Source organism: Baaleninema simplex PCC 7105, assembly GCF_000332355.1.
Classification (GTDB): Bacteria; Cyanobacteriota; Cyanobacteriia; order Cyanobacteriales; family Geitlerinemataceae; genus Baaleninema; species Baaleninema simplex.
The window spans coordinates 4295-61965 of record NZ_KB235960.1 but is presented as its reverse complement, the minus strand read 5'-3'; the positions used below and the strand labels follow the sequence as shown (position 1 = coordinate 61965).

The following is a 57671-nucleotide window of genomic DNA, read 5'->3' as shown; positions in this document are numbered from 1 at the left end:
TACCTCAACGGTGCCGACTTGCACGGAGTCGATTTAGACGGCGTCGATCTCAGCCAAGCCAAGCTGAGCGGCGCGAATTTCCAAGGGGCGAACTTGAGTGCGGCGAACCTCAGCCAAACCCAACTGCGGGTAGCCTTACTGCAAAAGGCCAACTTGCGGGCGGCGAATTTAGAAGAGGCGCTGTTGGTGCGATCGAACTTTTGCGGGGCGAACCTCACCAAAGCCAATCTTCGCAACGCCGATCTCAGCCAAGCCGATCTCAGCGAAGCCAACTTGAACCTCGCCGACTTACAAGGAGCGAATTTAACCCAAGTCTGCTTGCACAAAGCCTATTTATGGAAGGCCAACCTCGATCGCGTCAATCTGTTTCGCGCCAACCTCCGAGAAGCCAGCCTTCGCAACGCCACCCTCAACGCGATCGATCGACTCGAAGCCATTTGGACCGGTGCCACGTTACCAGACGGCCGGATCTTTGCCTGAAACGCGCCATTGAAGATCGGCTGCCAGGCGATCGCGAGCCTCTCGTCGTCGGCCATAATGAGGGCAAACCTATCGCTCGATCGCCCAAAAGGAATCTGTGTGGCTCAAGAAATACTCTGAGATTGCCCGTATCGCCACCGGACTGTTACCACGTCGGCTGTGGATTTCCCTACTCGACCCCCGACGCGTAGCACTCCTCGAAGCCTGTCTCATCGGATTGGTCTCCGGCCTCGCCGCCGTTCTCCTCAAACAAGGGATCGGCCTGGTGGGGGGACTGCGCGTCCATCACACCGAAGGATTTCCCGTTTGGCTGAAACTTCCCCTGTTTGGCCTGGTGGGGGGTCTTATCGCTGGATGGCTCATCGATCGCTTTGCGCCCCAAGCCACTGGAAGCGGCGTCTCCCACGTCAAAGCCGAACTGGCCTCGCCTCAACTCAACCATCAAGGATTTACCCTCAACCTGCGTTTGGCGGCCGTCAAACTCCTCAGTACGATCCTCGTTGCCGGTTCCGGTCTGGCACTGGGTCGCCAAGGGCCGACGGTTCACATGGGCGCCGCGCTGGCCGCCTCCATGAGTCGCTGGATTCCCACCTCCCCCACCTACCGCCGCCAAACCATTGCCGCCGGCGCCGCAGCCGGACTCGCCGCTGGGTTCAACGCTCCCATTTCGGGGATGTTGTTCGCGATCGAAGAACTCCTACACGACGTGTCCAGTCTGACGTTAGGAACGGTGATTCTGGCTTCCTTTGTCGGGGCGGTCGTCTCGCGCATCCTCGGCGGTGAAAACTGGGATCTCAACCTCGAACTCACCGCGTCTCTCGCGCAGTTTTCAGCCTTAGACATTCCGTTTTTGTTGCTGTTGGGGATCGCGACCGGGGTGTTGAGTGGCTGGTTCAACCGGGGGATCGTAGCCAGTTTAGAACTCAATCGCCGCCTGCCGTTCGGATTACCCGGACGGATCGCCTTAGCGGGGGCGATTTCTGGAGCAGCGATCGCCGCGTTACCCGCACCCTTTCGCGACAGTACCGGACTGCGGGAGTTTATCAGTACCGGAGAAGCGGGGATCGAGATCGTCGCCGTGGCCTTGGTGGTGAAATTCGTGCTTACCCTCGTGGCGTATGGCTCTGGAGCGTCGGGAGGACTGTTCGCGCCGACGCTGGTGTTGGGGTCGGCCTTGGGGCGATTGGTGGGACTCTCGAGCCAAACCCTTTTCGACATCGGCGATCCCACCACATATGCTTTAGCCGGAATGGGGGCGTTTTTCGGGGCGGTGGCGAAAGTCCCGATTACGGCGATCGTCATCGTGTTTGAAATTACCACCGACTTTAATTTGGTGTTGCCGTTGATGATCGTGTCGGTAACGGCTTACGTGGTGGCCGAACAGGTCTCGAGCGGGTCGCTGTACGATCGCCTACTGGAAATGCGCGGTTGGAGCGCCCCGACGGCCAGCGTCGAAGGTCAAGTTCTCTCAGAACTGGTGGCGGCGCAGGTCATGCAGCGTCAAGTGGAAACCTTCGACAGTCACATGGCGTTGAAAGACGTCATGACAGCCTTTTCCAAATCGAACCATCGTGGCTTTCCCGTGGTCGATCGCTCGCGACTGGTGGGCATTATTACCCAAGCTGATTTGACGAATATCTCGACACGCCAGTTGCCTGAAGACACGCCTCTCGAGCAGGTGATGACGCCGAAACCGGTGGTCGTCCGTCCTGAAGATACGCTGACGCAGGTGCTGTACCTCCTCGAACGCCACAACGTCAGTCGGCTTCCAGTCGTCGACGGGCGGCGACTGGTGGGAATCGTCACCCGCAGTGACATCATCCAAGCCGAATCGAGGAAACTGACGGGTCGAGGGGACGAGTTTCGTAAGGTCGAACCGTCTTATCCGGTCTATTTGACGCGAGATCCCGCTGTGGGGCAAGGGCGGGTGTTAGTACCGTTGGCGAATCCGAAAACCGCTCCATTGTTGTTGCAGTTTGCCGCCGCGATCGCCAAAGCGAACGATTACGAACTCGAATGTTTGCAAGTGGTGGCGGTTCCCCCTCACCGATCGCCTTCGGAAACCCCCGTGCGAACGACCTCGAGCCGTCGCCTGCTCAAAACGGCGTCCCGCATCGGCCGTCAGTGGAACGTTCCGGTTCACACTCAGGTTCGGGTCGCCCACGACGTAGCGGCGGCGGTGTTAGAGACGTTGCAAGAACGCCATATCGATAAGCTGTTGATGGGATGGAAGGGGGGAACGCGCACGCCGGGACGGATCTTCGGTGACGTGTCGGATACGCTGTTACATCAAGCCGCTTGCGAAGTGATTTTGGTGAAATGGGGCAAGTTCGTCCCGCTCGAAACCAGTCGTACTTCTTCTCTCTCGCTCGATCGCTGGTTGGTTTCTGTCGGTGGTGGGGCGAACGCGTCGGCGGGGTTGCGGTTGCTTCCGGGGTTGGTCTCTTTGGGAAAACAGACGACCGTGCGCTTGTGTCAGGTGTTTCCCCCGACGCCGAACGAGCCAGACACGAGTTTCCTCAATGCGACCGCCCAACAGCTCGATCGCCAGTTGAAGGGTCGCGTGTTCGCCCTGCCCTCCTTCGGGCTATCGGTGGCAGATGCGGTAGTCGATTTGGCGCGATCGCACGATTACGATGCCGTGCTGATCGGGGCGAGTCGTCGCAGTTTGCTCGGTCGGGCGCTGCAAGGCAACATTCCCCGAGAAATTGCCCGACGGTGCGATCGGACGGTGGTTCTGGTTCGCGCCGCGTTGACTGAGAAAGATGAGGTTTGACCGGCGATCGCCGGGCGATCGGCACTCCGACAAAATGCGATGATGGTGAACCGAGGAGATCGAACGTGCTACGCACCGCTTCCGCGAACGAACAAAAACCATCACAGAACAGTAACCATGAAAGCATTCGTCACCGGGGCAACCGGCTTTACCGGATCGCACCTCGTCAAAGCGTTACGCGATCGCGGACATACCGTCACGGGTTTAGCCCGTCCTACATCGCCGAACCTGTTTCGCTTGAAAGATTGCCAAGTCAACCTCATTTACGGCGACGTGACCGACGAAGAGGTGTTAAAAGCAGGAATGGCGGGGGTCGATTGGGTATTTCACACCGCCGCCTTCGTAGACTTGGGACTCGTGGACGAAGCCAAAATGGAGCGGGCGAACGTCGAGGGAACGCGGGCGGTTTTAAATGCGGCCAAAGCCTCGAACGTATCTAAAATGGTTTATTGTAGCACCATCGGTATTTACGGCGACACCGAAGGCAACACGGTCGACGAAACCTTTCAACGCACGCAAGCGGACTTTTCCTCGGCTTACGATCGCACGAAATACGCAGCCCAACAACTAGTCGATCGCGCGGCCGACGACGGCTTTCCGGTTGTCAGCGTCATGCCTTCGGGGATTTTTGGCGCCGACGATCCCCATTTCGGACCGGTGATTCAAAACTTCCTCAACGGAAAACTGGGGGTTTGGGCGGGGGGCGATCGCGTTACGGGGATCGTTCACGTAGACGATTTAGCCGAGGCGATGATTCTGGCTGCCGAGAAAAGCGTTCCCGGCGAACACTATATTATCTCCGCAGGCGATCTCACCACTCGGGAGATGTTCGAGATTCTCAGTCGGGTTTCCGGCGTGCGTCCCCCTCGCGAAGTGCCTCAACCCGTAGTGCGTTTGGTGGGAAACGTTCTCGACCCCATCGGACGCCTGGCCAAATGGAACCCGCCCCTGAGTCGAGAGCGGGTTCACTATGTTTACGATCGCTGCGTGCGAGTCGATAGCAGTAAGGCGCGACGGGTTCTCGGGTGGACGCCTCGGTCGGTCGAACAAACCCTGCGAGAAATCGTCGAGTCTTACCAAACGGCAGCGAATTAACGACCGTTAAAACGCTACGTTGACTTCGACGCCGCGATATTTGCCTTTTATGCAAGTTGTCAGTGTCGGCACTTCTGAGAGCGATCGCCCTCGAAGAGTCGCACCGCGATATTTTCCGATCGTCGGCCCTTCCTGGGTTTCGATCTGGGAAGGGTTGCTGTCGTACCAAACTCCGCGATAACAGAATTTCATGGTTTCGCTCTCGAATGAACGTCTAGGGGTTCGTTGCTGGCGATTCGCGTCGGGCGATCGCGCCTCTATTTCGGGTCTGCTGAATAAAGCTAAAATCCTTATAAAAAAGGAATTTTAAGGGAATCGATCCGAAAAAAGTCCCCAGTTTTCGGTCAGTATGGGGCAAAAATTCAAGAGAAAATAGCAATCGATATGCTCACATTTCCCACCCTCCGATCTCCTGTTCCCTGTTACCTGTTCCCTGTTCCCTCTCATCACTTTAACTTTAATGACTTTTCAGCAATCCCTATTTCAGGGATTCGTTCGTTCGAGACATCTCCGACACGCCGACCTCAGCCGCCGAACGGCAGAACAGCGTCATACGGCGATGGGCTTTCGTGTGGCGACGACGTGCCGTTAACATCCGAGCTTTTTCTTGCATATTCATCGAGCGAATCTCCAGTTATTGACTAATCGTTTTACAAAAGTCTGTAACAAATTACACATTCTTCTCGTATATCATAACCACTTGACAAATGGTCTGGGTTAACAGGCGACTAAGAATTGTTGAAGCCAGTCACCAGTTGTAGGGTGCGTGACTTGAAAAATCCGGTGTAAATCCTGAGACCGAGAAATCGTCACGCACCGCCCATGTACAACGCCAACATCTGAGAGGGTGCGTGACCTAAAGACCCTCAAAATATGCCGCGAAACCGGCCAACCGGTCACGCACCGACTCCACAAGTAACAGTTTCTTCCTTGTCCCCTTGTCCCCAAATCAAGGATGCCGACTTCCATCGGGCATAATGGCACCTTTGAGAATCGCGCCGCTGAGATTCGCTTGGTATAGATTTGCCCGAGACAAGTTCGCCCCCGTCAAGTTCGCGTGTACCAGCGTCGCTTCCGTCAAATTGGCCATACTGAGGTTAGCACCGGCGAGGTTCGCCCCGGTCATGTTGGTAATCCGGAGACTGGCTTCTCGCAGATCCGCTTGAGCGAGATTGGCAAATCGCAAATTCGCTAAATACAGATTTGCCCCAATGAGGTTCGCGCCGATAAAACTGGCTTTGGTGAGGTTCGCCCCCATTAAATTGGCGACGCAGAGGTTAGCTAAACTCAAATTCGCCCGGTATAAATTCGCGTGACACAACGTCGCCCCGACAAATTTCGCCAGAGAACAGACTGCAAAACTCAAGTTCGCGTCGCGCAGATCGGCTTCTCCCAAAGCTGCCATCGTTAAGTCCACTTCCCGCAAATCGGCGCGAATTAACTCGACGTCGGAGAGATCCGCTTGTCGTAACGTCGTGGTGTAGAGAACGGCGTCGGATAAATCGGCGCGATTGAGTTTGCTTTGTTGGAGTTTGGCCAGGGAGAGATCGGCTTTAACGAGGCTGGCTTCGGTCAGATCGGCTCGAATTAAATTCGCTTCTTTGAGAGAAGCGTAGCGTAGATCGGTCGTGTAGAGAATCGCGTCGCAGAGGTTGGCGCGATCGAGCAAAGCGTGTTCGAGGTTCGCCAAGCACAGATCGGCCTTAGCCAGATCGGTCTCGATTAAATTACAAAAACTAAAGTCGATCTCGCGCAGGCGTTGCCGAACTAAATTTTCTCCCTGCAAGATCGGGCAACTTTTCGGTTGGTTCTCGCGCCACTGGTTCCAGGCGTGGACGCCGCGTTCGAGCAGTTCAGTTGGCGAGAGAGGTGGAGTAGTTGCCATCGAAGGGCGTCGGATAGATGCTGCTGCCGATTATTCTAAGCGCGATACACCGTAAAATCACCGAGAGCGATCGCAAAAGCGTGACAACGAAGACAAGGTTAACTGAACACTGTCTTCACTGTTGGCTGCTCACTGTTGACTGCTCGCTGTAAAAGACGCACCCTGATCTGTCGTGACAACGAAGACAAGGTTAACTGAACACTGTCTTCACTGTTGGCTGCTCACTGTTGACTGTTCACTGTAAAAGATGCACTCTATCTCAGTCGATCGACTTCCCCCCGGACAGTTCGGCTTGCCCGTCGTCGGGCAAACGTTCGCCTTTTTATTCGATCGAGACTTCGCCATCAAACAATATCACCGTTACGGCCCGATTTTTAAAACTCGCCTTCTCGGAGAGCCGACGGTGTTTCTCATCGGCCCCGAGGCAGTCGAAGCTCTATTATCGAGCCAGATGGACTGTTTTTCCTGGCGTGGCGGCTGGCCGGAATCGTTTCGTATTTTGCTCGGAGAATCGCTGTTTTTACAAGATGGCGAGGAACACCGACACAACCGCAAACTGATGATGCCAGCCTTTCACGGGGCAGCGTTGGCGCAGTATTTCGAGACGATGGTGTCCGTGTCGCGGCGGTACTGCGATCGCTGGCTGCGCCTCGGCGAGTTCGTCTGGCTCGAAGAAATGAAACAACTCACCTTCGACATCGCCTCGCAACTGCTCGTCGGGGCCGATTCCGGGGAAGAAGTGGCGCAGCTGAGTCGTTGGTTTACCGAACTGACGAACGGTTTGTTTGCGTTATTACCGCTTTCCATTCCCGGAACCCGCTTCGGACGCGCGTTAGCCGCGCGCGATCGCTTGCTGCAACATCTCGATCGAGTCGTCGAACAACGGCAGCAACAGCCGACGCGAGATGCGTTAAGTTTGTTGGTACAAGCCCGCGACGAAGCGGGAAACGCCCTCAGCCAAGAAGAACTGACCGCCCAAGCCATGTTGTTGTTGTTTGCCGGTCACGAAACGACGACCTCGATGCTCACCTGGCTGTGTTTGGAGTTGGGACGCCACCCGCAACTGTGGCAGCGGGCGCGATCGGAACAGCGGGAACTGGCTGAACGGGGGCCGTTAGAGTTAAGCCAACTGTCGCAAATGCCCTATCTCGATCGCCTGTTAATGGAGGTCGAACGGTTGCACCCTCCCGTCAGCGGTGGATTTCGCCGCGTCGTCAAACCCTTTGAATTTGGTGAGTATCGCGTTCCCGAGGGGTGGTTGGCACTTTACTCGATTATCGCCACCCATCGCCTACCCGATATTTACCCCGATCCCGAACGCTTCGACCCCGATCGCTTTGTAGAACGCCCGCAACCGTACAGTCTCATCGGGTTTGGCGGCGGACCTCGGGTGTGTTTGGGGATGGCCTTTGCGAAGTTGGAAATGAAAATCGTCGCATCGCAGTTGTTGCGAGAGTACGATTGGGAGATTTTGCCCGACCAAAGCTTAGAAGCCGTTGCGGTTCCGACGCGACATCCCAAAGACGGCTTGCGAGTTCGTTTTTTTCGAGCCTCAGCATAGGTCGAACGACCGTCGTTTGTCGAAGAAAGAGCCGCGAGTGCTGGGTTTCGGGGTGCGACCCGAGCTAGAATCTTTAAGGGTTAGCCTTTACAGCGAGGAGTGAAAACACTTCGGAGCTGACAGTCTCTTCCGGGTTCCCTCGATCTTCTCGGTACTTTTGCTATGACCCCCCTGAAAACGCCTCGCGTTCGCGCTCCAGAACTGCCCCAAAACGCCCTTTGGCTGAACGTCGATCGCCCGTTGACACTATCGCAACTGCGGGGGGGCGTGGTGTTGCTGCACTTCTGGACGCACGGTTGTATCAACTGTCTCCAGGTTTTGCCGGATTTAGCTTATCTCGAAACCAAATACGGCGATCGCCTCGTCATCATCAGCGTTCACTCCCCCAAATTCGCCACCGAAAAAACCGAAACTAGCCTGCGTCAAGCCGTGCGACGTTACGATATAACCCATCCCGTGGTTCTCGATGCAGACTTGTCGGTGTGGGAACAATACGCCGTTCGCGCCTGGCCGACTTGCGTTCTGGTCGATTCCCGAGGCTACGATGTCGGACGCGCCCTCGGAGAAGGACATCGCGACGAACTCGACGGGGCGATCGCATCCCTTCTCGACACCGCTGCTTCCCCCGAAAATCCAGTTCCGCTACAGTTAGACAAACAGAGTCGCCCCCACCGCCAACCCCTGGCGTTTCCCAGTAAAGTCCTCGCCACCCCAGACGCGATTTACATCGCCGACACCGGACATCACCGCCTCGTCGTCGTCACCGCCGAGGGAGAACTCCTCGAAACCGTCGGTTCCGGAACCCCTGGCTTCGCAGACGGCGAGTTTGCCAACGCGCAATTTAACCGTCCCCAAGGCTTAGCGTTCGATCGCGCCAAATCCTGCCTTTACCTCGCCGACACCGCCAACCACGCCATACGCTGTCTCGACTTTCGCCGTCGTTGCGTCTCCACCGTTTCCCGAGAACTCAACTCGCCTTGGGACGTTGAATTTCTCAGCGATATCCTCTTCATCGCGATGGCGGGTTCCCATCAAATTTGGGCGATCGATCTCGACGACAATACCCTCGGACTCTACGCCGGAACTGGGGCAGAAGGCTGTTTTGACGGCAGCTTAGACGATGCTGCCTTCGCCCAACCCAGCGGACTGGCTACCGACGGCGATATTCTGTACGTGGCAGACAGCGAAATCAGTTCCGTTCGCAGCGTAGGACTAGACGCAGATGCCGAAGTGCGAACCCTCTGCGGTAGCGGCGGACTCTTCGACTTCGGCGACAGAGACGGCATCGGCGAAGCGGTGCGCTTGCAACATTGCCTCGGCATCGCCTACGGACGAGAAACTCTCTACCTCGCCGACACCTACAACCACAAAATCAAACGAGTTCGACTCCCCGAAGGACGTTGCGAAACCCTCCTCGTAGAAGGACTCGAGGAACCCTCGGGGTTGAGTCTCCTGGGAACCCGTCTCTACATCGCCGATACCAACCACCACGCGATTCGAGTATTGGATATCGACACCGGAGAACTGGCTACACTGGCAATTTCGGGACTCTGTGCGCCGAATCTCTGTTTGCCCGATAATCTATCGGGCGGTGCGTGACGGGCGATCGGTCTCAGGTTCGACACCCGATTTTTCAAGTCACGCACCCTACAGGCGGCGCACATTGTCGGTGCGTGACGGGCGATCGGTCTCAGGTTCGACACCCGATTTTTCAAAGTCACGCACCCTACAGGCGGCGCACATTGTCGGTGCGTGACGGGCGATCGGTCTCAGGTTCGACACCCGATTTTTCAAGTCACGCACCCTACAGGCGGCTCTGTGTTCTCTGTGTCTGGTGTGGTGAACGACTAACCCAAACGACGTTCGATCGCGCCCTCGTAGCGTTCCGCCATCGCCGCTAACGTGACATCCAACACCGTCGATTCCCCAGATACCACTTCCAAAGCGTTTCCAGACACCGTTCCGAGTTTTTGCCAGTAGTCACCCAGGGTTTCCGCCAAATACGTTTCCCAAGTCTCCACATTTTCCGGCGACACCGAGACGACAATACGCGCCCCGCCTTCCCCAAACAGCACCTCGTCCCAACGATACGCCGTCGGAACCGGAAGCGACAGCTTCGCCCCGAGTTTGCCCGCCAAGCAGGATTCCGCTACCGCCACCGCCAAACCGCCTTCAGCGCAATCGTGGGCGGAATTCAGCCAACCCTGACGGATACCGTAGCGACAGGTGGCTTGAATCACTCGTTCCAACTCTTCGTCCAAGCGAGGGGGTTTTCCAGCAACCGTCTCGTGAACCACAGCCAGATATTCCGACGCAGCGAGGGTGGGGACAGCCAACTCAGAGCGATCGCAGTCGGTTTTCAGCCCCAACACATAAATCGAATCCCCTTCATTGCGCCAACCCTGACCGCAAACTCGGGTTACATCCTCAATTAACCCCACCATTCCCACAACAGGCGTCGGGTAAATCGGCGTCGGGTTGCCGTCGGCGTCCAAGGTTTCGTTATACAGAGAAACGTTACCTCCCGTCACCGGCGTTCCGAAGCTTTCGCAGGCTTCGGCTAACCCTTTACACGCCGAAGCCAGTTGCCAATATCCAATCGGTTTCTCGGGACTGCCGAAATTGAGGTTGTCCGTCACGGCGATGGGTTCGGCACCGACACAACTGAGGTTGCGGGCAGCTTCAGCCACGACGTATTTCGCGCCTTCATAGGGGTCGAGATAGACGTACCGAGAGTTACAATCGACCGTTGCCGCAACGCCGCGATTCCAAGTTTTGTTCGCGTTGTCGCTTCCCGCCTGGGGTTCTTGGGGGCGCAACCGCACCACCGCCGCATCTGCCCCACCGGGAACGATGACTGTGTTGTTTTGTACCTGGTGGTCGTATTGCCGATACACCCACTGTTTCGAGGCGATACTCGGGGTATCGAGAAGTTGTAACAGCACGTCGTTCCAGGTTTTGAGTTCGCCGCCGATGTCGATGCCTTTTTCCTGGCAATAGGGCAGGCGATCGACCGTCCAATGCCAAGCGATTTGGGCGTATTCCGGCGGTTCGGAGAGGATTTCCCGTTCGTAAATGGGGGTGTTGTCTGCCAGGGCAGTGGCGGGGATTTCAGCGGCGATCGCCCCTTGGTAGCGAATGCGGACGATCGGCTCTTCGATGACTTCTCCGGCGACGACGGCGTGCAGTTCCCATTTTTTGAAAATGTCGATGAGTTCCTGTTCGCGTCCCTTCTGCGCCACGAACAGCATCCGTTCCTGGGATTCTGAGAGCAGATATTCGTAAGGCACCATCCCCGTTTCGCGCACCGGGATTTTATCGAGGTCTAAATCGATCCCGACGCCGCCGTTGGCGGCCATTTCTGAAGTCGAACAGGTGATACCTGCCGCCCCCATATCCTGGGCGGCCACCACTGCGCCGGTTTTGAAGGCTTCGAGACAGGCTTCGACGAGCGCTTTTTCTAAAAACGGGTCGCCCACTTGTACCGCAGGGCGATCGTCGATCGAATCGTCGCTGAGTTCGGCACTGGCAAAACTCGCGCCGCCCATACCATCTCGTCCGGTGGTCGATCCCACGTACAGCACCGGATTTCCGATACCCGACGCCCCAGATTTGACGATCGCCTCAGTTTCCATAATCCCGATCGCCATCGCGTTAACGAGGGGATTTCCCGTGTAAGCCTTATCGAAATAGACTTCACCGCCGACAGTGGGAACGCCGAAGGAATTCCCGTAATGAGAGATACCTTCAACGACACCCGCGAAAATGCGTCGCGTGCGGGGGTTATCCAGGGAACCGAAGCGCAGGGAGTTCAACACCGCCACGGGACGCGCCCCCATCGTGAAAATATCCCGTAAAATCCCGCCTACGCCCGTGGCTGCCCCTTGAAACGGTTCGACAGCCGAGGGGTGGTTGTGGGATTCGATTTTAAACGCCAGTTGCAATCCGTCCCCAAAATCGACCACTCCGGCATTTTCCCCAGGTCCGACGAGGATGCGATCGCCGGTGGTGGGAAACTGTTTGAGGAGAGGTCGGGAATTCTTATAACAGCAGTGTTCCGACCACATCACGCCGAACATTCCCAATTCGGCTTTGTTGGGATGGCGGCCTAACCGCTTGACGATTTCCTCGTATTCTTCGGGTTTGATACCTTCAGCAGAGAGTTCTGCCGGGGAAAAAGGAGATTCGGAAAGCGTTGACATTCTCGTCCTGGGACAAAACCACAGGGTTTATTGTAAGTGAAGAGGGGAAGAGGGGGAGAGGGGGAGAGGGGGAGAGGGGGAGCAGGGGAGACAAGGGGACAAGGAATAAACTGTCAACTGTCTCCACTGTTCACTGTTCACTGTTCACTGTAAAAGGCTGGTGACTGAATCTAGTTTCGGGCCAGCCACTTCTGGGCGTTCAACCGTTGTACGACGCCGAAAACCAGCAGTTGTAAGTTGATTCTGCGTTCGTCCATCAGGAAGGGTTCGATCGTACTCGGTTGGGTGCCGTCCGCCGAACAGGAGAAGGCACGAGGTCCTTTGATGTCGGCTTTGGGGAAGTAGACGACAAAACGGCGTTTGCCCCCTTGCCAGGTGCCGATGACTTGCCAGCACTCGTCGGAAGGGCTGATGGGACGAACTCGATGTTTTTCAAATTTGAGTTCGAGATCGTCGATTCCCTGGTTTTCCAGTTCCGCTTTCAAGGCAGGCAGGTAATCCTGGTGCATGAAGTCGGCGAAGGGTTTGTCTTCGACGGCGGGGGGTTTCTCTTTTTTGGCTTTCCCGCCTTTGGCGGCGGCTGGCTTCTTCTTCTCTTGGTTTGCGTCTTCTGCCATGAGATCGATATGAGATGAGTACTGTTGCTTACGAATCAGTATAAATCTCAAGCGGGAATTGGGGGGATATTGGGGTGCGTCACTTGGCGATGACGCTCGACACGATAACGGTGACGGTGGCCGCCGCGATGAGGCTGAAGGCTAACTGAACCACCCCTTGAATGGCCTTTTGGTAATTCTCGAATTTTTGGTTGAACTGTTCGACTTCTTGTTTTAAGTCGCGAATCTCTTTCAAGATTGCTTCTCGATCGTTATGGCTTTTCTTTTCTATTATATATCTTTTTTGTTTTTTTATCTATTGAACCGATCGATTAATATTTTTACTAACAAAAAGTTCTATAAGATATCTATTTTACTCAAGATCCCCGGCATCTCCAAGATGCCGGGGATCTGGCAACATCTGGTAACATCTAGGTCTTTTATAAAAACTCGTCCTATAGTCAATTCTCTGTATCCTCCGTTAAATTTTACTCAGAGACCCGGTTTTTTGCTCCGATCTTCCTATAAAAATAACGAAATTCACTTAAAAATCGAGTTGTTTGACCAACAAATCTTTGATTTTCAAATTGTTTGGAATGTGGCAATTTTTTATGACAGCAACCCAAAAATATAAAAAGGGGAAGACTTTCCATTTCGATCGCGTCTTCCCCGAAAAATTAACCATTGCGATGTTGCCAAGCCAAATCCAGTAATTTCGACCAGCGTTTCTGAGCCTGTTTGGGCGTGCATTTGAGCTGAGAAGAAATCTCGCTGTCGCTGACGCCGGATTGCTTGAGGGCGATGAGTTTCCGTTGCTGGGGGCTGAGTTTTTCCAAAAACTCTTTCCACTGAGCCGGAGACATCCCCAAATTGCGATCGAGATCTGCTCCCAACCACTGATGCACCAATTTCCAATTTCCCGCCCGAGAAAACTTTTCTACATGGTACTTAAACCGTTGTTGCAGATAATCCCGTTCTCGAGAAGACAGTCCTAAAATTTCGTCGATTTCGTGAGCCGACAAATCTTGTAACTTCAAGACTAAATAATCGATGCAGTCGGATTGACCTTGCTCTTTCAAATAGTTGATGAGAGAGCGAATCACGCGATCGCGCATCACCGCTTCCGAGGGATCGACGGTTTCAGAAACCATCTGTTCGCGAACTTGACGGGCAGCCGCAGAACGGCTGTGACTTTCCTCCTCTTCGGTTTTTCCAGACTCTACCGCCAGTTCCATATCGATTGAAGTTTCCGGGGGTTGACCTTTGGCAAATCCTTGCGCTCTCAAAATCACGAGTTGCTGGGAATTATGACCCGGAAGAGAAATGCGGCGTTTGGCGTACTGTTCTGTAAACGCCATGTATTCCGCCAACTCCACGCGAGTCCGAGGGGTGTAATCTTCCGGTACGTCGTGTTCGCGACGAAACGCCCGCAGGACTTCGATATAAAACCCTTGCAGAAAGTCTTCGATGAGGTTGTATCGACCTTGAAACCCGAGTTTCGCTTTCGTCGGGGCAATGTGGCGGTACACCATCACGCTAAGGTTGCTGTGGAGTTCCACACGACCCTGTTTCGAGCCGAGTTTATAGTAAGAGGAGATTTTGGTCAGGCGATGGTGGGCGAGGTTGAGTTTCCACTTTTCCACGTCCCCCGAACGCTGGATGCGATCGCTCTTGTCACAGATGCGTTCGACTTCGCGGGCGATACGTCGGGCCACTTGTTTGCCACTGCCGGAGGTGGTGTCTAACTCCGCTTGCAAGTGGCGGAACACCGTATCGGCAAAGGGATCGGCGGGCGGTTCGGCAGCGGTAGCTGGGGATGGAGGCGGGGCGGAACGTCCCGTTTTCAAGTTATCGTCAATGCCCTGGTTGAAGGAAGTTGCGAGTTTAATGTTCACGATCTTGCCTGAAGGTAGCGCACTTGGTCTGAAGAAGAGATGTAGCGGTGGCAGTGCAGTGCCTTTCCGTCTACATCTCAACTTTAGGAGCGCGAAAACTGCACTCAGGGCGCGAAAATGCCACTATCCGAACCTGTTCGCTCGTCTCGAACCAATTCCGCGATCGCCCTATCCGAATTCACTGCCTGACGATCGGCGTCCAAACTCGCGATCGATTACCCCGTCAGGGTTCGATCGAACCATCTCGCTGTCTGACTCACTACTGCTAACGGTGGACGGTTTACCGATCGATCGCCGCTATTCACGCCACCGTCCCAACTGGCACAGTCAACTGGCACAGTCGAAACTCAAATCCACGCCTCTGCCGCTTCCCAATTCAAGCCTTTCCGCACGATTTGAGGATGGTTGTCGTCCGTCAAATCGAGAATCGTCGAAAAGTCGTAACCCGGTTCCAATCCATCATCTACGATGACATCGATTAACTTGTCCCAGCGATCGAACAGTTCCGCCTTATCGAGGGTTCGTCCCACCTTCACCGTCGGAATCGGCGTGTTATCGTCCTGACTGGGCAAATACGCCGACGTGGAAATAATCGGATGTCCCAAGGCTTCGAGAAGCGACAAACACACGGGGCGATCGGGTACGCGAATCCCCGTGGTTTTACGTTTGGGGTCCATCACCAAACGCGGGACGAGTTTCGTCGCGGGCAAGAGAAAGGTAAACGGTCCTGGTATCAGACGCTTCATAATCCGATAAGCCGGATCGGAGACCCTGGCATAACTGGCAATGTTCGACAACGAGGGACATAAAAAGGTAAGCGGCTTGTCGTTGGCGAGTTGCTTGATTTGGCGAACTCGCTTGACGGCAGATTTGGCGTTGATGTCGCAACCGATGGCGTATACCGTATCGGTGGGGTACAACATCACCGCCCCGTCGGATAGGGCATCCCCGATCTGCTCTATTCGACGCACTTGCGGCGTCTCCGGATGAATTTCGTAAAGCTCGGCCATAAGTCTGTTTTTTTATCAGGTTGCGGTTGGGGACGCCGCGAAGGAAATCCCCTTGGCAAAACACACATATAATCTCATCTTTCTTCGGCACAGAGACCCCCGCTATACCCGTAAGGGTTAGCGGTGGGAGGAAGTGCCGCCTCCAATGTTAGGTTTACATCGCTTTCTGGATGAATTAAAATGGGAACATGACTCAAGCAATAACGGTTAAATGCAAGCTGATAGTTCCAGCCGAGTTGACCGAAAAGATCGATGAGACTCTGGTGGGCTTTGCTGAGGCTTGCAACCAAATATTGCAAACAGCTAAAGAACACAATGTCTGGAACACGACCAAGCTGCATCACCTGACGTATAAGCCAATTCGAGAAGCCACCGAACTCAAAGCCAATCACGTTTGTCAGGCAATTCGCCGCGTTGTCAATCAACGAAAAGCCACCCAACAAATCCACAAGTTTCGCCCCACCAGCGTCGGTCTCGACGTTCGGACGTTCAAATATATCGAGTCCAAACAACAGGTCTGTGTAACACTGAAGTCGGGACGAGTCAACTTCGATCTCAAGATGGGTGGCTATCAAATTGCGCTGTTGCGAGGTCAAAGCCCCACCAGTGCAACGCTGAAGAAAACCCGACAAGGGGATTACTACATCAACATCGTTGTGGAAGTCCTCACCCAACCGAAGGGGAGAACCCCCAAGGTTTTGGGAGTCGATCGGGGATTGCGAGATATCGCCACCACCTCCACCGGGAAATCCTGGGAGGGAGAGAAATTGAGGGCGACTCGCGAAAAGTACGTTCGTGTTCGAGCCTCGATTCAAGCCAAACGCACGAAAGGGGCGAAACGCCTCTTGAGAAGGCTCTCTGGGCGTGAATCGAGGTTTCAAAGTTGGGTCAATCACAACATCAGCAAGGAACTCGTTCGAGAAGCCAAAGCTACCGAGTCTGTAATTGCCTTCGAGGATTTGACGGGGATTCGATTGAACGTCAAGCTCAAGAAAAAGACCCGAACCGAAATTCACCGATGGGCGTTCTACCAACTTCAATTGTTTACCGAGTACAAGGCGAACATCGTAGGAGTCGAGGTTGTTACTGTCGATCCTCGCTACACTTCCCAAACTTGTTCTCGATGCCACCACGTTCACCCCGAACGAGGTAAATCCTATCGCAACGGCAAGCGGTTTAAGTGTGGCTTTTGTGGCTTTGAACATGATGCTGATGTAAACGGAGCGTTAAATATCGCTCAACTGGGGGCTGTTGTAACTCAGCCTGAAATCTCGACCTATGCTTGCCAGTTAGAGGGGCAACTGAGTTGGTTCCCGGTAGGTACGGGTTAGGGATAAAGCCCCCGCTATAGCCGTAAGGGTTAGCGGTGGGAATAGTTACTTGGATGGTGCGCGTGCGGATATTAAATGAGTAAGATTGCATATTTCGATTGCCCCACGGGTATCGCTGGGGATATGTGTTTGGGAGCCTTGGTGGATGCGGGGGTTCCCGTGGACTACCTCACCGAACACTTGAACCGTTTGGGGGTGGGAGAAGATTACAGTTTGCGCGTCGAACGGGTTCGTCGTAACGGCATCTCGGCGATGAAAGCCTACGTGGACCTGCGCGATATGACGGAAGAACCGCCCACGTTCGACGCTGAGAAACATCACCATCACCACCATTCTGAGGGAAATCGCTATTTACCGGAAATTGAGGAAATGTTGCAATCGGCGGACATTCCCGATCGCGCCCGGAAATGGAGTTTAGCCGTGTTTCGCCGGTTGGCGGCGGCTGAGGGGGCGGTTCACGGGGTTTCTCTCGATCGCGTCCACTTTCACGAAGTCGGGGCTACCGATGCCATCGTCGATATTGTCGGAACCTGTCTCGGGTTGGATTGGTTGGAGATCGATCGCCTCTACTGTTCGCCGTTACCCACGGGAGGCGGAACGGTGAAAGCCGCTCACGGACGGATTCCGGTTCCTGCCCCGGCGGTGTTGAAACTCTGGGAAATGCGCCAGGTTCCGGTGTACGGAAACGGGATCGATCGCGAACTCGTCACCCCCACGGGGGCAGCGTTAACGGTTACGTTAGTGGAGTCGTTCGGCGTTCCTCCGGCGATGACGTTGCAACAGACGGGGTTGGGGGCAGGTTCCCGAGAGTTTCCGATTCCGAACGTTTTGCGATTGTGGATTGGAGAAGACACGCAACCGTCGGCGAGCGATCGCGTCTGTGTGTTAGAAACTCAACTCGACGATATCAGCCCCCAGGCGATCGGCTACGTGTTCGACAAACTCTTCGATATTGGGGCGTTAGATGTTTTCACGCAGCCGGTGGGAATGAAGAAAAATCGTCCCGGCGTGTTGCTGACGGTGATTTGTTCTCCCGACAAACAAACCGACTGCGAGGCGGTGTTGTTCCGAGAAACGACAACCTTGGGCATTCGTCACAGTTTCCAAGAGCGATCGATCCTCTCGCGAGAGTTTCGATCGATAACCCTCTTTGACAGCGAAGTTCGCGTGAAAATCGCCCGCGATGCCAAAGGAAACGTCATCAACGTTCAACCGGAATACGAAGACGTTGCCAAAGTTGCCCGGAAACAGAAGTTGAGTTGGCAAGAGGTTCACCGTTTGGCGTTGCAGCAATGGCAGCAGGAAAAGGCGGTATAGAAATCGTTCCGTCGGGGCAAGTCTCTGCGTTTGCCTCGTTTTTCTCAAACCGATTTTCACGGGTAACTACACGCCAATTCCATCAGGGTAACTTCCCAGACGAGACGGGGTTGGACGTAACTGCGGAGGTAACTTCGCGCGGCTTCGAGTTTTTGCAGCGGTGGTAGCGTTCCGCCCTCGTCACAGTAATCGTGCCAGTAGCTTTGTTGGAGATAGTCGAGAAGCCAGAGTTGTTCGGTGGTGTCGAGAGTAGAGGCGATCGCTTTGGCGAAGTCGAGGGCGTCTCGCAGGGTTCGCGGGAGATGACGCGCCCGTTGTAGAATTTCCGGGGGAATGGTTTGCAGTCGCTGCCAGGATTCGATCGCTGCCCCAGGACTGCCTTGCGCGACGGCTAAAATGGCTCGGTAGCCTAAAATCTCTTCGTGTCCGGTTTCTCGTAAGACCTGTTCCATGTGTTTGGGAGGCAGGCGATAGAACGGTATCCGCTGACAGCGAGAAACGAGAGTCGATAAGAGAGATTCCGCTGAAGGTGCAATGAGGATTAACGTGGCGCGTCCCGGTTCTTCGAGGGTTTTCAGCAGTCCGTTAGCGGCAGGTTCTGCCATCGTTTCGGCGCGATCGAGGATTATGACTTTCCGCGAAGCTTCTAAGGGCGGACGACTGAGAAAGGTTCCGATTTCGCGAATCTGTTCGAGGCGAATTTGCGGGGGCGCTTTGCGTTTTAAGCCTTTTTCTTCGGCTTCGGCGGGCGTCAGCAGCTTCTGATTGTGGAGATACGTCGGTTCTACCCACAGAAAATCCGGATGGTTGTCGAGGTTGTCGCGGTGTCCGCCGAGGAGCAGTCCGGCAAAATACCGCGCCGCGATCGCTCGCCCGATCCCCTCTGGTCCGGCGAATAAGTAGGCTGGTGCGATGCGATCGCAGTCGATCGCCGCATGGAGAAATTTCAGGGCAGTCTCTTGGCCGATGGGAATTTGCCGAGGTGACATCGGCGCGATCGCTCCGCTTTGTTGAGTGGGTTGTTACGCTTTTGTTTTAACCTTAATCTCTCAAGGTTGGAATTTCACAAAAGCATTTTTTTAAAGCGGGCGGCGGGAATCGAACCCGCATCATCAGCTTGGAAGGCTGAGGTTTTACCACTAAACTACGCCCGCGCTATCGCGCACCTGAACTAGAATAACATACTTTTTCTCGATGGCAAAGATTTTTTCAAAATTTCTCGATCGACAGCGTGAGATCGAGGTTAGAGACGACGGGGGAGGGGTTACCGTTAACGAGATTGTTGGCAGGCTGAAATTGCCAGTCGTCGATGACGGCTTGTAGGAAACGACGGTATCCATCGCCCATCGCCACGTTACCGGGTTGTTTCCAAACCCCGGCAACTTCCGCTCGTCCGTTGGTTTCGACGATGAGACGCACTCGGAAGCGATCGCCGTGGTTTAAGTCCGGTGGAACGATCGCGCGATCGAGGGTTTGACGAGACGAGTTACTTAGTCTGGCGGGATTTTCTGGGCGATCGGGTAAGTCGGCGGGAAATTCAGCAGCGATCGCTCCGATGCGCCAGCGATCGGAAACGGGTGTGGGCGTGGGCGTCGGAATCGGCGTAGAAGTCGGAACTGGCGTTGGCGTCGAAGTCGGAACTGGCGTTGGCGTAGAAGTTGGAACTGGCGTTGGCGTAGAAGTCGGAACTGGCGTTGGCGTCGAAGTCGGAACTGGCGTTGGCGTCGAAGTCGGAACTGGTGTTGGCGTCGAAGTCGGAACTGGTGTTGGCGTAGAAGTTGGAACTGGCGTCGGCGTAGAAGTCGGAACTGGTGTTGGCGTAGAAGTCGGAACTGGTGTTGGCGTCGAAGTCGGAACTGGCGTTGGCGTCGAAGTCGGAACTGGCGTTGGCGTCGAAGTCGGAACTGGTGTTGGCGTCGAAGTCGGAACTGGCGTGGGAACAGGAGTTGGTGTCGGTGTGGGAACTGGCGTAGAAGTCGGAACCGGCGTGGGTGTCGGCGTTGGCGGTAACGCGCCGATCGCACCGGTTTCGTTTTCTCCATCTCGACTGTCTTCGACGGCTTCAGAAGTCGAAGAGTCTGAAACCGTTGGTTCAGAAGTCGAAGAGTCTGAAACCGTTGGTTCAGAAGTCGAAGCTTTCTCGAACACGATCGCTCGTTCCACAACCGAAATTTCGATCGCATCGTTTTCCAAGCGATCCGACGGCGATCGCCTCGTCTCGAATCCGCGAAGGCTGAGCCATCCCAACACAACCCCGTGAATTCCCAAAGACGCGACGACGAGAACCATCCAAAGCCGTAAAGATTCCCCAGACTCGCGCCGACGCCAGCGAACCCAGCGAGATTTTCGAGCCGTCGTAACGGTAGAAAGCACCACGGACATCACCCATCAAACACATTGCCATACCATTTCTTTACGGCGCTGCGTTCGATCGTTCCAGATATTTACTCAAAAACACCACGGCGATCGCGATCGCGCTCAAAATCCCCACCAACACCGCCGCTTCGCGATCGTTCCCCATCTGCACCTTTTGATAAATCGCCATCGGCATCGTCTGAGTCACGCCGGGAATGTTCCCCGCCACCATCAACGTCGCCCCAAACTCCCCCAAAGCACGCCCAAAACTCAAGACGACCCCCGCTAAAATCCCTTTCCACGCCAGGGGCAACCATACCCGAAACAACACCTTCGAGGGGGATTGTCTCAACGTAGACGCCGCCTTTAAATATGCGGGATCGACACTTTCAAGCGCGGCTTTCGTGGTTTTCACCATCAGCGGTAGGGCAACGACAGCAGCGGCGATCGCAGCACCCTGCCAAGTAAACACCAGCGTCCATCCCGTCAGTTCGTACAGTAAATGCCCGATCGCTCCGTTGCGTCCGAGCAATATTAATAAGAGATATCCCACCACCACCGGCGGTAACACCAGCGGTAACGTCACGATCGCTTCGAGCCAATCTCGACCGGGAAAACGATACCGCACCAGGAGATAACCGAGACTACTACCGATGACAGCCACGAATACCGTCGCGATCGCCGCCACCTGTAACGACAGACGTAAGGCATTTCCAATTTCGTTCATGGCTTTTCCGGTATTTTCTATAAAGTTTTGTAACGATTCCGGGGCATTCCCGTAAAACTCATCGATTTTTCCCGAGATATTAGTGGGGGGGGGAGTTTCTGGGTCGTGTATCGGCGATGGCGAAGCCTGGGTTCGACGTCGTCATACCTCTCTCCCCCCTTTCTTCAGCGAACAGTTTTTGCAGTGAGCGGTGAACAGTGGGCAGTAGACAGCGGGCAGTTTTTGCAGTGAGTCGTTGAGAGGTTCGGTTAGCCTTGGATTTTGCTGAGGGTTGAAGACAGAGTGGAAATTTCTCACTAAAGTTACTCAAGCCTACTCATTTCTTATACTAAAATAACTACTTAAGACGTTGGGAGTCAGAAGGGAAATTAATCCCTGAGCGCACAGCGTCGGGTCGGGTGTATCTCAAAAATGTAAATTCATCGAGTTGGGCGCACTCAATTTCCAGATCCCCGGCATCTCCAAGATGCCGGGGATCTTATACCGGAAGTGCTAATCGGGAATTTTGCCACCCCAAACTGATGTTTTTGCACTCATTGAGATGCACCCGTCGGGTCATCGGAGATACGACCTGTCTCAACTGCTTGGTGTTGAATCTTATAGAGCGTACACAATTGGTTATGCACGAGTCAGCAGCCACGACCAGAAACAAGACTTAGCACGTCAAAAAGAAATTATTGAATTGTTCTGCGCTCAAAATGGTTGGGAGCATGAAATCATCTAAGACTTAGGCTCTGGGATGAATTACAGTAAGCATGGATTAAAGCGTCTTCTGAGGTTAATCACATAGGCGTGAAATTGACAGACTGGTTCTTACCCATAAGGATAGGTGGCTTAGATTCGGGTCTGAACTTGTGTTCAGCATCTGCGAGCAGTTTGGTGTAGAGATTGTGATTATAAATCGGACTGAGGATGCCAGTTTTGAGGAAGATTTAGCCAACGATGTGTTAGAAATCATTACCGTGTTTTCTGCTCGTCTTTATGGTAGCCACAGTCATAATAACAAAAAAATTGTTGAGGAGTTAAAAAAAGTCAGTGAAGAGTTTTAAGACGAAGCTGAACTTAAATAACCGACAACGAACGCTCATGGCGAAACACGCCGGAGTCGCTCGACACGCTTGGAATTGGGGACTTGCCACCTGTAAGGAAATTTATGAGGCAGGAGGTAAACTGCCCACAGCCATAGACTTACACAAAAAATTAGTAGCGGAGGTAAAGAGTCAGAATCCTTGGTACTACGAGGTATCGAAATGTGCGCCGCAAGAAGCCTTGCGCCATCTAAATAAGGCATTTAAACGGTTTTGGAAGGTTAAGGGAACAGGTTTTCCCAAATTCAAAAAAAAGAATGTCAAGGATAGTTTTTACCTTGAAGGAAGTATTATAATTTCTGGAAATCGGCTAAAACTCCCCCGAATTGGATGGGTAAAAAGCCATGAACAGTTCCCTCCAGCAAATCCTAAAAACGTCACAATAAGTAAACGTGCAGGGGACTGGTATATTGCTTTCAAAATTAATGTTAAACCCAAGTCAACCCCCAAAGTAAGAGAGCGTATCGGGGTAGATATTGGAATCAATACCCTGGCCACTCTGAGTGATGGTAAAACTTATCCCAACCCCAAAGCCTATCGCCAGGCCAAGAAAAAACTAGCCCAACTCCAAAAAGAGCTTTGCCGTCGTCAAAAAGGAGGTAAAAACCGAGAAAAGACCAAACTCAAGCTGGCTAAAGCCCATAGACGCATCGCGGATATTAGAGCAGACCATCTACACAAGTTAACAACTTACTTAGCCAAGAACCACAGCGAAGTAAAAATTGAAGACTTGAATGTGTCAGGGATGCTCAAGAATCATTGTCTGGCGAGTGCGATCGCTGATGGTGGTTTCTATGAATTTCGTCGTCAGCTTGAGTACAAATGTTATGGGTATGGAAGCAAGTTGACACTCATTGACCAATGGTATCCCAGTTCACAAATTTGCTCGAACTGCCACCATAAACAAAAGATGCCACTAGAGAAAAGACAATACGATTGTCCTAACTGCGGCATCTCTATCGATCGTGATTTAAACGCAGCGATTAATTTGGAATGTGCGGATAGCTCGGCCGTGCAAGCCTAGTGATGGAAAGGTCTCCGAAGATCCAAGCTAGGAACTGAACATCAAATGATTAAGTTTGAGTAAGTTTTAGAGAGCGGAAGGAAGCCAACTCACGATCGCTGGAAAACGAACGATCGCGACCAATACCAGAATTTGCAGCAACACGAAGGGAATCACCCCGCGATAAATGTCCTGCGTCTTCACCTCTGGCGGCGTAATGCCTCGTAGATAAAACAACGCGAATCCAAACGGCGGCGTCAAAAACGAAGTTTGTAAGTTCGCCCCCAAAACCACGCCGTACCACACCATATCCATCCCAAACTGCTGGGCGACGGGGGCAAACAGCGGCACGATAATAAAAGCGATTTGGAAAAAGTCGATAAAAAATCCCAAAAAAAACACGATCGCCATACTCGCCGCCAAAAATCCCACCTCTCCGCCGGGAAGGTTGCCTAACGCGTTCTGAATGACCTGTTCTCCCCGGAGTCCTCGGAACACCAAGCTAAACGCCGCCGATCCCAACAAAATAAACACCACCATGCTGGTAATTCGTAAAGTCGCATCGCCCACGCGTTGCAGCGAATCCCAACTTAACTGATGGTTGGCTGCGGCCAGCAAAATCGCCCCGACGCTACCGACACCCCCGGCTTCTGTAGGCGTTGCAAAGCCGAAAAGAATGCTGCCGAGAACCAAGACGATCGACAGCAGCGGCGGAACCATCGCGTTCAACACCCGCATTCCCAAATCGCGACCGCGCATATTTCGCACTTCTGGCGGTAAAGCTGGGGCGGCGTCGGGTCGAATCGTCGCGATCGCCAAAACGTGAACGGCAAATACTCCAGTCATCAGCAATCCCGGTATCATCGACCCCACGAACAAATCACCGACGGAAATGCCTAACTGATCGCCGAGAACCACCAACACCACGCTGGGGGGAATAATTTGTCCGAGGGTTCCCGATGCAGCAATTACTCCCGTCGCCAATTCTTTGTTGTAGCCGTAGCGCAGCATGATCGGCAGAGAAATCAATCCCATCGCCACGACGGTCGCCGCCACGACGCCAGTTGTGGCCGCTAACAAAGCGCCCACGAGAACCACTGCTAAAGCTAAACCGCCCCGTATCCGTCCGAAGAGAATGCCAATAGTTTCGAGGAGGCGTTCGGCGATTCCCGATTTTTCCAGCATCGCCCCCATAAAAATAAAGTAAGGAATGGCCAACAGGGTGTAGTTGGACATCGTGTTGAATACCTGTAGCGGAAAACTCCCCCACAAAGAAAAGCTAAAGGTTCCAGTTGCGACGCCGATGAGACTGAAGAGGATGGCGACACCGCCGAGGGTAAAGGCGACGGGATACCCCAGCAGCAACAGGACGAGCGCCCCGAAAAACATGGAAATTCCCAACCATTCAGTCATTTCGACCGTCCTCTTCTGTGTTTGTGCCTTCAGAATTTGCGTCGTGGGAATTGGCCTCTGCACCGATCTCGCCGACAAACACCGCCCATTTTTTGATAGCTTCGGAAATGCCTTGCAAGATCAGCAGAACGAAACTGACGAATACGAAGGTTTTGATGGGATAGCGGGGTAAGCCGCCGGGATCGGGGGAGGTTTCTTGAATTTGCCAAGAACTGAGAATCGGCGATCGCACGAACCACAGGGCGACAGCGCAAAACGGTATGAGAAACAGTAGGGTTCCGATGACATCCGCTAACGCTTTGCGGCGGGGCGACCAGTTACTGTACAACACGTCCATTCGCACGTGTTCGTTATGTTTGAGGGTGTAGGCAGCACCTAATAAAAACACTAAGCTAAAGAGATACCATTGGGTTTCGATGAAAGCGTTGGAACTGAGTTTGATACCGATGGCTTGGCCCGCATACCGTCCGATGACGTTCCAGGTTCCCACAACGACCATGAGAAGGACGAGCCAGCCTGTTAGACGACCGATCGATTCGTTGGCGCGATCGACGAGCCGCGACAGACGTAACAGGGTTTGCAACGGTTTCTCTCCTGGCGATCGATAGACTCAACAAAGCGATTTTGTATTTTACCCTCGATGGGGAAAGAATTGACGGTTTCGGGGTTGAAATTTAGGTGTTGCGGAACGATCCGAGAAACGCACTGCTGTTTTTTGCAAGGCGGATCGAGACCTTCGGATGGGAAATGTGGGGGGAAACAAGCGATCGAGACGAGACCTCATGTTGTTGAAGCGAGACGATCGCGAGTTCGGGTTCTCGTTCCGTCTTTGTATATTTATTTTTGTTAAGTTCTATATTTCAAATCTCGAATCGTTTTTAGCTATAGCAGTCCCAAATGAGTCGTCAAAAATTAAAACACCCGAAAAAATCTGATTCCCAGATCCGCTATTCCCCGTTCCCGATTCCCTTTTTGTCTCAATTTTGTTACACAACTGATTTAGGGTTGCTATATCATAGATAAAAAATGCGATCGCTCGAATTGGGGTTGAAAATCTAAAGTTTATGTTAGACCGTCAATTGCGAATCCTCACCAATCGTCTGTCGAGATCCCTAGCAGGCGATGCGTTAATTCAAAGTAAAACGCAGCAACTTCGCGATCGCTTAAATGTCGATCGCATCGTGCTGTATTATTTCTACCGAAAATGGAAAGGACAAGTGACGTTTGAATCTCTGTCTTCTCCAGAGTTCTCGATTTTAGGCTCGACGGGAGCTGACGATTGTTTCACGGGCGAATACGCTCAGCTCTATCTCGAAGGTCGTTTGAAGGCGATCGATAACGTAGACACAGCAGAGATACATCCTTGTCATCGGGAATTTCTAAATAGTATCGGTGTGAAAGCCAACCTCGTCGCCCCCATCCTCCAAGATGGTGAGTTGTGGGGATTGTTAGTCGCCCATCACTGTCGGTCTCCTCGAGTTTGGTCTCAAAAAGATAAAGACGAGATGCGATCGGTCGCACGCGAGTTGGAAACGGTCGCCGTCATTCGCAATGTTGGATATCTTTGAAGCAGTCCAAAATGTGCTGCGATTTAAAAACGTACGGCACTTTCATGGCAAAAAACTCGAACTCGTCCGACAGACTTATCTCATAGTTTCTAAGACTTGTAAGCCTATCGGCGAGTTTAATGGCATCCTCAAAAAAACAAACAAAATTACGGAATGCCGGGAAACGCATCGACGAATTTAATTTCAATATCGGGAAAAGATTCGACGAATTTAATTTCAATATCGGGAAAAGATTCGACAAACTCCCACTGACCGCAGCGATCGGGAAACGCATCGACCACTTGTACGTTGAGATCGGGAAACGCATCGACGATCTTTACCGTTAAATCGGGAAAAGATTCGACGACACGCACTTTGCCAAACAGCGAAAACCCGTTCGCAGTGCAGGTCTCAGCATCGACGTTTCCCGTAGCGCCTCGGGCGAAACCAGCAAACAGAAAAACGAGACACGCCACCCCAATTGCGATCGCCCGATAACGTTTTGTCACGATAATTCTCTCCTTACCGCTGTTGCTGCAAATACCGAGCCGCTTCTCGAGCTTGCTGCGCCGCTTCAGAGCGTCCCTGTCGCTCGAACAATTGCGCCGCCTGTTGCAAATCGTCGATGGCGCGATCGAACTCCCCGAGCGTAGCATAGGCTAACCCTCGATTGCCGAAGGCTTCGGGTGTTTCCCCATTAATGTCGAGAACCCGCTCGAAATCCGCGATCGCCGCTTGAGGGTTCGACTGTTGCAACCAAAGCATCCCCCGGTTGAGATAGATGGGAACCTGCAACAGCAGTTGTTCCGGGGGAACGGCGGCGAGGGCGTTCTCGTACCCCGTCAACGCCGCCTCCGCGCGTCCGAGTTCGGCCAGCGTCAGCGCGCGATTGTAGTGAGCCTCAACGTAACCGGAATCGAGTTCGAGGGCGCGATCGTAATTATCCAAAGCCGTTTCGATCTCTCCCAGCGCCGCGTAAATATTACCGCGATTGAGATACGGAATTGGATTATCGGGATCGAGTTCGAGAGCGCGATCGAAATCTGCTAACGCCGTTTCCAAATCGCCCAGTTGCGCGGCTGCGGCTAAATAAACGTTACCGCGATTGATATACGCTTCGACGTACTCCGAACGCAGGCGAATCGCGTCGCTATAATCTTCGATCGCCGACTCGAACTGTCCCAACGCCTCCCGCGATCGCGCCCGGTTAAAGTAGGCTTCCGGTAAATCCGACTCGCGATCGATCAGTTCCGAAAACGTCTGTTCCGCCTCGGCGTAATTCTCGCCCTCAAACTGGCCGACCCCCTGTCGAAACAGTCGGTCGGCTTCTGGCGAAAGGGTTTCGACCGTTTCGGTTTCCACAGCAACGGCGATCGTCGGAACGCCCAACCCCCCTAACACGATTAAAACCAACGTCACCAAAGCATTCTGAAGCGTTCGTATCATGTTCTCAATCCTGTCTGCAAAGCTTCTCGCTGCGGGAGGCGCTGCCAACTGAGCGAATCAAACTACCGTCCCGCTTTCCCTTTCACCTTAACGCAGCGACTGCCTACCTCAGAGCGATCGCCCCACCTGAGATCGGGGCTTCGACATCGCGACTCGATATCATAACGATCTGGACTTTTGCTGTTATCCGTTCGGAACGCCGAACGGTTCGAGACGTGAACGACGCGCAAAAACAAGTTTGGATTCTCATTATCGGGCGCTTTATTTCCCAAATCGGAACGGGATTTACACTGTTCTACGCCTCGATTTTCTTCGTCAACCAAGTTGGATTGTCGGCTACGGCAGTCGGGATCGGGTTAGGGAGTGCCTCGATCTCCGGCGTTGCCGGCCGCATCCTCAGCGGTTCGATGTGCGACTCTCCCAACTGGGGGCGCAAGCGAACCTTACTGCTCTCTGCGATTTTATCGGCAGCAGGATCGTTCGTCTTGGCTGCGACTCAAGATTTCGCCACCCTCGTCGCCGGAAACTTACTCAACGGAATGGGGGTCGGGCTGTACTGGCCGGCGTCGGAAACCGTCGTGGCCGATCTGACTCCTCCCGACAAACGCCGAGAAACCTACGCCCTCAACCGTCTCGCCGATAGCTTGGGTTTGGAATTCGGCATTATTTTGGGCGGTGCGTGGATCGCTCGAACCGACAACTATCGTCTGCTGTTCGTCCTCGATGGCGTCTCGTACCTGCTGTTTTTTACCGTGTTGGCGATCGCCATTGTCGAAACGGGGCGTCAGATTGAAAAATCCGAAAATCCCTTCAAAAACTGGGCGATCGCCCTGCGCGATCGCACTCTCCTCGTCTACGTCGCCGTCAACGTTCTCTTTACCACCTACATTTCCCAAACCGATACCGCCTTACCGGTGTATCTAAGTAACTTTCTCTCCGTAGACGACGGAAACGGCTTTCCTCCCAACGTCCTCAGTGGCTTGTTTACCTGGCACGTCGCCGTGTCCGTGTTGTTACAACTACCCGTTGCCAAACTGCTCGGTCGCTTCAATCACGCTCGAGCGTTAACCGTTTCGGCCGTACTTTGGGCGTTGAGCTTCGTCGGCGTGTGGACGACGGGCAATACCGAACGTCCGCTCGTGTGGGCAGTTATCACCTTGGGCGTTATGGCGATCGCGACCGTATCGTACACCCCTTCCGCCTCGGCGTTGGTCGTCGAACTGGCACCCGATAACTTGCGGGGGGTGTACTTGTCGATCAATTCCCTGTGTTGGGCAGTCGGCTACGCCGTCGGTCCGCCGTTAGGAGGGTTTGCCCTCGATCGCACCGAAGCGTTCGCTCACGGATTTTGGTTGGTTCTCGCTGCCAGCATCGCCATCGTCATCGCCACTTTACAACAGCTCGATCGCCTGCTAGCCAAGCGGGAGGCTCGACGGGAAGCAGAGGAGATGGGGTGAGCTTACCCCCGCGAGTCATCCCGTCAGCCGGCCTTTAAAAATCAATCCCGATGGCGTACTTGTGCCACTCGGGATGCGTTCCACTTTTGAGATATTTGCGAACTTCAAAATACAAACTGCTGTGAGGTCGTCGGGGGGGATGTTTGAGTAACATGGCCGCTTCCTGGGGCGTGCGATTGCCCTTCTTGACGTTACAGCGCACGCAGGCAGTCACCAAATTTTCCCAACTGTCACCTCCCCCGCGAGATCGTGGAACGACGTGATCGAGGGTTAACTCCTCTCCCGTGTAGTTACAATATTGACAAGTGTGTGCGTCTCGGTAAAAGATGTTGCGACGAGTTAAAGGAATCTCTTTGTAAGGAACTCGCACGTAGTAACGCAGTCGAATAACCGTAGGAAGGGGACACTCTGGATAAACAAACTTACCGTTGTGTTCGAGCTGTTCCGCCTTCCCCTTCAATACCAATACGATCGCCCGCTGCCAATTCGTAATATTCAGTGGCTCGTAAGAGGCGTTCAGGACGAGAACCTTACCCATTGATGTGTCGATGGCGTCAAATTCCTTAAACAAAGCGTAGCATATTCACTTCGATATCGCTCGAAGCCCCCACGTATATCGATCGGTGCGATCGCACCGCCTCGCTCGGATGGGGTTGTCAGATTCGATTCGTCAAACCTTGCATCTACCGCCGCCGAACTTCCGGCCGAGATCTCCGGAAGTCGATCTCGCTGTAAACTTGAGAGGGTCATGGTGACGGGTAGTCAGCAAGAAGCAGATCGTCAAGATACGGAAACACTGGTCGAGAGAGTCGCTCGCGATCTCCATCAGTCCACACGTGCTAGTCAAGGAAACTGTCAAACGGTGGCCGCTCGCATTGTCGAAGAAGTCGAACGGACTTGTACGCAAAGCCAACGCATCCAGGCGTCCGGTGAAGTAGCAGCTTGGGCGGACAAGCTCGCACGCCATCGGGTTCAGCAATGTCTGAACTACTACCGCCTCGGATCTCGGGGCGGACGGGTCGAACTTCACAGCACGCTGAGCGCCATTATCTATCGATATATTACGCCGCCGTCAGTGCAGTCGAGTTACTACGGACGGCTGCAACTCATCGAAGATTTCCTACAGGGCTTTTATGTCGAATCCCTCAACGCGTTACGACGGGAATTCGATCTCGAGGCCACCTATTCGCCGCGTACGTTGTTAGAGTTGTCGGAATACATGGCGTTTACCGAGCGCTACGCCAAACGGCGCATTACTCTAAAACGGGGTCGCAGCCAACAGCTCGTCATTTTAAGAGCGCAAACCTTCGCCCAACAACAACCGCCCGAGTTCGCCGTCGATCTCGATCGCGCTGGAGACGGAAAACCTAACGATACCGATACGACCTGGAGCGATACGCCCACGAGTCAAGTGCGCGATCGCATGGTAGACCTGACCCCCGATCCGACCGACGACTTACTGCGATCGCGCGTCATCGACGAACTGATTGCTTACCTCGAAGCCAACAACCAAAGCGAATGCGCCGACTATTTCGTTTTGCGCTTGCAAGATCTCCCCACCCAAGAGATCGAAGCCATTCTCGGTTTGACGTCGCGACAGCGAGATTACCTCCAACAACGGTTTAAATATCATTTAATTCGCTTTGCTTTATCTCACCGCTGGGAATTAGTTCACGAATGGCTCGACGCCGATCTCGATCGCGATCTCGGTATGGCCTCGAGTCAGTGGCAATCTTTCCTGAATTCCTGTAGTTCTGAAGAAGTAGAATTACTGCAACGCAAACGTCGCGGCGAGTCCGAAGACAATATCGCCCAACAACTCGGCCGCACCCCAACCCAAATCCGACGACGCTGGTTTCAATTACTCAAACGGGCTTGGGAAATTCGCAACGAACGAGTGTCCGGAGGAGACGAACGCAGCGATGAATAATGATACGAATTCCCCCAACAGGGACCGAGAAACGGTCGAAGATCGTTTCTTTGCGTGGCTTCTACGAGATCCGACGGACGATTTGGCATCGCCCCCCGCAGACAACGAGGTAAACGTCGATGTGACGAATCTCGACGTTCCGGAACCGGTCGGGCTTGATGCCGAAGCCCGACCGAACTATCAATCGATCGATCTAGGAGACGAACCAACCGTGCAAGACCGTTTTCAAGCGCTACTCAAGCGCCGATTCCAAGACCAACTCCAAGATAACTTACCGCTCTTTCCCTGGGAGACGGAAGTGCTGGAGTACGATACAGATCCCGTTGACGACCGAACTGGGGTAAGAGTTCCCAGCCTCTTGTGGTTGAAACAACTACAAGCGATCGACCTTCCCGTCACGCTTCCCGAAGACGTGTTATCGGAGCTGTTGAGTCGCTCTCAGCAGCTCGTGCAGTCGTCACTTCGCCAAGGAGAGCGGTTGATGGCCGCTGTAGAAACGCTGTTTCCCGATCGCGAAGACGAACTCAACCTCTGGACGGAACGCCTGTTAATTTGGTCGGCCAGTCGCAGCGGTGACAAGCTGCTGGCCTCCTCCGACGCCGCCGATAACTTTCCTCCATCTTACGATGCGGCGACCCCGACCCAACAAATGTTGCTGTCGCTGTTAGCTGCTAAAGAAATCGTCGAAACTCTATCGCTGCACGTTTCCCCAGCACGTCCGACCGAACGACGCCAGTGGCTCACCAGCCACGGGTTGTTGACTGTGGAAGCCGACTTCCGCAACGACGGCGATCGCCCGAGGCTCTACGCGCTCTGTCAGCTTCCCGAAGGCGGACGCGTGCAGTTGTGCGGCGATGCCAAACTCGCCACCGCTCAGCGTTCGGACCCAGGAGATCTCTGTGTGGAGCTTCCCGACGTGCGATGCGATCGCATCTATACCTTGGAAGTACGCCTCGATGCCTCCGAACAGTCTCCCTTGGTATTTTCCATTTGTCCGAGCGTTTAGGAGCTTTTGGAGTCGGGGAGCTTTTTCAGGGAAGAGGGAAGAGTGAAGAGGGAAGAGGGAAGAGTGAGCATAGCGAACAGGTAAAAGTTTAGCCGGATCGTCTCACTGGTGACTGGTGACTGGTGACTGTAAAAACGCTTCCTCATCTCCCCCTCACTGCCGCAACCATCCGTTGAAGGTAAAGCGACTGTCCTCGAAGTGTTTTGAGGAACAACGAACGGGCATGACTTCGTGTTGGCAGCGACTGTCGAAAAAGACAATGCTGTTGTTCTGTGGTTCGAGGGTAGTAAAGCAGTCGGAATCGACGACGCGCCCGGAGGCGAGATCGGTGTTGTAAAGCCGTAACTCGCCTCCTGAGTACGGTTTGGGGCAGCGGTGGAAGTAATAGACATAGGTGAGTTGGCGGGTAGCGGTTTCGGGGGAACCGGAATCGTTGTGAACTTTGTAATACCCGCCATCGTTGTGAGCTGTCAGCTGCATTTCGAGTTCGGCGATGCGGAAAGGGGTGCGATCGAGTTGGGTGAGAACCTCTGGCAATACCTGTAGAATGCGCTGTTTGAGGAGATGGTAGAACTCGGTATATAGGGTGGCGTAGAGAACTGAAGATTGACGGTAGTTCGTGGTTTGGTTCGTGGTTCCCGAAGAAACGAACTGCTCGCAGCGATCGATGGCAATGTTCAAGGCTTGTTGGTTCTCTTCGGGAGAGAGAAAGTTCTCGAGGAGAACGTAGCGATCGAGGGGGATCGGTTGAGGGTTAGGAAATTCAACGTCTCCCCCCGATGGAGTAGAAGGCGCGATCGCCTCAGTCTCGCCGAACGACGGTTCGCACTCTGTTTTGTGGTGGAGAGCGATAACTTGGAGTGCGATTTCTGCCCGATCGCGCACTGACACGGTCGGATCGTCTAACATTTCGTCGAGCGTGCGAACGGACTTTGAGACCAGTCGTTGCCACGCGCCTTGGAAGTTACTGACAAACAAGGTTGGATTGGGACTTGTAAGACTAAGGAACCATCAGCTTTTTTGGGGCGATCGCGATCGGTCGATCGTTGAAGATGACGCACACCGCGAGAACCCAAACGCCGATCGCCATTTCAGAACGTCACACCAACGAGAAGTACGGTGACGCGAGGTAACGAGGGCGACCCGCACTTCTCGTCCGAGGAGAGTTCGAGTGGCGATCGCACGAGATCGCCACCTCACCCGAGCGAGGGTAGAGATCTCTGCTATCGACGGTGAAATTTCCAGAAATTTCCATCAAAAAACCGTCGTGGTGTCGGGTCGTCGAACTGCTCAAGCAAAACTTAAAGTAGTAGATGCAAACCCATCAGACGGTTCGGCGATTAACCCAGTTGACGGCGGCGAGTACGCTCGAACGCTGCGCCCACTGCCATCAAGCCCAACACCACCGACGGTTCGGGAACTTCTTTCGGCTGCGGCGTCGGTGCGGGAGTTGGAATCGGCGTCGGAACCGCAGTCGGAGATTGGGTGTACATCTTCGTACTGCCTTGACGGTTGGCTCCCACGCTTTGCATACGAACGCCAAATTCCTGGCCGGCGAAGTTCTCAAGCGAAAGCGCTTGCGTCGCGTGTTTGACGATAAACGACGTGCCTTGGAAGTCGTCTTTTCCGCCTTTGAGTCCTTGGCTGCCGATTTCGAGAGCGAGGTTGAAACCGTCGGCCTTGAGACCGTTAAGAGCGGCTTTATCCGCTTTGATGAGATCTCCCGCCGAACTCGTGTATACGTCGCGACTCGTCAAACTGTAGAAATTGTCGTCGTCGAGATCGGAGAACGGGTTGATGTTTGCCGTGACGTTCAAGCCGCTGACGAGAGACGAATCGTTGATATCGAAGAAAATACCGCGCAAATCGGCGAGATTGACCGATTCATCGACTCTGAAGTCGAACTGAACTCCGCCATCGTCGAGATCGCTGAGCCAAATGTCAACTTCGGCGTTGCTCCCCGTAAACGGGGAAATTGAAAAGTTTAAGGAACCCGCCCTAGCTGGGGTTGCCGCGAGGACAACGACCGGCGATAGGGCAGCGCCTAGTATCAGTGTTAAATATCGTTGCATTGCCTTCCTAACCCTAAACAGGAAATACCCCTTCTATTCCTAATAGAAGCACAGTTTTTTTAGAGAACTGAAAACTTTCTGTAAAGTTTCGGACGCTTCATGTAAATTTTTGATGTGGTAGACCTCTAACAAAAGCCGACCTTAAATCCTGAAAAGCTTTGCTGATATAGATTGATACGACTATTTTATGTTTTTTTGAGTGCCATTTTTCTCGAGAGTTATAACTTTCTGTTTTGGTGGATATACGCATTTTAAATTACATTTCGTAAGAAGAATTGCGTGTTTTTGCGGGTGCTAGATCCCGAAAAACTCGGAAATGGCCGCTGTGGGGTCGCTGGCCTCGGTGGTCGCTCCCTCTATGTTAGCGAGATCGGAACGCGATCCGTAAAGTCGCCGAGTCCAAAAATATGTCACATTGAGAAAGAGACTGCCCGTCGTCGTCTACGTCTTTGTCTATATCTCTAAGATAGTCGAAATGTCTGAATCTCCAAGTCTGAGACTCTCTGACATCGCCCGGTTACGGCCGCTATGGCAGCGTTTACGATCGCTTCCTCCTCCAGTCCCCGAAGACTCGATCGCCCTGCGCGTTCTCGTTCAAGGGATGGTCGTGATTGGAATCGTCGCCACTGACGTCGCAGCAGAGACTCAAATCAGTTTGTGGGCTGTACCGCTGAGTCTCGTCGGTGCGACCTGGAGTTGGTATCGACGCCACAATCGCAACGTTCTGACGAAATTTATCCTCGCGATCGCCCTGCTCGTGTCTTTAGTGGCGTTTTTAAGCAATCTCGTCACGACGCTCAACGATACGCGTCTGATCTTAGCCGAGCTTCTCATTCAGGTTCAAGTGCTACACACCTTCGACCTGCCTCGACGTAAGGATCTCGGCTATTCGATGGTCATCGGTCTAATTTTACTGGGGGTTGCCGGAACCATCAGCCAAACGATGGCTTTCGGGCTGTTTCTGATTCTGTTTCTAGCCTTTGCCGTTCCCGCCCTCATGTTCGACTATCGATCGCGCCTGGGACTGACGCGCCAACACGCCAGACGCCCCCCTCGTCAACCCCTAGCAGGTTTCCGTCAGTCGTTTCCCTGGAAAGCCAGCATCGTCTTGGTCGCGGCGGTATTGAGTTTGGGCTTAATCCTGTTCGCCGTCATGCCTCGGGTTCCCGGCTATCAACTTCGCAGCTTTCCCGTTAGTACGACCATCGATTTTCGAGGTCAGTTCGACGGACGCAACATCGTCACCCCCGAGGGGAGCGAGGGGAGCGAAGTCGGGGGAAACGGCGGGACGGGTAACGCCGCCGAAGGGCCTGGAGAACTCGACGACACGTACTATTACGGCTTCAGCGATCGCATCAATCAAAACCTGCGAGGAACGATGACGCCGAAAGTGGTGATGCGGGTGCGATCGCAAGCCCCCGGATTTTGGCGCGTTACCGCTTTCGACGAATATACCGGTCAGGGATGGCGTATTTCCCGCAACGACGACGTGCGAAACGTGGCGCGATCGCCGTGGACGTTTCGATTTACTCTGCCGTTTATCGAAGTCCGCAGCAACACCCGAGAAGTCATCCAAACCTACAGTATCGTCGCCGACCTGCCGGGGTTGATTCCCGCCCTCGACCAACCTCAATTTATCTACTTTCCCACGAAAGAAATCGCCGTCGGCCCTGAAGGATCGCTGCGATCGCCCGTTTTCTTGACTGACGGATTGACCTACACGGTGATTTCCCAAGTGTCCGAGCGCGCTCGCACCCGACTCGCACAAGCCCCCACCGACTACCCCAAACGCATCGAAAGCCATTATTTCCAAGTTCCCGAAGACTTGCGCGATCGCCTGCGGGAGTTTACCGAAAACGTCCTCGCCGACGCCCCCAACCCGCTGACGAACCCTTATGAAAAATCGCTCTATCTGGCTCAATACCTCAAACAAAACTACCGCATCCCTGAAAATCCCTTCGGGTTGCCCTATCTGGCAGAGGGAGAAGACCTCGTCACGAACTTTCTGTTTCGGTGCCAAAGCGCTCCCGATCCCCAACTCTGCTCTCCCGGCGGCTATCCCGACCACTTCTCGACCGTTTTAACCGTCCTGTTGCGATCGATCGGCATTCCCGCTCGCTTAGCCACCGGATTCGCCCCTGGAGAGTTCAACCCCTTTACAGGACTGTACGAAGTCAAAAACACCGACGCCTTCGCCCTGACTGAAGTGTACTTTCCTCAATACGGTTGGTTTGCCTTCGATCCGATTCCCGGCCGCGATGTAGTGCCTCCCTCGATTTCTGAATACGAAGCCTTCGGTGTTTTGCGTCAGTTTTGGGATTGGGTAGCCGGATGGTTGCCGTCCCCCGTGGCTGGATTTATCGGCGGTCTATTCCAATTTATCGGCAACGCGATCGAGTGGGTGTTGCGATTGTTCTTTAAAGGCTGGTTCGGCGTTCTCTCGGGGTTGTTAGTTCTGGCCTGTTTCGGATTTCTGGGCTGGCTGAGTTGGCAGGGATGGCGAGAATGGACGTATCGTCGCCGGTTAGCCAAACTGCCCGCCATCGAACGGTTGTATCGTCAAATGTTACGAACGCTGGCCGGTCGGGGACTGTCTAAACATCCCGCTCAAACTCCGCTAGAATTTGCGAGTTTAGCCCGCGATCGCTATCCGGCCGATCTCGCCGACACTATCGACGCGATCGTCGAGGCTTACGTGCGCTGGCGTTACCGTGGCGAAGTGGCAGACGTGCGATCGCTGCGTCAACGTTGGCAAGCTCGGAAAACAACAAAATACACCTTGACTCGCAACACTTAACGACACACTGGAGGGTGGTCGGCGGTTTTCCAGAGTGCGGACTGGTTCCTCGCGCGATCCCTGGCAACGGACAACTAGCGCAAGCGTGCCAAACGTTCCATCACGTTTTGATAGCGAGCGACTTCACCTTGCTGCTGGTATAGCTCGGCGGCCGTTTCAAAATCGAGTGCCGCACTGTTAATGTCGTCCCAGGCTTCGTAGACGATTCCCCGACAGAGGTAGGCGTCTGCGTCGTCGGGATCGATGCTGAGAACGTGGTTGTAGTCGTCGATGGCTTCGCCGTACAGCCCTTGGTCGGCGTAGGCGTTCCCGCGATTGAAATAGGCGTTGACTTCGTTGGGATCGAGTTGAATCGCGCGGTTGAAATCTGCGATCGCCTCGCGATAGCGTTCTTGGGCGTAGTAGGCTAAACCGCGATTCGTGTAAGCCTCTGCTAAGTTGGGATCGAGTCGCAGGGCTTGGTTGTAATCTGAAATGGCTTCTCGATACTGATTTTGGTTGTAGTACGCTAAGCCTCGGTTGTAGTAGGCGATCGCAGAGGTCGAATCCAAGCGAATCGCTCGATTGTAGTCGTCGATCGCCGCACGATACTCGCCACGACGCCGGTAGGCGATCGCACGGTTGATATAGGCGTTGGCACTATCGGGGTTGAGTGTAATGGCGCGGTCGAAACTGGCGATCGCAGCTTCGTACTCACCTCGAGCGGAATATTGTAAACCCCGGTCGATTAACTCTGTGGCCGAACGTTGCGCGATCGTCTGTACTTCTACGGAGGTAAGCACGATCTCAGATCGAACAGTTTCCGTAGTTACTAAGACGAGGAAACTGGCAAGTAGAGTCGCCGATAGATGTTTTAAACGCCAAACTTGCCGTTCCCGATGGGGGAAACGTAATGAGGTGTCCATCGAAATTTATAGGGTTCGTGGTTTGAGGTGGCTCAAGACTTTATATCCTAGTTTATTACACAGAACCCATCTGGTCTCGATCGGTTTTTGCGGATTTCGCAATTGCTTGAAGACTTAAATTCCGTAAACGTACTTCAGCATTCTTGAGGGGAAGTTTGCAAAAACTTCATGGGTAAATTCACCGAACAGTCATCTTCAAACGTCGAGCCAGACCGAATCGGGCGACATCCGTAAAATAACGGAGAAACAGAGGGATGCTGATGGTGTCAAACGGTCGATTTTCGAGCGATATTGCGATCGCATCGGGTTAAAACGATCGCATCGTTGGAAAGAGATGGAACCCGTTACCGGTTTAGCAATCGCGGGGCGATGACGTGATGAGAGACGCTGTAGTGTCGGGCAGCATCTCTCATCGGGCGAGTTAAGAGAGGGGAATCGATTAAGTGTAGTACGCGATCGCTGGCGACTGGCGTGACCCCCAACGCTTCGACAATCCGATCGGCCACTGCCTTCGCCAATCGAGGGGGGACGGAGTTACCGATTTGTCGGAAACCGTGCCATTTCGTGGCGTGGAAGCGAAACCAGTCGGGATAACTGTGCAATCGTGCCGCCTCGCGGACGGTAATGCAGCGGGGAAACGTCGGATGGATCGGACGGGGCGAGGTAAACGCGCCGCGACTGCTGGGGGTTCCCGCTCTCAACGTGTTACAGATCCCGTTGGGATCGAGTCGCAGAAAGCGGCTGATGGGTTCGACTTTGCCCGGTTTAGTTTGGTTAAACCGCTCGATCGAGGTGGCGTTGTGTCGGGTGCGCCAACTTCCCGTCAAACGGTGGCGATCGTAGTGTCGGAGAGCGGCGTAATCGTTCGGTTCGATCGCCAACCCCCGTAAAATCGCCCCGTACTCGCTGGGTTCGCCGAATTCTGCCTCGACCGAATCTCCCTTCAGTAGTTCGTCGTACTGCTCGATTTCGGGCAAGTCTTGTAACGCGTCTGCCACGGTGGGAGAGAGGGGAAGAGAACTGAGTTTTTGGGCGGGTTTCCCGTTGGCTGGGCGCGTTTGAGGTTCGGGATAGACAGGAGGCGCAACGTCGTCGCGGTAGCCTAATAGAAACAACCGCTCGCGATTTTGGGGAACGCCGTAATGAGAAGCGTTGAGAATGCGGTAAGGGGTGACGACGGTATAGCCGCAAGCCTCGAACTTCTCGATAACGATATCGACACCGCGTTTGTGTTTGCCGACGGCCATGCCTTTGACGTTTTCCAGAACAAAGTACTTCGGCCGTAACTGCGACACGAGACGAACGAAGTGAAATACGAGATTGTTGCGAGGATCGTCGAGGAGGCGTTTGCCCATGAGGGAAAATCCCTGACAGGGCGGTCCGCCGAAGATCGCGTCAAACTCGTCCGTGCGGGCAGCTTGGCGAATATCGTCGCCCTCTACGTCAGCGACGTTCCGACAGAGAACCGGCGTCTCGGGAAAGTTATACTCGTGAACGGCGCAGTGAATCGGGTCGAGTTCGACGGCAGCTCGCACGTCAAATCCCGCCTGCTCGAAGCCGAGGCTCATTCCACCTGCCCCAGCAAACAGATCGATCGCTATCGGTCGCACCATGTTCTCTCGTGAAGGACTCCGCTTTTCGATAAAGCGAACGGTCGAGTTTCCATTGTACTCAGGGGATTAACGCCTGTCGATCGTTTGGATGGCGTTTTCTGGGTTCGAGTTTAGAGCGACGGTAGGGTGGGCTGGGTAGAGGGGGAACGAGGGAAAGGGGGAAACTCGGGTTAAGTCGAGCTTTCTGCGCTGTCTGAGGCGTATTCTTGCAAAAGGTCTAAGGAAACAACCTCGAGAGCGTTTTCGTGAGTCGAAGCCAGCACCACTGGCGGCGCAACTCCGGCCTCGAGGGCTTCTTTCCACCGCAAGGCGCACAAACACCAGCGATCGCCCGGTTTTAACCCCGGAAAGTGAAACGCCGGAACGGGCGTACTGAGGTCGTTTCCTTGCGCTTTGGTATAGTCGAGGAATTCGGCGGTGACTTCGGCACAGATGACGTGAGATCCAAAGTCTTGGGGGCTGGTGTTGCAAAATCCATCGCGATAAAATCCCGTGCGTGGGGAAAAGCAGCAGGGATCTAAGCGTTGTCCGAGGACGTTTTTCGTTTTTTCCACGATCGACGATCTCCTGTGGTGGTCTTTGAGAATTATGGCAAACTCAGCCGGGAAGGGAAACGGCGATCGCATGATGTTTCTCTGTAGCTCCGTCTCTGGAGATCTCTCAGTAGCAGTTTGGCATCTCGTTTAAATCCTGATTTACATTTTTTGTTTTTTATGGTATAAAACTTTGTCTTGCTCAGGAGTAAATTTCGAGCGGGTTTTCGCAAAATTCAAAAGTTATTGAAAGGATTCACAGTTGAAGAAAGACGAGCAATTTATTTGTCGCGAAATCCACCACAATCGGATTTTAGTTTTGTTGAATATTGTTTTGAAGACGACTCAAAAGAGCTGAAAAAAGTAGCGATCGCAATTCGTGAGTCTATCGCTCAGCTTGGAGGCGTCGATCGCCAATTTATTCGTGCCGAGTCATCTTTTGAAGAACTGGTAATACTTCCATTCTGGAAAAATATCGGAGATATTGGCTTTTATACTGAAGATTTTATCGAAGCGGTCGAACGAAAGTTAGGTGTTGAATTTACACAAGAACAACTGAGAAAGGCTTCGGTTCGAGATCCCGACTTGAATACAGACATGGCGATCGCTGAATTTGTTCGAGATTTTTATGACTGGTATCGTTTAAGTAAATTTGTCTGAGAAAACGATCTAAAAACAATATAATATTAAATTTCATAAATTTAAATACATAAATTTCAGGCAAAAAAAATAAAGAAAATTGTTTAATTTTTAATCTTTATAAAATTTACGCAGTTCGACCGAAATTACACGCAATGAAGAGGTCGGTGGGCATTGCCCACCCTACTAAATGAAGAGGTCGGTGGGCATTGCCCACCCTGCAAATAGCTCGACAAGCATTAAATAGCTGCGATCGAAATTTTCATTCCGACAACGACCAAAGAGAGTCATACAGAATCTGAATTTCAAACAGTGGTTTTGCCGATCGCGACAAACCCTTCTATCCCCCCAACCCCCCTTTGAAAGGGGGGCTAAGGGGGGATGTGGTGAACACTTCTTACAACCCGACTTATCGAAAACGGATTCCGGAACGTCCCATCATCTCCTCACCACCTCACCTCATCTCAACGCGAGTGCGGTATTCTAGATCGGGTCTGTGTATAATGAAAAGTTTTCAGTAAGCGTTCCATGACCTCCTCTGTTTCTGCTGAAGCCCGAACGATTCGCATCGGTTCTCGAAAAAGCCAACTGGCACTCGTTCAAACTCACTGGGTACGCGATCGCCTGCAAGAGAGTTACCCCGATCGCAAGTTTGAAATCCACACCATGAGTACCCAGGGGGACAAAATTCTCGATGTCGCCTTGGCGAAAATCGGCGATAAGGGACTGTTTACCAAAGAACTGGAAGTGGGAATGCTGGCTGGCGAGACAGATTTCGCCGTTCACTCCCTCAAAGATTTACCGACGAATCTTCCTGAAGGGTTGATGCTGGGATGTGTCACGGAACGGGAAAACCCCGCCGACGCCCTCGTGGTTCACGAAAAACACAAAGACAAACAACTCGAAACCCTTCCCGAAGGCGCGGTGGTCGGAACCTCATCCTTGCGTCGGTTGGCTCAACTGCGCCACCATTACCCCCACTTAGAGTTTAAAGACATTCGGGGCAACCTCAACACCCGTCTGGCGAAACTCGACGAAGGAAATTACGATGCCATTATCCTCGCTGTGGCGGGATTGCAACGGCTCGGTATGGGCGATCGCATCCATCAAGCGATTCCCGCTGAGGTGTCGTTACACGCTGTCGGACAAGGGGCGTTGGGGATCGAATGTCGCGAAGGGGATACTGAGATTTTAGAACTCCTCAAAGCGATCGAAGACGTGCCGACAACCCAACGCTGTCTCGCCGAACGTGCCTTTTTACGGAGTCTCGAAGGGGGTTGTCAGGTTCCCATCGGCGTGAATACCTCCATCGAAGGCGATCGCTTGACGTTAACAGGAATGGTAGCCAGTATCGACGGCCAGCAACTCGTCAAAGACACGGTTTCGGGAAACACCGCCGACGCGGAAACCCTAGGTGTGACGCTGGCGAACCGTTTGCGGGAACAAGGCGCAACGGAAATCCTCGAAGTCATTTTCCGCGAAATCGCCCGCTAGGGAAGAGGGGAAGCCGGGGAGCCGGGACAAGGAAGAAACTGTCAACAGTCTTCACTGTTCGCTGCTCATTGTAAAAGGTTGGTGACTGTTCCCATCTCTCCGCCAACGAAAGCTATCGTAGGAGAGGTGGGAATTTGTTGTGCTGATATGTCCTCATCTGCCGATCGAGCTAAATCGGGTGAAACGTCGCGATCGCTGTTAAAGAAAGGTTTGGCTAGCCTCAAACGCAAGCAGTACGACACGGCGATCGCTCAGTTACAAAAAGTTTGCCAAATTTCCAAGTCCCCGAAAAATATTTGTCAGGCGCAGATGGGACTCGTCAACGCCTACGCGAACTGTCGTCGCCCTCGAGAGGCGATCTCACTCTCTCGTCAACTCTGCCAAACCCCAAACCCCAAAGTCCAGCAGTGGGCGCAACAAACCCTCGAAGTATTACTCAAACGATTTCCCGACGCCGACGAACCGGAATCTTTAGGATTCGAGCCGTTTGACAACTCGGAAAACCCGGAATCCACACCCCGCGAATTGGGATTCGAGCCGTTTGACAACCCGAACAACCCGAACTCGACTCCTGGCGAACTGGGATTCGAGCCGCTCGAAACGGCTTCGTCGTCGCCGACTTTCCCCGTCGCCGCATCTCGGGAAATCGCCTATGTTCCCGAAGAAATCTCTCCACCACCGCCACCTCCAGGCTCCCCCAAAACACGCCCCTCCCGAGACGCGTCTCCAGACACCTCGACAACTCCATCCCGTCAGACACCGCAGACGGAATCGCCAGAAACGCCCCCGACGCCAAACGAACCTCCGACAACTTGGCAAGAACGCAACGCACCGAGAGCCGTCAATTGGAAGCCGCTGAAATCTACGAATTTGGCACAGTTGCGTTGGCTAGAATTCGCGACAGTTCTGGCGACATTTCTGTTGTTGTGCTTGCTACTCCACGGATTGAAAACGTATAACGAACGAAATTCTCGTTCGTTATACGTTTTCAATTTGGCGTCCGATACAAGCGTTTTACGGAAACCATACTGGAAAAATTGCCGGGTTTTTGGTGGTGCTGTTTGCGGTGTCTCCCTGGCTGTTAGACGGGTTGTTGCGGTTTGGGTACGGGTGCAAACCGTTTTCTCTGAGCAAGCTCAAGAAATTCAGTCCCGAAGCGGCGCAGTCGGTGCGTCAGTTTTGTAAAACCCGTCAGTTACCGATTCCTGAATTTCGCCTGCTACCCGAGACGGCTCCGATTGTTTTCGCTTACGGTCATTTGCCGAAAACGGCTCGCATCGTCGTTAGTCAGGGACTGCTCGATCGCCTGTCAGATGACGAAATCGCGGCGTTAGTCATGGCGCAAGCGATCCGACTCGATCGCGGCAATTTGACGGGGGATTTGGCGGTTATGTCGGGGCTGGTGGCACTGTTACAGCTTCCCTATACCCTCTATTGGCAAGGATCGCGGTTGGGGGATTGGTTGCGACAGCACCAACAGAGCGATCGCGATCGCCTCCCGTTATGGATTCTCTGGGGAACGGGGTTCTGGGGTGTGGCGACTGTTTCGACGCTAGCTTACGGCTTGTTTGAGTTGTTGCGATATCCTTTACTGGCGCTGTCTCGTCGCTGTCAAACGGCGAGCGATACGGATGTTGTCAACGTCACGGGAAATCCCAACGGCTTGACTCGCGCCTTGCTGTCGCTGTCGGTGGGAATGTCGCGACACCTCGCCTCTTGCCCAGATATCGTTTATCTCTATGAAGGATGGGAGATGTTAGCCCCGTTGGGAACGTCACAAGCTCGGTTTCTCGGAAGTTTGTATCCTCAGATTTCTCCAGAGTCGGCGTTGGCGTGGGATGTCAAAAATCCTTACAGTCACTGGTTCGCCCTCAACAGCAGCCATCCGTTATTGGGAAAACGGCTGTATCGACTGACGCGCATCGCTCAGTTTTGGGAGTTAGAGACGCAGTTACAGTGGGGCGACGCGACGCCGCTCGAACCGACACGCCGACTTCAGACACTGCTTCCGTTACAGGGTGCGCCGTTTCTCGGAACCGCGATCGCCGTGGGGTTAGCATTGGTTCCGGTGGCGATCGGTTGGGTAGACAACCTGTTCGACGTGGGAGTCGTGGCCTGGGTGTACGAGGATCGTTGGTGGTTGCTGGGAGGCTTGGCCATGACGGGGTTTTCTCTCGGAACGTTCTTACGCGTTAACGCATATTTTCCCGATTTGAAACCCTCTCGTCTCGATCTGTCTCCCAATTGGCGACAGTGGTTTTCCGACGGGCGATCGATTCCGACTCAAAGTCGGTTGGTGAAGGTTTCTGGGCAACTCGTCGGTCGATCGGGGACGGGAAATTGGCTCGGTCAAGATTTGACGTTGCACACGGACGACGGAGCGATTCGGTTGCACTATTGCACGCGGTTTGGCAGTTTGGGGAATTTTTTACCGCAACCGGTGCGCCCGGTCGATTGTCTCGATCGCGCGGTGACGGTGACGGGATGGTTCCGTCGCGGTGCGGTGCCTTGGATCGATATCGATACGCTACAAACGCCGAAGGGGAAAACCAGTCCCGACGGCCATCCGATTCGCTCGACGATCGTCGCCGTGTTGATGGCCGTGTGGGGCGCGTATCTGCTCGTTCGCGGTGGGTTGTGATGGGGCGATTTGCCTTACTATCTCTTCTTTGTTACATTTAGTAACGTTTGCAATCACGCTTTGACAGAAATCTTAGAGTTGCTATTGCCAAAAGATACGCCGCTTGCGTATGATACTTAACCGCTTTGTTTGGAGTCCTCGGTCAAACCCCGGCCTTCAATTTTTAGGGAAAACGATCGGCTCGCGCGTCGGGCGTCTGGCTCGATTTGGCGTTGGGACTGTGATACCGTAGAGGAGGGTTTGCTTAGGTTCGAGCAAACTGCGCTATCGAACAAACAAGCGACATCGATCGTTTAGGAGATTTTAATTCGCGATCGCTCGATCGGTAAGGAACAGACGCCATTTGCCAAGTCGCGCGTTTTGCAAGTCTAAGATGAGTCTTTGGGTTTGACAGGTTCGCTGACTCCGATGCACTCGGGGGTTCGGTCTTCAAATCTCAAGACATCGACCAGATTCGATCGCAGTTTGTTTACTCGTTTAGTGTACCGATGCAGCCTTTGGGCCTCACGCATGACTGAAGTTTTACGCTACAAAATCCTTGCCAGACAGGTTTCTTTACAGAAAACAGATTGCGATCGCGCGGGTTTCGTTCGTTCGAGTCGGTCTTGGAAGTGGCGCGACTCGTCGAGACGCACGGTCTGCTGCGTTGAGGAAGATCGAGGTTTGACACGGGTAAAACCCCACGACCCGAACGGTTTCCAAACGAGCGATCGCGTTTTTTAAAGTTGTTAAATATCTCTCTAACTCTGGAGGTTTACATTCATGTCTATCCGTCTTTACGTTGGTAACTTGCCCAAAGAAGTCGAGCGTCAAGAACTGCAAGACTTTTTCAAAGATGCGGGCGAAATGCTGTCCGTTAAAGTCATCACCGACCGGAAAACGGGCAAATGTCGCGGTTTCGGTTTCGTCACGGTTAAAAACGACGAACAAGCCGATCGCATCATCGAAGCCTACAACGGCAACGAGTTCAAAGACAGCCAGATCAAAATCGAGAAAGCCTTGCCTCGTAAGAAAGGTAAGGAAGGTTCCGAAGCGCCTGCGGCCTCGTCTTCTAGCGGTGGCGGCGGAAAATCTAGCCGTCGCAGCAATCGCTCTCGCAGCAGTAGCCCTAGCTCCGATTCGGGTTCGGCACAACCCGATCCCCGTTGGGCGGACGAACTGGCGAAACTCAAACAAATGCTCGCTACCCAAACCACGAACTCCTAGTTCGTTTGTTGGCATCGAGGTTGCCTCGATAACGATACCAGGTCGCTCTCGGCCTGGTTTTTTCAGTTTTTGAGGATCGCTCGCGGCCGCGACTTTTCGCAAACTCTATGACCGTCAAGACATATGGCTTCGATTTGGAATCAGGTCACGTTATCGGATTGGTCGCCTCGAGCATGGCAGGGGGCGAGTTATACCTATCGTCTCCTGTTCGGTTCGCTGCAACACTGGCGATCGAGCAGTTGGTTGATGCAGCAGGCCGAACCCATCGGGGCGATTTTGCTGAGCGTTTTGTTCGCTTTGGCCCCGTTCGTTTCGACGACGCTCATCGGCGTGTTGTTGGTCGCTTGTGCGGCGTTTCTGCTGTTACTGCTGCTCTCCGACGACGCCCAAATCGGCATTACCCCCATTCACCTCCTCGTCGCTTTGTACTGGGGCGTCGCCACCGTGGCCACGACGCTATCTCCCGTGCGTCAAGCGGCGTTTGGGGGATGGGTGAAACTGACGCTATACCTGCTGCTATTTGCCCTGTGCGCCCGCATCTTGCGATCGCGATCGCTTCGCAATTGGGTCGTCGGCGTTTACCTCCACGTCGCCCTCGCCGTCAGCGTTTACGGTTTGTATCAGTACCGCATCGGCGTCGATCCTCTGGCCACCTGGACGGATACTTCCTCGACGACAGCAGAGGCTACCCGCATTTACAGCTATTTGGGTAATCCCAACCTGCTGGCAGGATATCTCATTCCCGCTGTCGCCTTCAGTCTGGCAGCGGTGTTTGTATGGCAACGCTGGACGGCGAAAGCTTTGGCGGTCACAATGCTGGCAGTGAATTCGACGGCGTTGGTGTTGACCCTCAGTCGCGGCGGGTGGATTGGCTTTGTGGCCGCACTGTTCGTTTTTGCGCTGTTGTTGGTGAATTGGTGGAGCGATCGCCTCCCGCAACAATGGCGAAAATGGGCGATTCCCACGGTGTTAGGGGCGTCGGTGTTGGTGGTGGGTTTGGCGGTGGTGTCGGTTCCTACCCTGCGCGATCGCGCGGCGAGTATTTTCGCCGGACGGGAAGACAGCAGCAATAATTTTCGTCTCAACGTGTGGGCGGCGGTGGTCGATATGATTCGCGATCGCCCCCTCATCGGAATCGGCCCCGGTAACGATGCCTTCAACAAGGTTTATCCGCTGTTTATGCGCCCGAAATATACGGCGTTGAGTGCCTACTCGGTACTGTTAGAAATTACCGTCGAAACGGGATTTATCGGTTTGTTCTGTTTTCTGTGGCTGTTACTCGTCACCGTCAATCGTGGCATTGTCGAACTCCAGCGATTGCGCCAAACTCGAGAGCGATCGGGGTTCTGGCTGATGGCGTCTCTGGCGACGATGGCGGGATTTATGGCACACGGTCTGTTCGATACGGTGTGGTATCGCCCGCAAATTAATATTCTCTGGTGGCTATCCGTGGCGATCGTTGCTAGTTTTTATGCTGAAGCGAAGGACAAAGCGCAAATCCTCGAGAATTAAGCACGAAAATCACCACATTTTTCAGCCCAGTATTTCCAACATACTGGGCTTTTTTTGTATATTTTTAAAGCTTGTTTTTATACGGAATCTGTTTTTGACAAGCTAGGTTTCAAAAACGGATTCTGTATCATTGATTATTTAAAAAAAATCAAAAAAAGGTTAACAAAAAATAGTCGATCGCGCATCCTTTTGTAACTTTACATTTACGATTATACTTTTACAATCAATACAAAATACTTCGGTATTTAAAGTCTCACTCTTTCTTACTATGTCACCCTTAGACTACTACAACGTAGACGTTCTCGTGGTCGGCGGAGGTACGGGCGGAACGGCCGCCGCCATTCAGGCCGCCCGACGCGGTGCGAACACGCTCCTGGTTAGCGATCGCTCTTGGATAGGCGGAATGCTGACCGCAGCAGGCGTCTGCGCCCCGGACGGCAACGAACTGCACGCCTTTCAAACCGGACTGTGGGGAGCGTTTTTACGGGAACTTCGCCAGCGGCAACCGGGCGGACTCGATAACGCCTGGGTGAGTTTCTTTACCTTCGACCCTCGCATCGGCGAACGTATTTTTCAAGATTGGGTAAAGAAACTACCGAACTTGCATTGGATTTCCGGACGCGTTCCCCAAGAAGTCCGACGAGAGGGCGATCGCGTTTTTGGCGTGCGGTTTGAAGATTTCAGCGTCGAAGCCAAAATCGTCCTCGACGGCACCGAACTCGGCGATCTCCTCGAACTTGGCGAAATCCCGTATCGTTGGGGATGGGAAACCCGAGCGGAATTCGACGAACCGAGCGCTCCAGAAACCCTCGACGAACAGTTTCAACGATATCCCGTCCAAGCGATAACTTGGGTCGCGATTTTACAAGATTTCGGAAAAGGCAATACCGCCCCCGAAATTCACGCGCCCCCCCTCGATACCCCCGATCGCTTCGTCGGTGCGTGGACGGATTACGGCGTCAAGAAATTTCTCCGGTACGGACGGTTGCCCGGAAAACGCTTTATGCTCAACTGGCCCCATCGCGGCAACGATTACGGCGAGGGGTTAAATCGCTTGGTAGAGTCCACCGAGGCGAGAGCGGCGTGTTTGCAAGAGGCGAAATGGCGATCGCAAAGTTTCGCGCGGTTCCTACAACGGCAACTCGGACGGCGGTATGGCTGCGCGGGAGGCATTTTCCCCCACGAAGAATCGGGACTGGCACTCCATCCCTATTTCCGAGAAAGTCGCCGCCTAGTGGGAGCCGTAACGGTACGGGAACAGGACGTATTGCCCATGCCGGGGGGAACGGTGGCCCCCCTACCCCTGTGGGACGATGCCGTGGAATCTGTGGCGGTGGGTAACTATGCCAACGACCATCACTATACCGATCGGACGTTTCCCGTGGTCTCGAAAACCCTGCGTTGGGGCGGACGGGTGACGGGAACGCCGTTTTCGCTCCCCTATCGCTGTTTGATTCCGGCAGAGATCGACGGACTGTTAGCCTGCGAGAAGAATATTTCCGTATCTCATATTGCCAACGGTTGCACGCGCTTACAGCCGGTTGTCATGGGTATCGGACAGGCGGCGGGAATGGCAGCAGCCCTCTGCATCGAACGGGACTGCCAGCCGAGGGAACTGCCGGTACGAGCGTTGCAAGAGGCGTTGTTGGACGATGCAGCGGCGGCGGCGTCGGTGGTTCCGCTGTTCGATAGTCTTCCCGATCGCCCGGATTGGCGACATTGGCAAGAATACTATCTCGATCGCCCGGATACGTACCCCCTCAACGGGCGATCGCCCAACACTCCGGCATCGGCACCGATTCCCAAGGACGGACACGCTTTTTCGGGAGAGTTTCGCTGTCACGGAACCCAAGATTACGAACTGATAACACCAGACGGCTCTTGGCGGGTGGTGACGTTACACCCGACGATCGATCGTGCGTTGCAAACCTATCCCGACCGACGACCGATTTCGGGATGGGGACGGTTCAACGTTGCCGGGAATTGGTTGCTCGTCGAATCGATTGCCGATCGCTGACGGGGCGATGTCCATAAAAATTCTAACCGGTCGCTTCAGATCGTCCTGACGCCATATTCGGAGACCTGTAACAGGGAACAGAACACCTGAAACAGATTCTCCAAATATGCGTATTTCTCTTTTACTTTCTGCGCTTCTACTCGGTTTTGTTTGGAATTCTGCCCAACCTCAAAGCCGTCTGTCTGAAGAGACGGTCAGCCGTGCCTTCCTCTCGGCACAAACTGAACAGAAAGACGATCTCGCACCGCATCGGGGAAGTGGCCGTCGTCGCTTGCGCGAAGACGTTCCTAGCTCGATCTTGGGAGAATCTCTGTTCCGGGTTGACGATCGCCAACAAGTTTGAGAAGTGGGTGACAGTTGATGGCGATCGCGAATGTCGAGATTCACGATTCGAGATGCACTATTGGGGTGAACTACCGCATCGTAACTTGCACTGAATTCACGGTGACTTCAGTTGAATGAAAATACAGTAACAGCAGTCTTAAAAACGCACATAAGAACGATAGAACCCCAGTACGATCGCACTGGGGTTCTGTTTCGAGAATTCAAATTAAAGGGTCTGGCTCGGTCGCGAGCAGTCCGTGACGTTTATACCGAAACGGTCGCTTCTGTGAAGTTGGGAATCGAGTTCCGCAGGCGATCGCCGTACAAATCGAGAGCGTTTCCAGCCAACAACCGCGCCAAATGGTCGCGATCGTAGTCCGTCACAGTGGCAGCGTCTTTTACGCAATCGTGCAACACGCCGTCCCAATGTCCGTAATCACCGGAGAAGCAAGCGATACGTTTGCCGAGTTCGCCGAGTCCTTGCACCAAATAGGCCGGGCCGGGATCGTCGGATTCAAAGGTCACGTAAACCTGACCGCGCTCGAAATATTCCATCGGATCGCGGTGACGCAAGTTGTAATGTTCGTACAGGCTTTCGTCTTCGATTTTCTTGGGATCTTTATCCCGCGTCCACAACATATCGAAGAGGTTCTTCACCTGGCTGATAATGTTGACGCTGTTGTTGCCCCGTTCCTGCACCATCAGTTGAGTGACGTCCTTGAGCGACGGACGGTAGGGGTTTTTGGGGTCGAAGTCGCGAATGCGTTTTTCCCAATGTTCGTGGAAGGAGTGCGCCAAGTCGGGAACCCAACCGCAGCCACCTTCGACGAAGCCGACGCGCAGAGTGGGGAACTTCTCAAACGCACCGTCGAACACCATTCGCGCCATGGCCATTTGCTGCTGGTTGCGCTGGACGAAAATGTGGTTGAGAACGAAGGTTTCCATGTGGTCGGCGATGCCTCCAATCATGTCGGAACCGGGACCGCCGTGCAAGCCGAGGGCGATGTTTAAGTCAACGGCGGCTTGCAGGATGGGGTAGAAATCCGGGTGGCTGATATGTTTGCAGGAGCGGATTTCGGGGAATGCGTTCGGAGCCGCCGGGTGGGGAATCGGCATATTGGGGGAGGTGGCGACGCCGACCATTCCCAGTTCGTTGACGCAGCGGTGCATTTCTTTGACCGCTTCTTCGACGTCTTGTAGGGGAACGACGCCGATGGGTTTGAGGCGATCGCTCCAAGGACGGCAATCGTCGGCCATGTAATTGTTATAAGCTTTACACAGCGCGACGGCCAGGTCTTTGTCGAAGATACTGGAGAAGGTCAGGTTGAAGGTTCCGTAGATGACGTGAATGTCGATCCCTTCTTTGTCCATGTCTTCGATGCGGCGAGAGTTGAACATCGCACCGAGGGTGGTGTCGGGGTGCAGGTTGCGGAAGCCCCCTTTCCCGAAACCTTGGGGTTTGGGGAAAATGCGAACGAAATCGGGTTTTCCGGTTTCCGGGTTGGTGTCTACTACTTTTGCCCGTTGGTCGCCGAGGCTATCGACAATCATACCGATGCGATCGCGGTATTCCGGCTCGACGTAATCGCGCAAGATGAGCGGGTTTTCGACTTTGTGCGCGTCGGCGTCAATGACTAACAATCCGTCGTACATGAATGATTCCTTGGTATGGGATGAAAGATTTAAAATGAATCCGAAAAAATCGCTGTCTTTGCCAAATTGAGGACTTTTCAAAGAAAGCTGCCTCTGAAGATAACGAATTTTTCACGCGAGAACAAGTTGGATTTGTCGAATTCTCAATTTGAGGTTGTGTTTCCTTCAAACGAGAAGGTTTCGATCGCAAATTTGCGATCGAACGGGCGATCGAAAGAGGTGTTTGAGTCTGAAATCTAACTTAAACGGTATGGCGATCGCTGATTTTTTTAGAGTTGAATTTGGATTTAGCGTCGAAGTTAGCTGAGATTTCGAGACTAAGATTTTGCTAAAATTTGACGCAGTCCGAACCAGTTTTCAAACGACCATGCAAACGACGCTAAAATCGTAATGCCAGGATATTTAAAAAAGGCAGGTTTGTTTTTTTCAAACACTGCGTGTCCGCCCCAAGCGAAAATTTGGCTGAGAACCAAGCAAAACACGCTGATTTTCCAATTGGAAAATAACATCACGATAGCCGTAATCGCCAAAATATTCGTGGTGTGATGTAATGCTTGGTTGATTGGATGTTGGTGAGAGGCGATGAAGTGTTCCTTCGCGTCTTGAAACAGGCTCATCGGTGAATACTCCTTGACAGCAAACCGTCCAGTTTCCTGACAAGATAGCATCGATTTGACCCTTCATCGCCAGATCGATCGTAAATTTCTAAATTCGGAGATCTAAAGTAGGAGACGATCGAGAATCTGTCACACTCGAGAAACGTTACCACCAACGAAGCTGTAAGTAACTCCCTTGAGGCTGGTTGTGTTCCTCTTCTGCGAAGCAGTCTACTTTTTTATACGTCCCGAAAACGTAATCCCACCAATCGACAGCTAATCCAAAATTATGCTCCCACATCTGATATTTGTGGTGAGCGTAGTGAACGGGCATGGACATCCAAAAGCATTTTTTTGGATTTTCGTGTTGGAGTTGGTGGGCGTAGGCTGAAAACGCGGCGTAAACCAGCGCACCGACGAACCAACCCGTCCCGACTTCTACGGAAATCAGGAACGGCGCGAGCATGGCGATAAAGCTGCCTTTGACGTAATCGCGAAATTCCCAAATTACGCCTTGTCCTTCGTTACGGCGATGGTGGTCGCGGTGTCGCTCTCCGAATTTCGCCCACTTGTGCATGAAGCGATGCACCCAATACTCGACAAAACTCGAAAAGATAAATGCAACGAGACCAACGGCGATCGCAATCCACATAGACGGATACTCCCCCACAAATTCGTTGATGGTTATTTAACCACTTATACTGAATCGATCGTCTCAGAATGTCAACCGAAACGTTCCGTTTTCGCTATTGTAGCGATTCTGTCTTGGGTTGAAGGAGGGGGACTTTTACAGTGAAGAGGGAAGAGGGAAGAGTGAAGAGTGAAGAGTAACGGGGACAAGGGGACAAGGAAGAAACTGTTAACTGTTCACTGTTCACGCTCCAAAGGTGCGTGACGCGGTAGGCCAACATTGACTGGATTTCAGCCACATTTTCCGGCCGCGTCACACACCCTACGGACTGAAAACTGTCTTCACTGGCGACGGGCGACGGGTGACGGGTGACGGGTGACGGGTGACTGAAACACTGTTCACTGCTCACTGTTCACGCTCCAAAGGTGCGTGACGCGGTAGGCCAACATTGACTGGATTTCAGCCACATTTTCCGGCCGCGTCACGCACCCTACCACTTCACGGGTGACGGGTGACGGGTGACTGAAACGCTACCAAGCGTTACCGATGTTGGTGAACGCCGACCAGTAGTAAGGATGCGATAAATCAAGGGTTCCCTCCTCGGGCAGTTCGGAAAATATCAAGGTTCCTGGGGGATGAAGTCCGCTTACTTCGGGAGGTTCGACGCGCAACTGTCCGCGAATCGCCGCCAGTTGCGCTTGTCGCAGCGCTTCGGTTTTCGTCGGAGCGGTTTTCAACTGGGCGTAAAATTCTGACATGAGGGCGAGGGTTCCGCGATCGCTGACCGGCCACAAGGTCGCGATAACAGACGGAATCCCCGATCGCACGGCAATTCCAGCAAATCCCATTTCCGCCTCAGCATCGCCCCGTGCCGTCTGACAGGCGCTGAGAACCAGCAGTTCTACGGCGGGCGTTTGCCATTGAATTTGAGGCATTCGATCGAGCGACAGTCGGTCTTGCCAAAATTGAATGTACGACTGACTCGGTTCGCCGGGAACGAAGGCGGCGTGAGTTGCCAGGTGAACGATCGCGTAGTCGCCGTTTTGTCGCTGCTGTTGCAGGTTGTCGAGGGTAAAGTCCTGGTTGAGAAACGCCGCACCAGGCCACAGTCGCGGCACGATCGACGCCAGTTCGATGGGAACTGCGGGAAGAGGAGGCGAGTCGTCGAACTGCGAAGCCCCCATGGCCAAAACCCGCTCGTTGCGTAAATCGGTCGGTTGGGCTTTGGTGAGGTTGAAACCGGGAATGCGGCCGAGGCTATACCGTTCGACGAGGAATTTTTCGCCGTCGTGGAGAGCGGCTAAAGGCATCGCCCGCAGTCCGCCGCCCAAGCAGAAAATCAGGGTTTCGATTTGCTGTCGTTCGAGGTGCGATCGCACGGGTTCGACGATCCAACTATGGAGTTGTCGGGCGAAGTCGAGATAGTCGTCGCTGCGTCGTCGGCGCGGGTTGACGATTTCCTCTTCAAATTGGCGAACGGTGGACACGAGAGTCTCGCGATCGACATCTGGCAACACCCGCCGTTGAGGAGGGGCGTTCGCGGTCACTAAAATCAGTTCGAGTTCGCTGTCCTGGGGGATGACGTACAGTACGGCCGAGTTTTGCCCGGTTTCGGTCGAAAGGCGATCGAGGGCGGCGGCCATGTCTTCGGCCGAAACGGCGCGATCGGTTAAGTTACTGCTGAAATAGGTTTCGTACTGGTTTTCCCAGTTTCCTTCAACGGTGTTCCAGCGTTCGATAACCGTTGGGTCGGCGGATTCCTGCGTCCGCCCTGGATTTGCAACAGCTAACACCGCACAAACGCTCAGAACGGCACTGAATTTCGATATCTGTGTTCTCATCGTCTCTCGACCGCTCGTCAACGCTCTAAATCTTGTCTCAACGATATCTCGTTTCCGCGATCGCCGTCACGAAAACTGACAGACAACCCTACGGGACGAGTTGGCCGTGTCGGTTTTTCGCGGTTCGCGGCCGGGGCGATCGCTTTCCCATAAAAAAGACTGATGCGAAGGGCTGGTCGTGCGAAAACGAGTGTTTCGCGGGGGCATCAGTCACAGTTTACGGTACGACTGAAAAGTTACGGGGTCGTAAAGCGGCGAACGGACTCGCGATAGGAGCTGGCTAGGGGGAACTTGATGCGAAACTGGGTTCCCACGCCGAGTTGACTGGAGACGGTAATTTCCCCCCCGTAGCGATGGGCGATGGTACAGGCGATCGAGAGTCCGAGTCCCGTTCCTCCTTGACGGCGCGATCGCGCTTTGTCCGCCCGCCAAAAGCGATCGAAAATTCGAGGCAAGTCTTCCGAAGCGATGCCGATACCGGTATCGACCACGCTCACGACGACTGAGGCAGTTTGACGCTGTATCGATACAGTCACGGTTCCCCCCTCGGGAGTGTACTGAACGGCGTTATCGATGAGGTTGCCGAACAGTCGCCGCAGGTGTCCGGCGTTGCCGCAGACTTCGACGTTCTCGATACTGGCGTCGGGATAGTGCAGTACGATCTCTTTTTGGGACGCCGCGATCGCCGCGCGATCGAGGGCATCTTCGACGATTTCGTCGATGGGAACGGGAAACAGTTCCATCGATTCGGGCATCGACGTATCGTCTATCCGCGCCAGCAGCAATAAGTCTTCGACCAGTTCCGACATCTGATCGGCGGCGCTGGCGATCGCGGCCACTTTTTTAATGTCGTTGGGGTGAATGCGTTCTGGGTGGCTTTGCATCACTGCCACGGAGGTTTTAATGGCGGTGAGAGGCGATCGCAGTTCGTGGGAGGCATCGGCCGTAAACTGTTTGAGGCGATCGAAACTGCGTTCGACGGGTTTGAGAGACTGCCGCGTCAGCCAGGTTCCCCCGATGGCCGTCAGTCCTAGCGCCACGAGACCGCCAATTCCCAAGCCCCAACGCAACCGTCGCAACTCCGCTTCGAGAATTGCCGTCGATTCGCTGGCTCGCACGTAGCCGATTAACGGACGTTTCCCGTTGAGATCTCCGTAGACGGGAATGGCGTACGACTTAACATAACTTTTGTGTTTTGTCAATCCATATTCGGGAACGTTGGCAGAAATATCCCAATCGGGAAATAAATTCCCTTCGCGAATCATCAACTGGCGGCGATCGTCAAACCACTCGACCCCTTGCGCGTCGGGCAAGGGATAGTCGGACGGCACGTCGAAGATACCTTCTTGGCGGTACTTTGCCATCAACTCCGACAAGTTTTCGGGCAAGTCGGGATCGTTGCTGTCGTATCCGTAACGTTTGTCTCGATGTTCTTCGTATTCGTGGCGGACGACTCCGAGGGTTCGGGCTGAGGTTTGTGCGAGTCGTTGTAAGTGATTGTCGAGTTGTTGGTGCAGTCGCCGCGCTAACAGGTGATAGATCGAAACGCCGGATATGCCTAAAATGGCAGTCATCACGACCAAATAGGACAGCAACAAGCGCGTCCCGATCGATTGAAACCGAGGATCGAACTGAGAGTTAAACTGGGGGTTCGAGGTTGGGGTTGAGTCGGTAGCCAAGGCCGTACAGGGTTTCGATGAGATCGTTGGGAGCGCCTGCAACTCGGAGTTTTTGACGCAGGCGTCTCATGTGAACTTTAATCGTGTCTTCGCCGGGAATGTCCCCTTCAAAGGACCACAGCCGTTCGAGAATGAGTTCTCGCGTTAAAACGCGCCTTTGATTGCGTAGGAACAGTTCGACTAACCCGTATTCTTTGGGGGTTAGGTTGAGGGGAACTTCGCCGTACCGGACTTGTAGGGTGCTGGGATCGAGTTGTAACTTTTCCCAGGTTAACAGGGGTGCGAGGGCAGTGCTGCCCCGACGCAACAAGGCGCGAATCCGAGCCAGCAGTTCCGGTAAGTCGAAGGGTTTGACGACGTAATCGTCTGCCCCCGCATCTAAGCCGATAACTTTGTCGCTGCTGCTGTCGCGGGCGGTGAGCATGAGAATGGGAGTGCGATCGCCGCGATCGCGCAACTTTCGACAGAGGGTAATTCCGTCGAGTTCCGGCAGCATTAAATCGAGGAGGATGAGATCGTAGTCGAAGGCTTCTGCTAAATCGAGACCCGATCGCCCGTCGGCGGCGGTTTCGACCACGTAATGGCGATCGCTGAGGGCTTCGGCCAAAGCACAAGCGATGCGATCGTCGTCTTCGACTAAGAGAATTTTCATTTCGGATAACAAGAGCGTTCTCTCAAGGTATCCCAAATTCTCCCAAACGGAGAAGGGGCGCAACGGGTGCGCCCTCGTCAATTACGGTGCAGTACAGTGCAGTTGTCACTGGGTTCAATGTGACAAACAAAAGTGACGATTTTGTTACGTTGTCAAAATTCAAGGTGTCTTCAGAAATGCGATCGAAAATCGCGCTATCTCGAACAGGTTGGGAATCGGATTTTGAGCAGAACCGTCGCGCATCCTACGATTCACCTGACGGTAGAATCGTAGGATGCGGCGGGCAACAGTGTACTATTATTGAATTAGCTGAGTACGGCACTATTACCCGCCAGAATAAGAACTCTGGAGTACCGGGTAGATACAAGACCTGCTCGGTAAGGTACAGCTGAACCTGTAAGTCCGGTATCGCCCGATTGTTAAAAGTAGGGAGCTGGTCAAAAGTTGGTATGGCATTGTCGATAATCACTTAAACTCACGAGCGGAAACGACTCGGAGTGCGGTCAAGGCCAAAGTTCCTGACCGTAGGCGAGAGCGCCGCCTATCTTGGACAACTGTAGCTGCTCCGTAGGGGAGAGTGCCAGACAAGGAAGCCGCGATTCTACTGCTTAGCAGTGAATCGTCGGAGCGTTCACATCGCCCAACTGTCATACAGCATCCTTTAAGCAGGATTTCAAAAAGCCTTCACCACATCCCCCCTTAGCCCCCTATCCCCCCTTCGCCCCCCTTTGAAAGGGGGGCGAAGG

The 57671-nt window shown here is 53.6% G+C and carries 51 protein-coding genes, 1 tRNA gene and 1 pseudogene (1 of these 53 cut by a window edge); 23 read left to right on the top strand and 30 right to left on the bottom strand.

Annotation, left to right across the window (positions count from 1 at the left end; all coding sequences use genetic code 11):
• The 3 genes from GEI7105_RS0123785 to GEI7105_RS0123775 form a co-directional block, all read left to right on the top strand.
• Positions 1–480 carry the end of a pentapeptide repeat-containing protein gene (locus GEI7105_RS0123785; RefSeq protein ID WP_026097922.1) on the top strand. The gene continues 513 nt to the left of window position 1, outside the view, so only the last 480 of its 993 coding nucleotides appear in the window; its start codon lies off the left edge, out of view; the stop codon is at positions 478–480.
• 97 nt (positions 481–577) lie between these two features.
• Positions 578–3256, top strand: coding sequence for a chloride channel protein (locus GEI7105_RS0123780; RefSeq protein WP_017662905.1), 2679 nt, complete (start codon positions 578–580; stop codon positions 3254–3256).
• A 117-nt stretch (positions 3257–3373) separates the two neighbouring features.
• Entirely contained in the window at positions 3374–4351 is a 978-nt protein-coding gene (locus tag GEI7105_RS0123775) for an NAD-dependent epimerase/dehydratase family protein (RefSeq protein WP_017662904.1), read from the top strand.
• A gap of 6 nt (positions 4352–4357) precedes the next feature.
• On the opposite strand, the gene GEI7105_RS32190 is transcribed toward GEI7105_RS0123775, so the two are convergent.
• From GEI7105_RS32190 to GEI7105_RS0123760, 3 genes are all read right to left on the bottom strand, one after another.
• Entirely contained in the window at positions 4358–4543 is a 186-nt protein-coding gene (locus GEI7105_RS32190) for a DUF4278 domain-containing protein (RefSeq protein WP_017662903.1), read from the bottom strand.
• Between the two features lie 286 nt (positions 4544–4829).
• On the bottom strand, positions 4830–4970 hold the full coding sequence (locus GEI7105_RS38770; protein ID WP_158413254.1) for a hypothetical protein: 141 nt from the start codon (positions 4968–4970) through the stop codon (positions 4830–4832).
• 330 nt (positions 4971–5300) lie between these two features.
• On the bottom strand, positions 5301–6236 hold the full coding sequence (locus GEI7105_RS0123760) for a pentapeptide repeat-containing protein (protein ID WP_017662901.1): 936 nt from the start codon (positions 6234–6236) through the stop codon (positions 5301–5303).
• Positions 6237–6483: 247 nt separating this feature from the next.
• Between GEI7105_RS0123760 and GEI7105_RS0123755 the strand changes: the two genes are divergently transcribed.
• On the top strand, positions 6484–7797 hold the full coding sequence (locus tag GEI7105_RS0123755) for a cytochrome P450 (protein ID WP_035493948.1): 1314 nt from the start codon (positions 6484–6486) through the stop codon (positions 7795–7797).
• Positions 7798–7959: 162 nt separating this feature from the next.
• Positions 7960–9396 carry a thioredoxin-like domain-containing protein gene (locus GEI7105_RS0123750; protein ID WP_017662899.1) on the top strand — a complete coding sequence of 479 codons (1437 nt, stop codon included), beginning with the start codon at positions 7960–7962 and terminating at the stop codon, positions 9394–9396.
• 248 nt (positions 9397–9644) lie between these two features.
• Here GEI7105_RS0123750 and purL read toward each other — a convergent pair whose 3' ends face one another.
• The 6 genes from purL to GEI7105_RS0123715 form a co-directional block, all read right to left on the bottom strand.
• Entirely contained in the window at positions 9645–11999 is a 2355-nt protein-coding gene (purL, locus tag GEI7105_RS0123745; protein WP_017662898.1) for a phosphoribosylformylglycinamidine synthase subunit PurL, read from the bottom strand.
• 170 nt (positions 12000–12169) lie between these two features.
• On the bottom strand, positions 12170–12616 hold the full coding sequence (locus tag GEI7105_RS0123740) for a DUF2996 domain-containing protein (RefSeq protein ID WP_017662897.1): 447 nt from the start codon (positions 12614–12616) through the stop codon (positions 12170–12172).
• Positions 12617–12695: 79 nt separating this feature from the next.
• On the bottom strand, positions 12696–12851 hold the full coding sequence (locus GEI7105_RS0123735) for a ssr2422 family thylakoid membrane protein (RefSeq protein WP_017662896.1): 156 nt from the start codon (positions 12849–12851) through the stop codon (positions 12696–12698).
• Positions 12852–13272: 421 nt separating this feature from the next.
• Positions 13273–14490, bottom strand: a complete 1218-nt coding sequence (locus GEI7105_RS0123725) for a HetZ-related protein (protein WP_017662894.1) — start codon at positions 14488–14490, stop codon at positions 13273–13275.
• Between the two features lie 215 nt (positions 14491–14705).
• Positions 14706–14828 (bottom strand): hypothetical protein, encoded by a 123-nt coding sequence (locus GEI7105_RS40620; protein WP_281167033.1) that lies wholly within the window; start codon positions 14826–14828, stop codon positions 14706–14708.
• A 9-nt stretch (positions 14829–14837) separates the two neighbouring features.
• The gene (locus GEI7105_RS0123715) at positions 14838–15500 is read right to left on the bottom strand and encodes an L-threonylcarbamoyladenylate synthase (RefSeq protein ID WP_017662892.1); all 663 of its coding nucleotides are present in this window, start codon (positions 15498–15500) and stop codon (positions 14838–14840) included.
• A gap of 293 nt (positions 15501–15793) precedes the next feature.
• On the opposite strand from GEI7105_RS0123715, the gene GEI7105_RS0123710 reads away from it, so the two are divergent.
• Complete coding sequence (locus GEI7105_RS0123710; RefSeq protein WP_245555491.1) at positions 15794–16831, top strand: RNA-guided endonuclease InsQ/TnpB family protein; 1038 nt, start codon at positions 15794–15796, stop codon at positions 16829–16831.
• Between the two features lie 75 nt (positions 16832–16906).
• Positions 16907–18148, top strand: a complete 1242-nt coding sequence (larC, locus tag GEI7105_RS0123705; RefSeq protein ID WP_026097919.1) for a nickel pincer cofactor biosynthesis protein LarC — start codon at positions 16907–16909, stop codon at positions 18146–18148.
• Positions 18149–18204: 56 nt separating this feature from the next.
• Here the strand turns inward: larC and GEI7105_RS0123700 are convergent, their stop codons facing one another.
• The 4 genes from GEI7105_RS0123700 to modB form a co-directional block, all read right to left on the bottom strand.
• Complete coding sequence (locus tag GEI7105_RS0123700; RefSeq protein WP_017662889.1) at positions 18205–19137, bottom strand: DNA polymerase III subunit delta'; 933 nt, start codon at positions 19135–19137, stop codon at positions 18205–18207.
• A 94-nt stretch (positions 19138–19231) separates the two neighbouring features.
• Positions 19232–19302: transfer RNA gene (locus tag GEI7105_RS0123695), tRNA-Gly, on the bottom strand.
• 55 nt (positions 19303–19357) lie between these two features.
• Positions 19358–20521, bottom strand: coding sequence for a hypothetical protein (locus GEI7105_RS39150; RefSeq protein WP_218959089.1), 1164 nt, complete (start codon positions 20519–20521; stop codon positions 19358–19360).
• A 40-nt stretch (positions 20522–20561) separates the two neighbouring features.
• A complete protein-coding gene (gene modB / locus GEI7105_RS0123680; RefSeq protein ID WP_017662885.1) occupies positions 20562–21230 on the bottom strand; it encodes a molybdate ABC transporter permease subunit in 669 nt (222 codons plus the stop codon).
• A gap of 538 nt (positions 21231–21768) precedes the next feature.
• On the opposite strand from modB, the pseudogene GEI7105_RS32180 reads away from it, so the two are divergent.
• A pseudogene (locus tag GEI7105_RS32180) lies at positions 21769–22279 on the top strand (IS607 family transposase); the annotation flags it as partial.
• 37 nt (positions 22280–22316) lie between these two features.
• Positions 22317–23342, top strand: a complete 1026-nt coding sequence (locus GEI7105_RS0123670; protein WP_051044231.1) for an RNA-guided endonuclease InsQ/TnpB family protein — start codon at positions 22317–22319, stop codon at positions 23340–23342.
• A 66-nt stretch (positions 23343–23408) separates the two neighbouring features.
• Here GEI7105_RS0123670 and GEI7105_RS0123665 read toward each other — a convergent pair whose 3' ends face one another.
• Positions 23409–24734 (bottom strand): TRAP transporter large permease, encoded by a 1326-nt coding sequence (locus tag GEI7105_RS0123665; protein WP_017662883.1) that lies wholly within the window; start codon positions 24732–24734, stop codon positions 23409–23411.
• Complete coding sequence (locus GEI7105_RS0123660; protein ID WP_017662882.1) at positions 24727–25317, bottom strand: TRAP transporter small permease subunit; 591 nt, start codon at positions 25315–25317, stop codon at positions 24727–24729. Before GEI7105_RS0123660 ends, GEI7105_RS0123665 begins: the two co-directional genes overlap by 8 nt.
• A gap of 481 nt (positions 25318–25798) precedes the next feature.
• Here GEI7105_RS0123660 and GEI7105_RS0123650 point away from each other — a divergent pair, with 481 nt between their 5' ends.
• Positions 25799–26302, top strand: a complete 504-nt coding sequence (locus tag GEI7105_RS0123650; protein WP_017662880.1) for a GAF domain-containing protein — start codon at positions 25799–25801, stop codon at positions 26300–26302.
• Between the two features lie 146 nt (positions 26303–26448).
• Here the strand turns inward: GEI7105_RS0123650 and GEI7105_RS0123645 are convergent, their stop codons facing one another.
• Positions 26449–26790, bottom strand: a complete 342-nt coding sequence (locus tag GEI7105_RS0123645) for a 7(1) septoil knot domain-containing protein (RefSeq protein ID WP_202804462.1) — start codon at positions 26788–26790, stop codon at positions 26449–26451.
• 13 nt (positions 26791–26803) lie between these two features.
• The gene (locus GEI7105_RS0123640) at positions 26804–27727 is read right to left on the bottom strand and encodes a tetratricopeptide repeat protein (RefSeq protein ID WP_083862527.1); all 924 of its coding nucleotides are present in this window, start codon (positions 27725–27727) and stop codon (positions 26804–26806) included.
• Positions 27728–27942: 215 nt separating this feature from the next.
• Between GEI7105_RS0123640 and GEI7105_RS0123635 the strand changes: the two genes are divergently transcribed.
• The gene (locus GEI7105_RS0123635; RefSeq protein WP_017662877.1) at positions 27943–29184 is read left to right on the top strand and encodes an MDR family MFS transporter; all 1242 of its coding nucleotides are present in this window, start codon (positions 27943–27945) and stop codon (positions 29182–29184) included.
• Between the two features lie 34 nt (positions 29185–29218).
• On the opposite strand, the gene GEI7105_RS0123630 is transcribed toward GEI7105_RS0123635, so the two are convergent.
• Positions 29219–29722: an HNH endonuclease gene (locus GEI7105_RS0123630; protein ID WP_017662876.1), complete on the bottom strand. Its 504-nt coding sequence runs from the start codon at positions 29720–29722 to the stop codon at positions 29219–29221.
• A gap of 210 nt (positions 29723–29932) precedes the next feature.
• On the opposite strand from GEI7105_RS0123630, the gene hetZ reads away from it, so the two are divergent.
• Both hetZ and GEI7105_RS0123620 read left to right on the top strand, forming a co-directional pair.
• Positions 29933–31114, top strand: a complete 1182-nt coding sequence (gene hetZ, locus GEI7105_RS0123625) for a heterocyst differentiation protein HetZ (RefSeq protein WP_017662875.1) — start codon at positions 29933–29935, stop codon at positions 31112–31114.
• Positions 31107–32120 carry a hypothetical protein gene (locus GEI7105_RS0123620; RefSeq protein ID WP_017662874.1) on the top strand — a complete coding sequence of 338 codons (1014 nt, stop codon included), beginning with the start codon at positions 31107–31109 and terminating at the stop codon, positions 32118–32120. The genes hetZ and GEI7105_RS0123620 overlap by 8 nt, the downstream gene beginning before the upstream one ends.
• Positions 32121–32273: 153 nt before the next feature.
• Here GEI7105_RS0123620 and GEI7105_RS0123615 read toward each other — a convergent pair whose 3' ends face one another.
• The 3 genes from GEI7105_RS0123615 to GEI7105_RS0123605 form a co-directional block, all read right to left on the bottom strand.
• Positions 32274–33098 (bottom strand): 2OG-Fe(II) oxygenase, encoded by an 825-nt coding sequence (locus GEI7105_RS0123615; protein WP_017662873.1) that lies wholly within the window; start codon positions 33096–33098, stop codon positions 32274–32276.
• 33 nt (positions 33099–33131) lie between these two features.
• Positions 33132–33320, bottom strand: a complete 189-nt coding sequence (locus tag GEI7105_RS37820) for a hypothetical protein (protein ID WP_144054021.1) — start codon at positions 33318–33320, stop codon at positions 33132–33134.
• 140 nt (positions 33321–33460) lie between these two features.
• Entirely contained in the window at positions 33461–34192 is a 732-nt protein-coding gene (locus tag GEI7105_RS0123605; protein ID WP_017662871.1) for a PEP-CTERM sorting domain-containing protein, read from the bottom strand.
• Positions 34193–34667: 475 nt separating this feature from the next.
• On the opposite strand from GEI7105_RS0123605, the gene GEI7105_RS0123600 reads away from it, so the two are divergent.
• On the top strand, positions 34668–36989 hold the full coding sequence (locus tag GEI7105_RS0123600; RefSeq protein WP_035493943.1) for a transglutaminaseTgpA domain-containing protein: 2322 nt from the start codon (positions 34668–34670) through the stop codon (positions 36987–36989).
• Between the two features lie 74 nt (positions 36990–37063).
• Here the strand turns inward: GEI7105_RS0123600 and GEI7105_RS32175 are convergent, their stop codons facing one another.
• From GEI7105_RS32175 to GEI7105_RS0123585, 3 genes are all read right to left on the bottom strand, one after another.
• On the bottom strand, positions 37064–37894 hold the full coding sequence (locus GEI7105_RS32175; protein WP_083862525.1) for a tetratricopeptide repeat protein: 831 nt from the start codon (positions 37892–37894) through the stop codon (positions 37064–37066).
• 344 nt (positions 37895–38238) lie between these two features.
• A complete protein-coding gene (locus tag GEI7105_RS0123590) occupies positions 38239–39507 on the bottom strand; it encodes a DNA cytosine methyltransferase (protein WP_026097916.1) in 1269 nt (422 codons plus the stop codon).
• 170 nt (positions 39508–39677) lie between these two features.
• Positions 39678–40061 carry a DUF2237 family protein gene (locus tag GEI7105_RS0123585; protein WP_017662867.1) on the bottom strand — a complete coding sequence of 128 codons (384 nt, stop codon included), beginning with the start codon at positions 40059–40061 and terminating at the stop codon, positions 39678–39680.
• 225 nt (positions 40062–40286) lie between these two features.
• Here GEI7105_RS0123585 and GEI7105_RS0123580 point away from each other — a divergent pair, with 225 nt between their 5' ends.
• From GEI7105_RS0123580 to patX, 9 genes are all read left to right on the top strand, one after another.
• Positions 40287–40700, top strand: a complete 414-nt coding sequence (locus GEI7105_RS0123580; RefSeq protein ID WP_144054020.1) for an aldehyde dehydrogenase — start codon at positions 40287–40289, stop codon at positions 40698–40700.
• 507 nt (positions 40701–41207) lie between these two features.
• Positions 41208–42173, top strand: coding sequence for a hydroxymethylbilane synthase (gene hemC / locus GEI7105_RS0123570; RefSeq protein WP_017662864.1), 966 nt, complete (start codon positions 41208–41210; stop codon positions 42171–42173).
• Between the two features lie 81 nt (positions 42174–42254).
• Positions 42255–43358, top strand: coding sequence for a tetratricopeptide repeat protein (locus tag GEI7105_RS0123565; protein WP_144054019.1), 1104 nt, complete (start codon positions 42255–42257; stop codon positions 43356–43358).
• Complete coding sequence (locus GEI7105_RS0123560) at positions 43240–44814, top strand: M48 family metallopeptidase (RefSeq protein ID WP_144054018.1); 1575 nt, start codon at positions 43240–43242, stop codon at positions 44812–44814. The genes GEI7105_RS0123565 and GEI7105_RS0123560 overlap by 119 nt, the downstream gene beginning before the upstream one ends.
• Before the next feature lie 510 nt (positions 44815–45324).
• Entirely contained in the window at positions 45325–45537 is a 213-nt protein-coding gene (locus tag GEI7105_RS32170) for a hypothetical protein (RefSeq protein ID WP_144054017.1), read from the top strand.
• A gap of 39 nt (positions 45538–45576) precedes the next feature.
• The gene (locus GEI7105_RS0123550) at positions 45577–46020 is read left to right on the top strand and encodes an RNA recognition motif domain-containing protein (protein ID WP_017662862.1); all 444 of its coding nucleotides are present in this window, start codon (positions 45577–45579) and stop codon (positions 46018–46020) included.
• Positions 46021–46143: 123 nt separating this feature from the next.
• Positions 46144–47532, top strand: a complete 1389-nt coding sequence (locus GEI7105_RS0123545; protein ID WP_017662861.1) for an IctB family putative bicarbonate transporter — start codon at positions 46144–46146, stop codon at positions 47530–47532.
• 268 nt (positions 47533–47800) lie between these two features.
• Positions 47801–49549 carry an FAD-dependent oxidoreductase gene (locus GEI7105_RS0123540; RefSeq protein WP_017662860.1) on the top strand — a complete coding sequence of 583 codons (1749 nt, stop codon included), beginning with the start codon at positions 47801–47803 and terminating at the stop codon, positions 49547–49549.
• A 106-nt stretch (positions 49550–49655) separates the two neighbouring features.
• Positions 49656–49892: a heterocyst-inhibiting protein PatX gene (gene patX / locus GEI7105_RS0123535; RefSeq protein ID WP_017662859.1), complete on the top strand. Its 237-nt coding sequence runs from the start codon at positions 49656–49658 to the stop codon at positions 49890–49892.
• 245 nt (positions 49893–50137) lie between these two features.
• On the opposite strand, the gene GEI7105_RS0123530 is transcribed toward patX, so the two are convergent.
• The 6 genes from GEI7105_RS0123530 to GEI7105_RS0123505 all read right to left on the bottom strand — a co-directional run bounded on the left by GEI7105_RS0123530 (position 50138) and on the right by GEI7105_RS0123505 (position 56925).
• Entirely contained in the window at positions 50138–51526 is a 1389-nt protein-coding gene (locus GEI7105_RS0123530; protein ID WP_017662858.1) for an amidohydrolase family protein, read from the bottom strand.
• A gap of 317 nt (positions 51527–51843) precedes the next feature.
• Positions 51844–52143 carry a DUF962 domain-containing protein gene (locus GEI7105_RS0123525; RefSeq protein ID WP_026097913.1) on the bottom strand — a complete coding sequence of 100 codons (300 nt, stop codon included), beginning with the start codon at positions 52141–52143 and terminating at the stop codon, positions 51844–51846.
• 145 nt (positions 52144–52288) lie between these two features.
• Positions 52289–52774 carry a sterol desaturase family protein gene (locus GEI7105_RS0123520; RefSeq protein WP_017662856.1) on the bottom strand — a complete coding sequence of 162 codons (486 nt, stop codon included), beginning with the start codon at positions 52772–52774 and terminating at the stop codon, positions 52289–52291.
• Between the two features lie 509 nt (positions 52775–53283).
• Positions 53284–54594: a CHAT domain-containing protein gene (locus GEI7105_RS0123515; RefSeq protein ID WP_144054016.1), complete on the bottom strand. Its 1311-nt coding sequence runs from the start codon at positions 54592–54594 to the stop codon at positions 53284–53286.
• 236 nt (positions 54595–54830) lie between these two features.
• On the bottom strand, positions 54831–56273 hold the full coding sequence (locus GEI7105_RS32165) for a sensor histidine kinase (RefSeq protein WP_017662854.1): 1443 nt from the start codon (positions 56271–56273) through the stop codon (positions 54831–54833).
• Complete coding sequence (locus GEI7105_RS0123505; RefSeq protein ID WP_017662853.1) at positions 56233–56925, bottom strand: response regulator transcription factor; 693 nt, start codon at positions 56923–56925, stop codon at positions 56233–56235. The genes GEI7105_RS32165 and GEI7105_RS0123505 overlap by 41 nt, the downstream gene beginning before the upstream one ends.
• Between the last annotated feature and the right edge of the window lie 746 nt (positions 56926–57671).

What these genes read in the sequence shown, in the direction of transcription:
- GEI7105_RS0123750 (WP_017662899.1), top strand. Translation starts at nt 7,960, where the DNA reads ATGACCCCCCTGAAAACGCCTCGCGTTCGCGCTCCAGAACTGCCCCAA.
- GEI7105_RS0123700 (WP_017662889.1), bottom strand. Translation starts at nt 19,137, where the DNA reads ATGTCACCTCGGCAAATTCCCATCGGCCAAGAGACTGCCCTGAAATTT.
- GEI7105_RS0123530 (WP_017662858.1), bottom strand. Translation starts at nt 51,526, where the DNA reads ATGTACGACGGATTGTTAGTCATTGACGCCGACGCGCACAAAGTCGAA.
- patX (WP_017662859.1), top strand. Translation starts at nt 49,656, where the DNA reads ATGCGTATTTCTCTTTTACTTTCTGCGCTTCTACTCGGTTTTGTTTGG.
- GEI7105_RS0123640 (WP_083862527.1), bottom strand. Translation starts at nt 27,727, where the DNA reads ATGATACGAACGCTTCAGAATGCTTTGGTGACGTTGGTTTTAATCGTG.
- GEI7105_RS0123665 (WP_017662883.1), bottom strand. Translation starts at nt 24,734, where the DNA reads ATGACTGAATGGTTGGGAATTTCCATGTTTTTCGGGGCGCTCGTCCTG.
- GEI7105_RS0123760 (WP_017662901.1), bottom strand. Translation starts at nt 6,236, where the DNA reads ATGGCAACTACTCCACCTCTCTCGCCAACTGAACTGCTCGAACGCGGC.
- hetZ (WP_017662875.1), top strand. Translation starts at nt 29,933, where the DNA reads ATGGTGACGGGTAGTCAGCAAGAAGCAGATCGTCAAGATACGGAAACA.
- GEI7105_RS32170 (WP_144054017.1), top strand. Translation starts at nt 45,325, where the DNA reads ATGACTGAAGTTTTACGCTACAAAATCCTTGCCAGACAGGTTTCTTTA.
- GEI7105_RS0123740 (WP_017662897.1), bottom strand. Translation starts at nt 12,616, where the DNA reads ATGGCAGAAGACGCAAACCAAGAGAAGAAGAAGCCAGCCGCCGCCAAA.
- GEI7105_RS32190 (WP_017662903.1), bottom strand. Translation starts at nt 4,543, where the DNA reads ATGAAATTCTGTTATCGCGGAGTTTGGTACGACAGCAACCCTTCCCAG.
- hemC (WP_017662864.1), top strand. Translation starts at nt 41,208, where the DNA reads ATGACCTCCTCTGTTTCTGCTGAAGCCCGAACGATTCGCATCGGTTCT.
- GEI7105_RS0123550 (WP_017662862.1), top strand. Translation starts at nt 45,577, where the DNA reads ATGTCTATCCGTCTTTACGTTGGTAACTTGCCCAAAGAAGTCGAGCGT.
- GEI7105_RS0123715 (WP_017662892.1), bottom strand. Translation starts at nt 15,500, where the DNA reads ATGGCCGAGCTTTACGAAATTCATCCGGAGACGCCGCAAGTGCGTCGA.
- GEI7105_RS0123515 (WP_144054016.1), bottom strand. Translation starts at nt 54,594, where the DNA reads ATGAGAACACAGATATCGAAATTCAGTGCCGTTCTGAGCGTTTGTGCG.
- GEI7105_RS0123620 (WP_017662874.1), top strand. Translation starts at nt 31,107, where the DNA reads ATGAATAATGATACGAATTCCCCCAACAGGGACCGAGAAACGGTCGAA.
- GEI7105_RS0123605 (WP_017662871.1), bottom strand. Translation starts at nt 34,192, where the DNA reads ATGCAACGATATTTAACACTGATACTAGGCGCTGCCCTATCGCCGGTC.
- GEI7105_RS38770 (WP_158413254.1), bottom strand. Translation starts at nt 4,970, where the DNA reads ATGAATATGCAAGAAAAAGCTCGGATGTTAACGGCACGTCGTCGCCAC.
- GEI7105_RS0123540 (WP_017662860.1), top strand. Translation starts at nt 47,801, where the DNA reads ATGTCACCCTTAGACTACTACAACGTAGACGTTCTCGTGGTCGGCGGA.
- larC (WP_026097919.1), top strand. Translation starts at nt 16,907, where the DNA reads ATGAGTAAGATTGCATATTTCGATTGCCCCACGGGTATCGCTGGGGAT.
- GEI7105_RS0123630 (WP_017662876.1), bottom strand. Translation starts at nt 29,722, where the DNA reads ATGGGTAAGGTTCTCGTCCTGAACGCCTCTTACGAGCCACTGAATATT.
- GEI7105_RS0123775 (WP_017662904.1), top strand. Translation starts at nt 3,374, where the DNA reads ATGAAAGCATTCGTCACCGGGGCAACCGGCTTTACCGGATCGCACCTC.
- GEI7105_RS0123525 (WP_026097913.1), bottom strand. Translation starts at nt 52,143, where the DNA reads ATGAGCCTGTTTCAAGACGCGAAGGAACACTTCATCGCCTCTCACCAA.
- GEI7105_RS0123650 (WP_017662880.1), top strand. Translation starts at nt 25,799, where the DNA reads ATGTTAGACCGTCAATTGCGAATCCTCACCAATCGTCTGTCGAGATCC.
- GEI7105_RS0123600 (WP_035493943.1), top strand. Translation starts at nt 34,668, where the DNA reads ATGTCTGAATCTCCAAGTCTGAGACTCTCTGACATCGCCCGGTTACGG.
- GEI7105_RS0123545 (WP_017662861.1), top strand. Translation starts at nt 46,144, where the DNA reads ATGGCTTCGATTTGGAATCAGGTCACGTTATCGGATTGGTCGCCTCGA.
- GEI7105_RS0123755 (WP_035493948.1), top strand. Translation starts at nt 6,484, where the DNA reads ATGCACTCTATCTCAGTCGATCGACTTCCCCCCGGACAGTTCGGCTTG.
- GEI7105_RS0123590 (WP_026097916.1), bottom strand. Translation starts at nt 39,507, where the DNA reads ATGGTGCGACCGATAGCGATCGATCTGTTTGCTGGGGCAGGTGGAATG.
- GEI7105_RS0123505 (WP_017662853.1), bottom strand. Translation starts at nt 56,925, where the DNA reads ATGAAAATTCTCTTAGTCGAAGACGACGATCGCATCGCTTGTGCTTTG.
- purL (WP_017662898.1), bottom strand. Translation starts at nt 11,999, where the DNA reads ATGTCAACGCTTTCCGAATCTCCTTTTTCCCCGGCAGAACTCTCTGCT.
- GEI7105_RS32175 (WP_083862525.1), bottom strand. Translation starts at nt 37,894, where the DNA reads ATGGACACCTCATTACGTTTCCCCCATCGGGAACGGCAAGTTTGGCGT.
- GEI7105_RS0123670 (WP_051044231.1), top strand. Translation starts at nt 22,317, where the DNA reads ATGGCGAAACACGCCGGAGTCGCTCGACACGCTTGGAATTGGGGACTT.
- GEI7105_RS0123520 (WP_017662856.1), bottom strand. Translation starts at nt 52,774, where the DNA reads ATGTGGATTGCGATCGCCGTTGGTCTCGTTGCATTTATCTTTTCGAGT.
- modB (WP_017662885.1), bottom strand. Translation starts at nt 21,230, where the DNA reads ATGAACGAAATTGGAAATGCCTTACGTCTGTCGTTACAGGTGGCGGCG.